The organism is Lysinibacillus sp. 54212, assembly GCF_036662795.1.
GTDB lineage: Bacteria > Bacillota > Bacilli > Bacillales_A > Planococcaceae > Lysinibacillus_B.
In genome coordinates this window covers 57,672-115,342 of sequence record NZ_JBAFWZ010000005.1, presented here as the reverse complement: position 1 = coordinate 115,342, position 57,671 = coordinate 57,672, and the positions used below count along the sequence as shown (strand labels likewise).

54 protein-coding genes, 1 other RNA gene, 1 pseudogene and 2 other annotated features (1 of these 58 only partly in view) are annotated in these 57,671 nt (G+C 39.0%); of the genes and pseudogenes, 6 read left to right on the top strand and 50 right to left on the bottom strand.

The features are described from left to right. Positions 1-106 precede the first annotated feature (106 nt). Positions 107-607, bottom strand: coding sequence for a hypothetical protein (locus V4T18_RS05195; protein WP_332647252.1), 501 nt, complete (start codon positions 605-607; stop codon positions 107-109). Positions 608-928: 321 nt separating this feature from the next. Further along, positions 929-1,342: an aminopeptidase gene (locus V4T18_RS05190; RefSeq protein ID WP_332647250.1), complete on the bottom strand. Its 414-nt coding sequence runs from the start codon at positions 1,340-1,342 to the stop codon at positions 929-931. Between the two features lie 177 nt (positions 1,343-1,519). Here V4T18_RS05190 and V4T18_RS05185 point away from each other — a divergent pair, with 177 nt between their 5' ends. After that, a complete protein-coding gene (locus V4T18_RS05185; protein ID WP_332647249.1) occupies positions 1,520-2,983 on the top strand; it encodes a methyl-accepting chemotaxis protein in 1,464 nt (487 codons plus the stop codon). 36 nt (positions 2,984-3,019) lie between these two features. Here V4T18_RS05185 and V4T18_RS05180 read toward each other — a convergent pair whose 3' ends face one another. The 3 genes from V4T18_RS05180 to V4T18_RS05170 form a co-directional block, all read right to left on the bottom strand. Continuing rightward, positions 3,020-3,781 carry a tRNA threonylcarbamoyladenosine dehydratase gene (locus tag V4T18_RS05180; protein WP_332647246.1) on the bottom strand — a complete coding sequence of 254 codons (762 nt, stop codon included), beginning with the start codon at positions 3,779-3,781 and terminating at the stop codon, positions 3,020-3,022. Positions 3,782-3,881: 100 nt separating this feature from the next. Beyond that, positions 3,882-4,074, bottom strand: a non-coding RNA gene (ssrS, locus tag V4T18_RS05175) — 6S RNA. 382 nt (positions 4,075-4,456) lie between these two features. Continuing rightward, positions 4,457-5,479, bottom strand: coding sequence for an AI-2E family transporter (locus V4T18_RS05170; protein ID WP_332647243.1), 1,023 nt, complete (start codon positions 5,477-5,479; stop codon positions 4,457-4,459). Positions 5,480-5,717: 238 nt separating this feature from the next. Here V4T18_RS05170 and aspA point away from each other — a divergent pair, with 238 nt between their 5' ends. Further along, positions 5,718-7,133 (top strand): aspartate ammonia-lyase, encoded by a 1,416-nt coding sequence (aspA, locus tag V4T18_RS05165; protein ID WP_332647241.1) that lies wholly within the window; start codon positions 5,718-5,720, stop codon positions 7,131-7,133. A 225-nt stretch (positions 7,134-7,358) separates the two neighbouring features. Here the strand turns inward: aspA and aspS are convergent, their stop codons facing one another. Further along, on the bottom strand, positions 7,359-9,128 hold the full coding sequence (aspS, locus tag V4T18_RS05160; protein ID WP_332647239.1) for an aspartate--tRNA ligase: 1,770 nt from the start codon (positions 9,126-9,128) through the stop codon (positions 7,359-7,361). A 23-nt stretch (positions 9,129-9,151) separates the two neighbouring features. Then, on the bottom strand, positions 9,152-10,414 hold the full coding sequence (hisS, locus tag V4T18_RS05155) for a histidine--tRNA ligase (RefSeq protein WP_332647237.1): 1,263 nt from the start codon (positions 10,412-10,414) through the stop codon (positions 9,152-9,154). Between the two features lie 130 nt (positions 10,415-10,544). Beyond that, positions 10,545-10,780, bottom strand: a binding site (T-box leader). Between the two features lie 245 nt (positions 10,781-11,025). Between hisS and V4T18_RS05150 the strand changes: the two genes are divergently transcribed. Beyond that, on the top strand, positions 11,026-12,576 hold the full coding sequence (locus V4T18_RS05150) for an N-acetylmuramoyl-L-alanine amidase (protein WP_332647234.1): 1,551 nt from the start codon (positions 11,026-11,028) through the stop codon (positions 12,574-12,576). 192 nt (positions 12,577-12,768) lie between these two features. Here V4T18_RS05150 and V4T18_RS05145 read toward each other — a convergent pair whose 3' ends face one another. The 8 genes from V4T18_RS05145 to V4T18_RS05110 form a co-directional block, all read right to left on the bottom strand. Continuing rightward, the gene (locus V4T18_RS05145; RefSeq protein ID WP_332647231.1) at positions 12,769-12,993 is read right to left on the bottom strand and encodes a DUF2642 domain-containing protein; all 225 of its coding nucleotides are present in this window, start codon (positions 12,991-12,993) and stop codon (positions 12,769-12,771) included. Between the two features lie 67 nt (positions 12,994-13,060). Next, positions 13,061-13,501 carry a D-aminoacyl-tRNA deacylase gene (gene dtd / locus V4T18_RS05140; protein WP_332647228.1) on the bottom strand — a complete coding sequence of 147 codons (441 nt, stop codon included), beginning with the start codon at positions 13,499-13,501 and terminating at the stop codon, positions 13,061-13,063. A gap of 18 nt (positions 13,502-13,519) precedes the next feature. Beyond that, positions 13,520-15,715 (bottom strand): RelA/SpoT family protein, encoded by a 2,196-nt coding sequence (locus V4T18_RS05135; protein WP_332647224.1) that lies wholly within the window; start codon positions 15,713-15,715, stop codon positions 13,520-13,522. A gap of 199 nt (positions 15,716-15,914) precedes the next feature. Continuing rightward, positions 15,915-16,427, bottom strand: coding sequence for an adenine phosphoribosyltransferase (locus tag V4T18_RS05130; protein ID WP_332647221.1), 513 nt, complete (start codon positions 16,425-16,427; stop codon positions 15,915-15,917). 25 nt (positions 16,428-16,452) lie between these two features. After that, complete coding sequence (gene recJ, locus V4T18_RS05125) at positions 16,453-18,777, bottom strand: single-stranded-DNA-specific exonuclease RecJ (protein ID WP_332647218.1); 2,325 nt, start codon at positions 18,775-18,777, stop codon at positions 16,453-16,455. 118 nt (positions 18,778-18,895) lie between these two features. After that, the gene (locus V4T18_RS05120; protein ID WP_332647215.1) at positions 18,896-20,269 is read right to left on the bottom strand and encodes a chorismate-binding protein; all 1,374 of its coding nucleotides are present in this window, start codon (positions 20,267-20,269) and stop codon (positions 18,896-18,898) included. 473 nt (positions 20,270-20,742) lie between these two features. After that, the gene (gene secDF, locus V4T18_RS05115) at positions 20,743-23,010 is read right to left on the bottom strand and encodes a protein translocase subunit SecDF (protein ID WP_332647212.1); all 2,268 of its coding nucleotides are present in this window, start codon (positions 23,008-23,010) and stop codon (positions 20,743-20,745) included. 279 nt (positions 23,011-23,289) lie between these two features. Next, on the bottom strand, positions 23,290-23,604 hold the full coding sequence (locus V4T18_RS05110) for a post-transcriptional regulator (protein WP_332647209.1): 315 nt from the start codon (positions 23,602-23,604) through the stop codon (positions 23,290-23,292). Positions 23,605-23,701: 97 nt separating this feature from the next. Between V4T18_RS05110 and V4T18_RS05105 the strand changes: the two genes are divergently transcribed. Next, a complete protein-coding gene (locus V4T18_RS05105) occupies positions 23,702-25,198 on the top strand; it encodes a putative polysaccharide biosynthesis protein (protein ID WP_332647207.1) in 1,497 nt (498 codons plus the stop codon). Here the strand turns inward: V4T18_RS05105 and V4T18_RS05100 are convergent. From V4T18_RS05100 to V4T18_RS05065, 8 genes are all read right to left on the bottom strand, one after another. After that, positions 25,178-25,819, bottom strand: a complete 642-nt coding sequence (locus tag V4T18_RS05100; RefSeq protein ID WP_332647205.1) for a DUF421 domain-containing protein — start codon at positions 25,817-25,819, stop codon at positions 25,178-25,180. The two genes, V4T18_RS05105 and V4T18_RS05100, sit on opposite strands and share 21 nt — an antisense overlap. 151 nt (positions 25,820-25,970) lie before the next feature. After that, positions 25,971-26,234, bottom strand: coding sequence for a preprotein translocase subunit YajC (gene yajC / locus V4T18_RS05095; protein ID WP_332647203.1), 264 nt, complete (start codon positions 26,232-26,234; stop codon positions 25,971-25,973). Positions 26,235-26,360: 126 nt separating this feature from the next. After that, the gene (gene tgt / locus V4T18_RS05090; protein WP_332647202.1) at positions 26,361-27,506 is read right to left on the bottom strand and encodes a tRNA guanosine(34) transglycosylase Tgt; all 1,146 of its coding nucleotides are present in this window, start codon (positions 27,504-27,506) and stop codon (positions 26,361-26,363) included. A 37-nt stretch (positions 27,507-27,543) separates the two neighbouring features. Further along, a complete protein-coding gene (gene queA / locus V4T18_RS05085) occupies positions 27,544-28,581 on the bottom strand; it encodes a tRNA preQ1(34) S-adenosylmethionine ribosyltransferase-isomerase QueA (protein WP_332647200.1) in 1,038 nt (345 codons plus the stop codon). Positions 28,582-28,598: 17 nt separating this feature from the next. After that, a complete protein-coding gene (gene ruvB, locus V4T18_RS05080; protein WP_332647198.1) occupies positions 28,599-29,603 on the bottom strand; it encodes a Holliday junction branch migration DNA helicase RuvB in 1,005 nt (334 codons plus the stop codon). A gap of 16 nt (positions 29,604-29,619) precedes the next feature. After that, positions 29,620-30,240 (bottom strand): Holliday junction branch migration protein RuvA, encoded by a 621-nt coding sequence (gene ruvA / locus V4T18_RS05075; RefSeq protein WP_332647197.1) that lies wholly within the window; start codon positions 30,238-30,240, stop codon positions 29,620-29,622. Positions 30,241-30,551: 311 nt separating this feature from the next. Then, the gene (locus tag V4T18_RS05070; RefSeq protein WP_332647195.1) at positions 30,552-31,385 is read right to left on the bottom strand and encodes a phosphotransferase; all 834 of its coding nucleotides are present in this window, start codon (positions 31,383-31,385) and stop codon (positions 30,552-30,554) included. A 6-nt stretch (positions 31,386-31,391) separates the two neighbouring features. Beyond that, complete coding sequence (locus tag V4T18_RS05065) at positions 31,392-32,495, bottom strand: LysM peptidoglycan-binding domain-containing protein (RefSeq protein ID WP_332647194.1); 1,104 nt, start codon at positions 32,493-32,495, stop codon at positions 31,392-31,394. Between the two features lie 130 nt (positions 32,496-32,625). Here V4T18_RS05065 and V4T18_RS05060 point away from each other — a divergent pair, with 130 nt between their 5' ends. Next, the gene (locus V4T18_RS05060) at positions 32,626-33,156 is read left to right on the top strand and encodes a transcription repressor NadR (RefSeq protein WP_332647192.1); all 531 of its coding nucleotides are present in this window, start codon (positions 32,626-32,628) and stop codon (positions 33,154-33,156) included. Between the two features lie 143 nt (positions 33,157-33,299). Here V4T18_RS05060 and V4T18_RS05055 read toward each other — a convergent pair whose 3' ends face one another. The 22 genes from V4T18_RS05055 to V4T18_RS04950 all read right to left on the bottom strand — a co-directional run bounded on the left by V4T18_RS05055 (position 33,300) and on the right by V4T18_RS04950 (position 52,750). After that, a complete protein-coding gene (locus V4T18_RS05055; protein ID WP_332647191.1) occupies positions 33,300-34,403 on the bottom strand; it encodes a helix-turn-helix domain-containing protein in 1,104 nt (367 codons plus the stop codon). A gap of 148 nt (positions 34,404-34,551) precedes the next feature. Next, positions 34,552-34,950: a thiol-disulfide oxidoreductase DCC family protein gene (locus tag V4T18_RS05050; RefSeq protein WP_332647189.1), complete on the bottom strand. Its 399-nt coding sequence runs from the start codon at positions 34,948-34,950 to the stop codon at positions 34,552-34,554. A 1-nt stretch (position 34,951) separates the two neighbouring features. Beyond that, positions 34,952-35,824 (bottom strand): prephenate dehydratase, encoded by an 873-nt coding sequence (gene pheA, locus V4T18_RS05045; RefSeq protein WP_332647187.1) that lies wholly within the window; start codon positions 35,822-35,824, stop codon positions 34,952-34,954. Between the two features lie 84 nt (positions 35,825-35,908). Beyond that, positions 35,909-36,364 (bottom strand): ACT domain-containing protein, encoded by a 456-nt coding sequence (locus V4T18_RS05040; protein WP_332647185.1) that lies wholly within the window; start codon positions 36,362-36,364, stop codon positions 35,909-35,911. Between the two features lie 18 nt (positions 36,365-36,382). Beyond that, complete coding sequence (gene obgE / locus V4T18_RS05035; RefSeq protein WP_332647183.1) at positions 36,383-37,672, bottom strand: GTPase ObgE; 1,290 nt, start codon at positions 37,670-37,672, stop codon at positions 36,383-36,385. Between the two features lie 5 nt (positions 37,673-37,677). Beyond that, positions 37,678-38,199: a Spo0B domain-containing protein gene (locus tag V4T18_RS05030; RefSeq protein ID WP_332647180.1), complete on the bottom strand. Its 522-nt coding sequence runs from the start codon at positions 38,197-38,199 to the stop codon at positions 37,678-37,680. A gap of 253 nt (positions 38,200-38,452) precedes the next feature. Beyond that, positions 38,453-38,752 (bottom strand): 50S ribosomal protein L27, encoded by a 300-nt coding sequence (rpmA, locus tag V4T18_RS05025; protein ID WP_332647179.1) that lies wholly within the window; start codon positions 38,750-38,752, stop codon positions 38,453-38,455. Between the two features lie 13 nt (positions 38,753-38,765). Beyond that, positions 38,766-39,104, bottom strand: coding sequence for a ribosomal-processing cysteine protease Prp (locus V4T18_RS05020; protein WP_332647177.1), 339 nt, complete (start codon positions 39,102-39,104; stop codon positions 38,766-38,768). 17 nt (positions 39,105-39,121) lie between these two features. Beyond that, complete coding sequence (gene rplU, locus V4T18_RS05015; RefSeq protein WP_332647175.1) at positions 39,122-39,430, bottom strand: 50S ribosomal protein L21; 309 nt, start codon at positions 39,428-39,430, stop codon at positions 39,122-39,124. Positions 39,431-39,571: 141 nt separating this feature from the next. After that, the gene (locus V4T18_RS05010; RefSeq protein WP_332647173.1) at positions 39,572-40,186 is read right to left on the bottom strand and encodes a site-2 protease family protein; all 615 of its coding nucleotides are present in this window, start codon (positions 40,184-40,186) and stop codon (positions 39,572-39,574) included. Continuing rightward, a complete protein-coding gene (locus V4T18_RS05005) occupies positions 40,179-40,712 on the bottom strand; it encodes a hypothetical protein (RefSeq protein WP_332647171.1) in 534 nt (177 codons plus the stop codon). The genes V4T18_RS05010 and V4T18_RS05005 overlap by 8 nt, the downstream gene beginning before the upstream one ends. Before the next feature lie 173 nt (positions 40,713-40,885). After that, positions 40,886-41,683 (bottom strand): septum site-determining protein MinD, encoded by a 798-nt coding sequence (gene minD / locus V4T18_RS05000; RefSeq protein ID WP_332647169.1) that lies wholly within the window; start codon positions 41,681-41,683, stop codon positions 40,886-40,888. Position 41,684: 1 nt separating this feature from the next. Further along, positions 41,685-42,353 carry a septum site-determining protein MinC gene (locus V4T18_RS04995; protein WP_332647168.1) on the bottom strand — a complete coding sequence of 223 codons (669 nt, stop codon included), beginning with the start codon at positions 42,351-42,353 and terminating at the stop codon, positions 41,685-41,687. Positions 42,354-42,383: 30 nt separating this feature from the next. Then, complete coding sequence (gene mreD, locus V4T18_RS04990; RefSeq protein WP_332647166.1) at positions 42,384-42,908, bottom strand: rod shape-determining protein MreD; 525 nt, start codon at positions 42,906-42,908, stop codon at positions 42,384-42,386. A gap of 2 nt (positions 42,909-42,910) precedes the next feature. Further along, positions 42,911-43,822, bottom strand: a complete 912-nt coding sequence (gene mreC, locus V4T18_RS04985; RefSeq protein WP_332647164.1) for a rod shape-determining protein MreC — start codon at positions 43,820-43,822, stop codon at positions 42,911-42,913. Positions 43,823-43,837: 15 nt separating this feature from the next. Continuing rightward, positions 43,838-44,854 (bottom strand): rod shape-determining protein, encoded by a 1,017-nt coding sequence (locus V4T18_RS04980; RefSeq protein WP_332647162.1) that lies wholly within the window; start codon positions 44,852-44,854, stop codon positions 43,838-43,840. A 539-nt stretch (positions 44,855-45,393) separates the two neighbouring features. Next, positions 45,394-46,092: a RadC family protein gene (gene radC, locus V4T18_RS04975; protein WP_332647160.1), complete on the bottom strand. Its 699-nt coding sequence runs from the start codon at positions 46,090-46,092 to the stop codon at positions 45,394-45,396. Positions 46,093-46,105: 13 nt separating this feature from the next. After that, positions 46,106-46,693, bottom strand: a complete 588-nt coding sequence (locus V4T18_RS04970; RefSeq protein ID WP_332647158.1) for a Maf family protein — start codon at positions 46,691-46,693, stop codon at positions 46,106-46,108. 89 nt (positions 46,694-46,782) lie between these two features. Next, positions 46,783-47,394 carry a hypothetical protein gene (locus V4T18_RS04965; protein WP_332647156.1) on the bottom strand — a complete coding sequence of 204 codons (612 nt, stop codon included), beginning with the start codon at positions 47,392-47,394 and terminating at the stop codon, positions 46,783-46,785. 91 nt (positions 47,395-47,485) lie between these two features. Continuing rightward, positions 47,486-48,739, bottom strand: coding sequence for a bifunctional folylpolyglutamate synthase/dihydrofolate synthase (locus V4T18_RS04960; protein ID WP_332647152.1), 1,254 nt, complete (start codon positions 48,737-48,739; stop codon positions 47,486-47,488). Next, complete coding sequence (locus V4T18_RS04955) at positions 48,736-50,007, bottom strand: bifunctional folylpolyglutamate synthase/dihydrofolate synthase (protein WP_332647150.1); 1,272 nt, start codon at positions 50,005-50,007, stop codon at positions 48,736-48,738. The genes V4T18_RS04960 and V4T18_RS04955 overlap by 4 nt, the downstream gene beginning before the upstream one ends. A 91-nt stretch (positions 50,008-50,098) precedes the next feature. Next, the gene (locus V4T18_RS04950; protein ID WP_332647148.1) at positions 50,099-52,750 is read right to left on the bottom strand and encodes a valine--tRNA ligase; all 2,652 of its coding nucleotides are present in this window, start codon (positions 52,748-52,750) and stop codon (positions 50,099-50,101) included. Positions 52,751-52,797: 47 nt separating this feature from the next. Continuing rightward, positions 52,798-53,024 (bottom strand) — a binding site (T-box leader). A gap of 185 nt (positions 53,025-53,209) precedes the next feature. Between V4T18_RS04950 and V4T18_RS04945 the strand changes: the two genes are divergently transcribed. Beyond that, positions 53,210-53,401, top strand: coding sequence for a hypothetical protein (locus V4T18_RS04945; RefSeq protein ID WP_332647146.1), 192 nt, complete (start codon positions 53,210-53,212; stop codon positions 53,399-53,401). Here V4T18_RS04945 and V4T18_RS04940 read toward each other — a convergent pair. The 5 genes and pseudogenes from V4T18_RS04940 to V4T18_RS04920 form a co-directional block, all read right to left on the bottom strand. Then, positions 53,381-54,019, bottom strand: a complete 639-nt coding sequence (locus tag V4T18_RS04940) for a hypothetical protein (protein WP_332647144.1) — start codon at positions 54,017-54,019, stop codon at positions 53,381-53,383. The two genes, V4T18_RS04945 and V4T18_RS04940, sit on opposite strands and share 21 nt — an antisense overlap. A 125-nt stretch (positions 54,020-54,144) precedes the next feature. After that, positions 54,145-54,357 (bottom strand): annotated as a pseudogene (locus tag V4T18_RS04935) (aspartate aminotransferase family protein); the annotation flags it as partial. A gap of 789 nt (positions 54,358-55,146) precedes the next feature. Further along, on the bottom strand, positions 55,147-56,010 hold the full coding sequence (locus V4T18_RS04930; protein WP_332647141.1) for a DUF5677 domain-containing protein: 864 nt from the start codon (positions 56,008-56,010) through the stop codon (positions 55,147-55,149). A 182-nt stretch (positions 56,011-56,192) separates the two neighbouring features. Further along, positions 56,193-57,074 carry an AbiTii domain-containing protein gene (locus V4T18_RS04925; protein WP_332647140.1) on the bottom strand — a complete coding sequence of 294 codons (882 nt, stop codon included), beginning with the start codon at positions 57,072-57,074 and terminating at the stop codon, positions 56,193-56,195. Further along, on the bottom strand, positions 57,062-57,671 hold the 3' portion of the coding sequence (locus V4T18_RS04920; RefSeq protein ID WP_332647137.1) for a BRCT domain-containing protein. Its footprint extends 536 nt past the window's final position; 610 of the gene's 1,146 nt are visible here — the last part of the coding sequence; the start codon falls outside the window, past its right edge; its stop codon occupies positions 57,062-57,064. The genes V4T18_RS04925 and V4T18_RS04920 overlap by 13 nt, the downstream gene beginning before the upstream one ends.

The window sequence follows — 57,671 nt, the reverse complement described above, 5'->3', positions numbered from 1 at the left end:
CGTCTATTCTAGCACAGATCCTCGGTTTTCATCATTGAACATACTTACTTTAATTTTTAATATAGAGAGAATAAAAAAACTGCCCAAAATCGGACAGTTAGAATCGTTATTTTTTGTACGTTAATGTAAATTGATAAAATGCATTGAGACAATCATTAAGTGAGTGGATACCTTTCTCAATCTGTTGCCCTGTTCCCGCTTCGTTTAAAGAATTATAGCTTTTTTGAATTTCATTAAAAAACTCAGCGTTTTCATCAAAATGATTGTTTGGTAAGCAATTAGCAGCCGTCAAATATGCCTGCCTGATGTTCACTTTTGCCACATCGTTTTGTGGATCAACTAGGTTTTCATCAACAAGTGCATTAAAATAGACTAAACGAGAGGCGAAATCCATAAATAGAACCCAATAAGGACTACTTTTTGGTAGGCCTCCATTGTCCTTCGTATACATTGTAAGATAATCAACCGCTTGCCCTAAAAGTTCTTGAAGACTTTCTTTTGCTTTTCCCCAATTCTGAGTTGTGTCAACATAATCGAAAACCGTTGAATCCAGCCTTTCTTGTAGGCTCGCCAGGTTTAAAATGTTGTTTGTTTTTTGAATGCTCATTGGAAAATCCATCCTCCTCTAAATCCCCTGTGTACTTTTAACTATAGCAAAAAAAAAATCCCATATATTTGATTGTTAAAAATTACTGAAAATTTGTGTTATTCGTGATAATCTATTACATTTTTAACGGATTCAAATACTTCTTTATTCTGAATATTCTCCTTAAGTTTATTGATTAATCATCATCATATATTTATAAAAAACAACGAGAATTTCATCACGCTCGTTGTTTTTTCTTATCAACCTTATTTATCTTCAATACTATGTTTTAAAAAACTCGAACGGGGGTAAATTGAACGAGCATTCATTTTCTATAAAGAATCAAACGTCCTGCTCTAGCCTTTTTACATATTTAGGATACAGCTTATTCTCAATCAGCTCATCCTCCTTACAATGCACATATTTCGTTACATTTTGATTGGAGAGCGTTTTCTTAGCATACGTTTTGATCTTCTCCTTGGAGCTATAAAATTGAAATGTGAGCGACTCTATCCAATCCGTGAGAGGCAGATCTCTTTTATGAACAAAAAAACACTTGGTTTTCAATACTTCTACAAAAGTATAAAATCCATCACTTAACTCAAAAGCTTTGATTCTGAAATTATACGCTGGTTCAACAACCTGATTTTTATCAAAAATATGAATGACGTTTCGCTGCTCATCAATTGCTATTTCGACAGTTGAAACTTCATCAAATAAATTTAAGCCTTTATACTCTAGTTCACTTAGCTGCATTTTAGTACCCTCTATATTTCAATATTTTTATTTTAGTATTATAACATTTCGACAAAGTTATCGAAATTTGACGAAGCAATTTTAGTGACAAAAGCAGAAAAAAGATGTATATATTAGAAAATATAGTAAAATTGTTCCCCTATCAAATTATAACAAAGTAGTATTGGAGGTACTTTTATGCAGATTGAAATATTACAAAAGAAGGATTTATACGAAAAGAATACAATTCTAATGGTAGTATACGGGATTGCAGCAGGTTTAGGTGGGATGGCTCAATTTTTCATTGGTCGCCCTATCGGTTTGCCACTTTCATTGATGGTTCCTGCGTTCATTGCCCTGCTTTTTTTCCTAGTACAGCGAAAAGTAGAGAAACTGAGGCTCTACTTCCCTTACGTTGTTATTGTTGGCGCGACAGCTTGTATTTACGGTGCTATCGTATCCTACCAAACAACATTGGCGACTATTATTCTCAGTATTTTTGTTCTTATATTAAGTAGTATTCATAATAAATATTCAGTGGTAATTGCCGGTTATATCGGCTCCACACTTGGTTTAACATTCAACTTCCTATTAGATACTGAAGGTTTTGCAGTAGGCGGAGCAAATGTTTTTGTTACACAAGGATTAATGGCTGTTGCAATTGCCCTACAAGTACGCCAAAACAAAAAAATGCTATCCAATGTCGGCAACCTAATGCTCGATGCAAATGATAAGGTTGTTCGCGAAGAAGAACTCCACCGCCATCTTGAAGAAGCCGTAGAAAATATTACGGCAAAGCTTGAAATTATTACAGAAAGTACAAACTCAGCTGGGGTTGCACAGCAAAATATGATGTCATCTATTCAAGAGGTAATGGTTGGCGCTCATCGTCAGACTGATCATGTGCAAGAAATTGTGATGAACACGGAGTCTACGACAAACGAAATTGCCAATATCGTAAATCAACTCGGTACCATTCTAAATGAATCAGAACGAGCTGGCTCCACTGCTGCTGATGGTGCCGAAGCAATGAGTGCCATGAAATCTGAAATTGATATATTTACACAATTTTTCAACGAGCTGCATTCCACGTTTATGGGGCTATCTGGCAAGATTGATGAGACAAACAACTTTGCAACCGATATTAAACGGATTACGGAGCAAACGAACTTACTCGCATTAAATGCTTCAATTGAGGCTGCACGTGCTGGCGATCACGGGAAAGGCTTTGCTGTTGTAGCCGATGAAATTCGTAAACTTGCTAGCCATACTGATACTACACTTGTCAAAATTGATAGTAATCTCTCTGAAGTGAATCACTATAATAAAGATGCACTTCAAAAGCTGCAGGATGGCCTACAGCATATTACAACCCAAGTAGCCGCTACGGAACGTTCTACTTCTACATTTAACGAGCTGTTTTCATCGATGAAACAGTTACAGCAGGAGCTCGATGTATTTTCGAAGGCAACAAATTCAATTGAAAACAACAGTAAATCGATATTATTGAGTACTAATGAATTTGCTACAATCATTGAAGAAAGCTATCAGGCAATTGATCAATTAAGTAGCATTCTAGAAAAAGTAAACGGCGAACAGCAAATTATTACTAAAAACATTGAAGAAACCTATCAACGTGCATTAAGTATTAAATCAAGCTAAAAAAGCATGGGTCCCTCTCCTGGGACCCCATGCCTTTTATCCTTGTACACGTGTAATTTTTATATCTTTTACGATTTGGTTGATGACCCAGCTTGCTGCAATTAGTCCAGCAACGGACGGGACGAATGCGTTTGAGGATGGTGGCATTTTCGCCTTGCGAATCTCTGCGTTTGGGTTCCCAACTGTTTCGACTATATCAGGTCGGACTACGATTGGCGATTCATCCGAAAAGACAACTGTAATCCCCTTTTTGATGCCCTCTTTTTTCAGCTTTGTACGAATGACCTTTGCAAGTGGATCTGTATGTGTTTTGGAAATATCCACGATTTTAAAGCGTGTTGGATCCATTTTATTTGCAGCACCCATACTTGAAATAATCGGGATATTACGCTTTAAACATTCCTTCATAATATGGATTTTATACATGACCGTATCGCTTGCATCAATTACATAATCAATTCCTTGTGCAAAAAATTGCTCATAGGTTTCCTCTGTATAGAACATATGCATATCAATTACTTCACAATCTGGGTTAATATCAGCAATACGCTCCTTCATGACACCCGATTTTGACTTTCCAACAGTCGATAGGTACGCCACAAGCTGACGATTCACATTTGTAATATCAACATTATCCTTGTCCACTAAAATAATGCGGCCTACCCCACTACGAGCACAGGCTTCTGCTGCAAAGGAACCTACACCGCCCACACCTAAAATAGCAACAGTTGTATTTCTTAGCTTATCTAGCCCCTCACGTCCAACGGCTAGCTCGTTTCTTGAAAATTGATGTAACATGTTGAAACCTCTCAATCTATATTGTTCTACTCGGAATTATACACATGAAAAAACTCTCCTGCAAGTATAGAACAGAAGAGCAATGAAATAATCAAAATAGACGAACCCCGAATGCGCCGTCACTCAAAGCGATCGTTTTGAACCCGTACTCCGGCACGGGGGTGTCCTCACCATTGCATTAAACGTCCCGCTCCTTTGGGGCATGTTTGCTGCCTGTGGTATATGAACTCCCAACGATATAATGTTCGGTCAAAACTGTGTGGCAAGAAATAGTACGAACACTTCAGGATTCGTGTTAACTTTATAGTATCACCATTAGTCAGAATATTCAAACGTTAAATCCGAAAAAATCAATAAAAATTACTCAAGATGAAGGAATATTACAAGTCCCCAGACTGTACAAACTCAAAAAAATAGGTTTGTCTACGATCTTTCTACTTTTTAAAATAATCATTATGAAACCGTTGATTTCCGTTCCAGGCGCTCCCTTAGACGAAAGCGAAGCGGCAGTCACAACGCCTTCGTGACCAACATCGTGTTGTCCCGAGACCCCGCAGAATTTGCACTCCTGCAAATTTGAGGAGGCTCGGCGCTCGCCCACGAAAAGCGGAGTGGCGGGGCTTGCCGAATTACAAGGGAATACTTTTTCTACAGTCTGAAGTCCCAATAGCTTCATTATTTTATCTGATTCGGCGGAGAGTTGGACTCCGAGCCCTTAATCATTTCAACAATGAACACAAACATTGGAATACCAATCACAAGTCCCCAAGCACCAAATAGGATTTCACTCACCATAAGTACAATAAACGTATAGAATATCGGTAGCTTCATCGTAATCGAATAAAGCTTCGGATTTAAGAAGTATGATTCCAATGCATGAATCACCATTATCATAACAAACATATAAATTAAATATTTTGTACCCCCGACTTGAAACGCGATGATCGATAAGGGTACTAGGGAAATCACTACACCGATTACAGGCATTAATCCTAAAAAGAACACCATTAGAGCAAGCCCAATAATATTAGGAAAGCCTAAAATAACAAAGCCGGCCGTTGATAGGACTGTATTAACGATTGAAATCATGATTTGAACCTTAATCGCAATACCAAACGTATTTAAGAAGCTTTGACCAAATTGCACAAGCTGATCATAATATATCGCTGTTGATGGCGTACGAAATGATCGTGTAAAGACTTTAATTTTATCAATCTCTAAAATAAAAAAGAAGCTAAGTAAAATGGCAACAAAGGCTTGCAGCAAAAAGGCGCTAACACCTGCTGTTGCACCTAAAACCTTGGCACCAAAATTTTTCAAAATCCCTTGTAAATCTAGATTTTGAATAAAGCTATAAATCCTTGGAGGGATCAACTCCTCATACAGCTCAATATTAAAGGACGAGCCTTGAACAATGATGGCCGAAAATTGCTGTATGGCAACTGGTAAATATCGATAACCTGTAACTCCAATTATTAATAGCACAATGGAATACATCACAAATAATAGCAATTTTGGTTTTTTTAATTTTTTGGGTAGAAGATTTAATAATTTTAAGTAAAGTGTGTATCCTAAGTATGTAAAAATAAAAGTTAGTAATAAGAAATTTAAAGCATTCTTTAGAAAAAACAAAATAATTATGATGGCAAATATAGTGAGCCACTTCAAACTAACATTTTTTTTAATCAAATCCTTCACTAGCGCTGCGCCCCTTTAATAAATTCATGCTCTCTTCATTAAAGCATACTTACTATATAATCGCTTTATAAAATCACTTTTTGCCTCAATTTTTTATTTTGACGATTTCCCTTACCTATTATTCCTTTTTTTGTTAGTTATTATACAGTTTTTATTTTTCCATTTTTCAAGTAATTTCATATTCCATTTATTTAGATTATAATAGGCGTGAATTACAGTATTTTAGGAGGTCATTTTAATGACAACTCGTATAGAAAAAGATTTTTTAGGTACTTTAGAAATTCCAAAAGATGTGTATTATGGTGTCCAAACTGCTCGTGCACTTGAAAACTTCCCTATTACGAACATGACGATGCATAAGGAAATGGTTCATGCACTAGCAGTTGTGAAAAAAAGTGCAGCACTTGCAAATCTTGCTGTTGGAAAATTAGATGAAAAAATTGCAATGGCTATTGCCAAGGCTGCTGACGATATATTGGAAGGCCAATTACTAGATCAATTTGTAGTGGATCCAATACAAGGTGGCGCTGGTACCTCTATGAATATGAATGCTAACGAAGTTATCGCAAACCGTGCCCTTGAAATTATCGGTGAGGAAAAGGGTAATTATGCTATGATTAGTCCTAACTCTCATGTAAATATGGCACAATCGACAAACGACGCATTCCCAACTGCTATTCATATTGCAACAGTAGTAACACTAGGTAAATTAATCCTTGCAATGGAAAATATGAAAGAAAGCTTTGAAAAAAAATCGAAGGAGTTCGACCATATCGTAAAAATGGGACGTACTCACCTGCAGGATGCTATTCCAGTTCGTCTTGGACAAGAATTCGGCTCGTATGCAACGGTAATTGGTCGCGACATCGAGCGCATTAAGCGTGTTAAACAAGATCTATTCGAAGTAAACATCGGAGCGACAGCCATTGGGACAGGTTTAAATGCAGATAAGCGTTATATGGCGCATGCTGTAAAGTATATTGCTGAATTTACAGGCTATCCATTTGTTAATACGAAAAACTTAATCGATGGTACGCAAAATACAGATGTATATTTGCATACATCTTCTGTATTAAAAATAGCAATGGCAAACATTTCAAAAATCGCAAACGACTTACGCTTAATGGCTTCTGGTCCGAAAGCTGGCTTCTCTGAAATTCGTCTACCAGAACGTCAGCCAGGCTCTTCGATTATGCCAGGGAAAGTGAATCCAGTTATGCCTGAGGTAATTAACCAAATCGCTTTCCAAGTTATTGGTAATGATACAACGATTACAATGGCTTCAGAAGCTGGTCAATTTGAGCTCAATGTAATGGAGCCTGTTCTTGTACACAATTTATTACAATCTATCGAAATCATGACAAATGGCTTTACTGTCTTCACTAAATACTGTATCGATGGCATTGAAGCGAATGAAACTAAAATGATTCACTATGTAGAATCAAGCATCGGTGTTGTGACAGCACTTGCTCCTCACCTTGGCTATGAGCGTTCTTCACAAATTGCTCGTGAAGCGTTACAAACAAGTAAATCCGTACGTGAACTATGTATCGAGCACGGCTACTTCACAGCGGCTCAGCTAGATAAAATACTGGATCCGTTCGAAATGACTGAACCAGGTATTGCCGGTGAAAAGGAAATGCTGAAATTCTAAAAAGTGACCTATAAATATAACTGCTAAAATCTCCAGGTGAAATCAGGTGCCTGGAGTTTTTTAATTCGGGTATACTTTCTATTAATTCAGGCCAACCTTCTATTAATTTAGTAATACCTTCTATTAATTCACCCAAACTTTCTATTATCGACAGAGATTTGTCTATTAACATGCTCCCCCATTGAAAAATGCCATCCGACTCGAGGTCGAATGGCATTCTTATTTTTATGATTTAGCTACTTTCACCGCTAGACTTAGCTCTTCTAATTGTGCAGCTGAAACTGAAGATGGAGCAGACGTTAATAAGCAGCTTGCTGTTGCTGTTTTTGGGAAGGCAATTGTATCACGTAAGTTTGTACGTCCCGCAAGTAGCATAACAAAACGGTCAAGACCGAATGCTAAACCACCATGTGGAGGTACGCCGTATTCGAATGCTTCTAATAAGAAACCGAATTGCTCACGTGCTTCTTCCTCTGAGAAGCCTAGAAGCTTAAACATTTTATTTTGTAGCTCTGGCTCGAAAATACGTAGTGAACCACCACCAAGCTCGTAGCCGTTTAGAACGATATCATAAGCTTGTGCACGAACTTCTGCTGGGTTTGTATCCATTAACTCAAGGTCCTCATCGAACGGACGAGTGAATGGATGATGAGCTGCATAGTAGCGCCCTTCTTCCGCATCATATTCAAATAATGGCCAATCAACAACCCATAGGAATGCAAATTGTGACTCATCAATAAGCTCTAGCTCTTTACCAAGTTTTAAACGTAAGGCACCTAAAGCATCCGCTACGACATTTGATTTGTCAGCCCCGAATAATAATAAGTCGCCTGGCTCTGCCTTCATGCGCTCGATTAGCCCTTCAGCCATTTCGCCTTCAAAGAATTTTGCGATTGGTCCATTTAAGCCTTCTTCAGTAACCTTTAACCAAGCAAGACCTTTTGCTTTGTAAATCGATACGAATTCGCCAAGAGCATCGATATCTTTACGAGAGAATTTTTCTGCAGCGCCCTTTACATTGATGGCTTTTACTTCGCCACCTGCTTCAATTGCACCTGTAAATACTTTAAAGCTTGAATCCTTTACAATATCAGAAAGCTGTACGAGCTCTAAGCCGAAGCGTACATCTGGCTTATCTGAACCGAAACGATCCATTGCCTCTTTATAGCTCATACGTGGGAATGGTGCTGAGACCTCTACACCCTTTACATTTTTCATAACCTCTTGGATTAAGCGCTCGTTCATTTCGATAATTTCATCCATTGTCATAAACGATGTTTCAATATCGACTTGTGTAAATTCTGGCTGACGGTCAGCACGTAAATCTTCATCACGGAAGCAGCGTGCGATTTGGAAATATTTCTCGAAGCCAGATACCATTAAAAGCTGTTTAAATAACTGAGGTGATTGCGGTAATGCATAAAACTCACCTTCATGTACACGAGAAGGCACTAAATAGTCACGTGCACCCTCTGGCGTTGATTTTGTTAGGATTGGTGTTTCTACTTCTAGGAAGCCTTCTCTTTGTAAGAAGTTACGAATTGTTACCGTAACGTCAGAACGCATTTTAAATGTATCAAACATTACTGGACGACGTAGATCCAAGTAACGATATTTTAAACGTAAATCCTCTGCAACCTCTACTTTGTCTTCAATTGCAAATGGTGGATTTTTCGCTTCGTTGATGATTGTTAGAGTACCTGCAACGATTTCGATTTCACCTGTTTGAATGTTAGTGTTTACTTGTGACGCATCACGAAGTACTACTTTCCCTGTTACTTCGATTACGTATTCGTTACGTACTTTATCAGCGACTTCTAACGCCTCTTTTGCATGATCGCCAAATACAACTTGGACAATACCCGTACGGTCGCGCATATCAACAAAGATTAGTCCACCTAAGTCACGGCGTTTTTGTACCCAGCCTTTTAATACTACTTCTTGGCCTTGGTGAGCAGCTGTTACTTCACCACAGGCATGTGTTCTTTGTGCCATTACGTTTTCCTCCAATAGTGCCTTTATTTTTGTAAGTACGAGACTAAGTCTGTAAACGCTACTTTTTGCTGATCGCCTGTTGCCATTTCTTTTACGTTAACTGCCTGCTCCTCAAGCTCTGTTTCACCTAAAACGATGACATATTTTGCGCCTTGTCGATCGGCTGTTTTCATTTGTGCTTTCATTTTACGGTCCGCATAATCCATATCTGCCGAAATACCATTTGCACGGAACGTACTCACTAGGTCTATCGCTTTCGCTTTAGCCGCCTCACCCATAACGACAACATACATTTCAAGCTCGTCGTTTGTTTCAAGAGATACGCCTTCTGCTTCTAACGCTAATAATAAACGCTCAATTGATAGGGCAAAGCCAATGCCAGGTGCATCTGGTCCACCGATGTCTTCAACTAAACCGTTATAGCGACCACCACCACAAAGTGTTGTAATGGCACCAAAGCCTGAAGCTGTCGACATAATTTCAAATGCCGTGTGGTTGTAGTAATCTAAGCCACGAACGAGATTTGGATCGACTTCATAAGGAATGCCTAATACATCTAAATAATTAGTTACTTTTGCAAAATAGTCTGCAGAGTAGTCTGTTAAGTAATCCGTTAGGGCTGGGGCTGTAGCCATTAATGGATGCTCACGGTCTACTTTACAATCTAAAATACGTAAAGGATTTTTCTCTAAACGCTTTTGACAGTCCGAGCAAAACGCACCGATTTCTGGCTCAAAGTGACCAATAAGCGCTGTACGATGTGCTTCACGTGTCTCTTTATCGCCCAGTGAATTGATCACTAGCTTTAAATCCTTTAAGCCCACTTTTTTATATACATCCATTGCTAGTGCGATGACTTCTGCATCGATTGCAGGGTCCGCTGAGCCAATTGCTTCAACGCCAAATTGCACAAATTGACGGTAACGACCTGCTTGCTGACGCTCATAACGGAACATTGGCCCCATGTAAGATAGCTTTACAGGCTGATCCGGCTGACCGAACATTTTATGCTCTACGTATGAACGTACTGCAGCCGCTGTTCCTTCTGGGCGTAGCGTTAATGAACGCCCACCACGATCCTCAAATGTATACATTTCCTTTTGCACAATATCCGTTGTATCGCCCACACCACGCTGGAATAATTCTGTTGATTCGAACATCGGTGTACGAATCTCCTGATAACGGTATACATGACAAAGCTCACGTAAAACCGATTCTACTTTTTGCCACTTTTCCGATTGTCCCGGTAAAATATCTTGTGTTCCACGAGGTACTTTAAAGCTCATGTATCACACTTCCTTTCCTTTGTTTGCCACGCTTTATTATTCTGTTTTTATTCTCAGTTGACGCTGTGCAAGCACGGTCACAACTGGGCCACGACAAAAAATAAAAAGCTCCCGCCCCTCTGCCTTATAGCAAAGGGACGAAAGCTTATACTTCCGCGGTTCCACCCTAGTTGATGTATAACAATATACATCCTCTCGTATTCGGATAACGGCCGATTCCGTTTCTCCCTACTAAACATGTGTATTTCAGGAAAAAGCCTCTCAAGTGTTATTCGCATCATACTTACTGTAGGAAAGATTGCAGCCTTTGTCTTTCCCTCTCTTGTCAGCAGTGGTACTTACTACTTGCTTGGTCATTGGCATGTTATTTTAAGATTATACCTAATCATAATGATGTGGCATAAAGTTGTCAACTACTTTTTAGAAAAACACATTCCACCTGTAAAATACAGAGAAATGAGCGCTAATCTATTAGGGTTATTCATTTTATTATTAAATTTCCTATTTCCCTAAAAAAACACTAGATTTTGGTATATAATTGATTTTACAATAGAACTAGTATGATCGTTCGACAAGTTCCGATAACAATAGATTGAAAGGAGGCGTACTTTATGAAGAAGACGCTTCAGCTTTTTATAATTGGTATACTACTCGTTTCCTTAATTTTACCAAGTGCCCATACAATACATGTTGCACACGCAGAAACAAATGATTTAATCGTTTCTGGAGAAATCTTAAATTTACGAGAGGGACCAGGCCTATCCTACCCTATCATTGTAACATTAAAAGAGGGAGATAGCCTTTCATCCATTGAAAAATCAGGTGACTGGATTCATGTAAAGGCTGACAACCATGAAGGATGGGTTGCCAGCTGGTTAACTAAATCTAGTAGCGGAGAGGATAACAATAAGGAGCAAAAAATTATTATCTCACAAGTCGATCGGTTAAATGTTCGCTCCGAGCCCTCCTTATCCTCAACAGTGCTAACTCAGCTTTCCTCTGGACAAGAGGCAGCTTACATAAAGCAGCAAAAGGATTGGATTCAAATTCAATCTGGTAATATTACAGGGTGGGTTTCAGAAGCGTATGTGACAGTCAATGCCATATCGACGAGTGTCCCAAAAAAGGAGCAAGAAACGAAAGTAACAGATTCGAACACTTTTACAATTACAGTTGATGCTGTAAACATTCGATCAAAGCCTGACTTAACCTCAAAGCAACTTAAAGTAGCCAAACGTGGTGAACAGTATACAGTTCTAGCTCGTGAGAACAACTGGGTGCAAATTAAAATGAAGGATGGAAAGAAAGGCTGGATATACAGTTTTTATGGTACTTTTACGGGAAATAAAACAGTCCCTGCTACAAAAAAAGAAGCTCAAGATGAAAGTGTAACGATCATTTATAACGGAACAAACCTACGTGAGGAAGCTTCAACCGCTTCAGCTGTTGTTCTACGAGCCGATGCAGGGGAGACATTCCCAATTATCGCGAAGGAGGATGATTGGTTTAAAATCTCCTTAGGAAAAAACAAGTTCGCCTATGTAGCAAATTGGGTAGTCTCAACAACTGGACAACCCGTAGCAACCGAGCAAAAGAAGTCTGAGCCTCGAAAAAAAGGGACACTGAGAGGAACGACCATTGTCATCGATCCCGGACACGGTGGCAATGACCATGGGACTACTGGTGTACGTGGAACAGAAGAAAAGGATATTACATTATTAACTGCAGAACTATTAAAGTCAAAGCTTCGTGCTGCAGGTGCAAACGTCATACTAACACGTGAATCTGATACTTACGTCGATTTGAGAAAGCGTGTAGGTGTTGGCCATCAAAATGAAGCGGATGCCTTTATTAGTATTCATTATGATGCGACAGAGGATAGCTCCGTATCTGGAATAACAACCTACTACACAAATAGCTATCAAAAGAATTTGGCAGATTATGTGCATGCTGGATTATCGAAAAAAGTGAAGGTTCGTGATCGTGGTGTACAGCCTGGCAATTACTTAGTTTTACGAGAAAATCGACAAAATGCTATTTTAATTGAGCTTGGCTTTTTAAGTAATCCTAATGAGGAACGTACGATTGTGACAGACTACTATCGTGAACAGGCCACACTCGGTATTTATGAAGGACTATTAAAATATTTTGATGCACACTAATAAGAAAAGCGCAAGCGACCCGTTTAGCCCCGACAAGCGCTGGAGAAAGGCTCCTAGCGTGCTTGTCACGCGTAGAGACTTTCGAAGCGACCTCGAGGGGCTGGGCGCTAAAGCTAGACAATGCTCGAACTCCAAAAATTAATCTTTTCAAAATAAAAGGAGCAACTCATGAATCGAGCTGCTCCTTTTTCTTTACGCTGAAAAGAAATGATTGCTAGGCTTCAATGTAATCCACACAATTTCTTCCATACGAATAAAATTTGGTGACTGAATACTTTCCACTACAATATGATCTGGTAATACGGCAGTGAGTAAGCCTTGATGTTTATTATTTGCCGTAATTACGATGATTTGCTGCCCAATTAAGCTTGTAGCTGTTTCAAACAAATAAGGATTCGATACATGATTTCTAAGCACACTTACCGCCCCTTCACCATATGACGTTTCGCCGTATTGTATGAAGGGAGAGGTGAAAAGGTGCTATTTACCGAGAATCTACAAGTATCGTTACAGGGCCATCATTGATTAACGCTACATCCATCATTGCGCCAAATATGCCTGTTTCCACATGTAAGCCTTGCTCACGAAGTGCCTCATTAAATTTTTCCCATAGAGGCTTCGCATGTTCAGGTCTAGCAGCACCTGTAAAGCTTGGTCTTCTACCTTTTTTTGTTTCACCGTACAGGGTAAATTGTGAAACAGATAAGATCGCCCCGCCATGCTCCACAATAGAATGGTTCATCTTGCCATCCTCGTCTTCCCATAAACGAAGCTCTGCTACCTTTTTAGCAACGTATGCAACGTCTTCCTCTGTATCGTCATGCGTAATACCAACTAATAAGACATAGCCCTTATCAATAGCACCTGTTACGCTTCCATCGACTGTAACGGATGCTTGCTTTGACCGTTGAATTACAACTTTCATGAGTATAACCTTCTATCTTTAATTAATTACGCGCTGAACAGAATAAATATCTGGCAGCTGCTTTATTTTCTCCACTACTTTATGCAGCGCTGAAATATTCGAAATGGCAATCGTTAAATGAATTGTTGCGATTTTATCACGATCTGCACGCCCAGATACGGCCATAATATTTGTTTTTGCTTCACTTACAGCCTGCATAACATCATTTAATACGCCTGGACGGTCAAATGCAGATATTTCAATATCTACTGGATATTCCTTTCGTACAGGTGTTAGGCCACCTTCCCACTCAACCTCTATTAATCGTTCAGCATTATTATCCTCTTGAATATTAGGACAATCTGCACGGTGTACGGATACACCACGCCCTTTCGTAATAAAGCCGACGATTTCATCTCCTGGAACAGGGGTACAGCAGCGAGAAAGACGGATTAATAAATTATCGATACCCTTTACAACGACACCCGAATCCGTTCGCTTACGATTCGTTGGGTTGGCCATTTCCTTCGCGATTTTTTCTAGCGCTTCTTCATGCTCGCGCTCTCTACGCATTTTTTCTGCAAGTCGATTGACAATTTGCTGGGCAGTAATACCGCCTACAGCTACTGCTGCGTATAGATCCTCTTCATGTGCATAATTTAATTTATCTATTACACGTTTAATGTTTTCTGCTGAAAGAACCTCTTTAAGGTCGAATTCTTGAGATTTAATCTCCTTTTCAACCATTTCCTTTCCTTTTACAACATTATCCTCGCGTAAATTTTTCTTAAAGAACTGTTTAATTTTATGTTTTGCCTGTGACGACTGAGCGATTTTGATCCAGTCACGACTTGGACCAAAAGATTGCTTTGATGTTAGTACCTCGACAATATCGCCTGTTTTTAATGGCGTGTCGAGTGGCACCATTTTGCCGTTAACTTTAGCACCAATTGTTTTATTGCCTACCTCTGAGTGTACTCGATATGCAAAGTCAATTGGCACAGAACCAGCCGGGAGCTCTACTACGTCGCCCTTTGGTGTAAAAACATAGACCATGTCAGAGAATAAATCAAATTTTAAGGATTCCATAAATTCTTCCGCATTGGACGATTCATTCTGGAATTCTAATATTTCACGGAACCATGAAAGTTTATCATCAATACTTTCTCGTTTATTCTCAACCGCTTTACCTTCCTTATATGCCCAATGAGCCGCAATACCAAACTCTGCAATTTTATGCATTTCCTTCGTACGAATTTGGACCTCTAACGGATCACCATAAGGACCAATAACTGTCGTATGCAAGGATTGATATAAGTTTTGCTTTGGCATCGCAATATAATCTTTAAATCTGCCAGGCATCGGCTTCCATAGAGTATGGACAATACCAATTACCGCATAGCAGTCTTTAATGCTATCTACTAAAATACGAACAGCTAATAAGTCGTATATTTCATTAAACTGCTTTTTTTGTAACGCCATTTTACGATAAATACTATATAGATGCTTAGGACGACCGTAAATATCTGCATCTATTTCGACATCCTTAAGCTGCGATTTTATTTCATCAATTACGTTTTCTAAATAGGCTTCTCGCTCATCACGCTTTTTCTTCATTAAGCTAACAATCCGATAATATTGCTGTGGATTTAAATAGCGAAGGGACGTATCCTCTAGCTCCCACTTCACGGTCGAAATCCCTAATCGGTGTGCAAGTGGGGCAAAAATTTCCAGCGTTTCCTTTGATATACGACGCTGTTTTTCTGCGGGTAAGTGCTTTAATGTACGCATATTATGAAGTCGGTCCGCAAGCTTTATTAAGATCACTCGAATATCCTGTGCCATCGCAACGACCATTTTACGGTGGTTTTCAGCCTGTTGCTCCTCTTTTGACAGATATTTAATTTTTTCAAGCTTTGTCACGCCATCCACTAGCATCGCAACTTCTTCATTAAACTCTCGTACTAAATCTTCTCGTGTCACTACAGTGTCTTCGACGACATCATGCAAAAAGCCAGCCGCAACCGTTTCCGGATCCATTTGTAATTCAGCTAGGATGCCAGCAACTTGCACGGGGTGAATAATATACGGCTCACCCGAACTTCGAAACTGCTCTTTATGTGCCTCTTTCGCCACTTCATAGGCTTTTACTACAAAAGCGACATGCTCTTCATTCATATAGGATTTTACTAGCTCAAATACATCTTCGGGCGCTAAAATTTGTTCTTTCGCCATTGTATATCCACCTTGTTCAGTATATTTTCTCATCGTTATATAATAAGTTCAATTGTATAAAATAGTTGTATACATTGTAAAGACACTTTCAATCACAAGCTCATGTAATCTATAATTGTGACACTTTTTTGAAGAGTTTTCAACTTAAGAGCTAAATAAATAAAAATGACTACCCCGAAAGAAAGGTAGTCACAGTAAATTAGTATTGAATTAATGTTTTGATTTTGTGGTTGCCAATTTTTTCGCGACCATTTAATTCTTGTAGCTCGATTAAAAATGCACAGCCCACTACTTCGCCACCTAATTGCTCAATTAAACGAATTGTTGCCTCAACAGTTCCTCCTGTTGCTAATAGGTCATCACAAATTAATACCTTTTGTCCCGGCTTAACAGCGTCCTTATGCATCGTTAATGTATCTTGACCATACTCTAGACCATAATTTGCACTAATTACTTCTCGTGGTAATTTACCAGGCTTTCTTACAGGTGCAAAGCCAATTTCAAGTGAGTAGGCAACCGGACAGCCGATGATAAAGCCGCGCGCCTCAGGACCTACAATAATTTCAGCTCCTACCTCTTTAGCAAACTTTACGATTTCGTCCGTTGCATATTTATAGGCAGGTCCGTTATCCATTATTGTTGTAATATCCTTGAAGCTAATCCCCTCTTTTGGCCAGTTTTCCACTGTTGTAACGTATTGCTTTAAATCCATTATATATTTTCCTCCTTGAGAAGCGTTAGCAACTCTTCAGTCGTTCATTAAACCATTGCTTTAATTCTATATAAGTTGCATAGAGTAACTTCTGCTCTAATTCAATTTGTTCTGAACGCATTTTGTACGATGGTGCCTCTGATAATTCACGTTTTGGCGCATTATCAAGCACGGTCGTCAAGCCATCCTCTATTTTAACAAATCCGAGCTCAAAAAACACCTTTGTCATAAAATTAATTACGTCTGTATTTAGTCCGATATGCTGTGATAATTCATCCCTATGCGCATTTAAGTTAAATGTCGGACGTTTCTTTAAAAATCCATAATACCAGCTAAAGTGCTGTCTCGTAGGCATGCCATTAAAATATTGCGAATCTGGCGTGTAAAAATGGACGTACACTCGCTTTATGTCAATTCCTGTAAGCATATTTTCAAGTAATTCCACATTAGTTGGTAAATCTAGGAGTACGATGTAAGAGCCAATCGTTTCGAATGCTGACTCGTCCTGCACAAAATGAATACGCCTACCAATTATGCTCTCATACTTTTGGACAGTCTTTTCTTGAAACGCAATAAAATCTGTTCTCTCAATAGGAATTTTTGCGAGCCAATTAGCAGCCTGGCTTTTACCACGAAAATCAAAGAGCTGCCATTCATCCGTGCGAACATCTTGAATCATCAACTGCGTCTTTTTTTTGCCCTGCCATTCATTGATTTGTAGGTCGCCAACAAAAGAAACATTCACACCATATGAAATTTCATTGGAAAGATAACCTTTATGAAAGCCAATCGCGTCAATACTTCCATGTGCATCCTCTAGCTCCATTTTCACATGCGTTTCTCCAGCACCAATTCGACGCATCGAAGTAACCTTTACATTTTCCAAGGCAAAAACGGGTTTCGCAAACTCGGTTCCAAACGGACTTAAACGACGAATTTCCTCAATCGCCTCTACTGTAACCTCGCTTAGCTCTACAGGCACATCAATAGCTAGCTTCGGCATCAGCATCTCATCTGTCAGACAGGCCTGTGCCTGATTATGTAATCGCTCTCGAAGCTCATCCACATGCTCTATACGCAAGGTCATACCCGCTGCCATTGGATGCCCACCGAAATGTGGTAGTATATCACGATTTTTTGCTAGCTCATCATATAAATGAAAGCCCTCAATACTGCGAGCAGACCCTTTTGCTGTCCCCTTCTCCTCGTCTAGCGATAAAATAATCGTTGGCTTATAATACTTTTCAACTAAACGGGATGCAACAATGCCCACAACCCCCGCATTCCATCCTTCCTTAGCTACAACGAGAACAACACTATTTTTTATGTTAGTATTCTCCTCAATGATCGCTATCGCTTCATCCGTAATCGTATTGACGATATCCTTACGCTCTACATTTTTTGCTTGAAGTAATTTGGCAAGCTCAAGAGTCTCTCCTCTATCTTCACTCATTAAAAATTGCACGCCTGGCGTAGCATCGCCAAGACGACCGATTGCATTTAAGCGAGGTCCAAAGTAAAAGCCGATTGTCTCTTCATCAATTTCGGCTTGCTTTGCACCTGCAACTTCACATAGAGCTTTAACCCACTGATTTTGAGAGGACTGTAAATACTTAATCCCTTGTTGGACTAGGTAACGGTTTTCCCCCTTTAATGGAACTAAATCAGCTATCGTCCCAATCGCTACGTATTGGAATAAATGCTGGGGTATTTCCCCGTAAAGAGCATGTGCCAATTTAAATGCTACCCCTACACCAGCCAGTTCACCGAATGGATAATGTCCCTCTGGAACGCGAGGATGCAAAATAACGTTTGCATCTGGTAATATTTCACCAGCTTCATGATGATCGGTAATAATTACGTCCATTCCAAGCTCTTTTGCAACTCGTATGGGCTCTATTCCGCTAATTCCATTATCGACAGTTAGTATTAATTGCACTCCCTGTTTATGAGCCTTTCTAAATAGCTCTTCATTTGGTCCATAGCCGTGTGTAAAGCGGTTAGGTATCATGTAATCGACATCTGCTCCTAAATCAAGCAGCACGTTTAGCATAACTGTCGTGCTTGTGATTCCGTCGGCGTCATAATCTCCGTACACTAATATTTTTTCACCATTATTTATAGCCTGCTCAATACGTGAGACAGCTTCTTTCATCCCGTGCATAAGATATGGATTGTGCAATTGTTGGTCGTCCATTTTTAAGAGAGTAGCTGCTTCATTGCTATCCGTATAACCTCTAGCTACTAGAATTTTTGCAGCAATTGATGAAATTCCTAGCCCCTGCTGTAACTCTTTTACGGTTTCCGGATCAGGATGCTGTACAATCCATTTCTTAGATGAATCTATCATTACTATCACTTCCTTATGTTGTTCATTATACCGAGTTTTTTATTGAAAGGTAAAAATCAAATCCAAGAAGTAAAAAAAAAAACGGCAAATCAGCATTAACACTGATTTACCGAATAGATTATTCATTCGTGTTGTCTATTGATAAGAATGCCTTAATTTTTTTTCGTGTTTCAACAATAGCCTCTTCTTCTATCGTATCGGTTAAAACATTAGCACCAGCCTGAATATAGGCACGTTGATCCTTTATAAGCATCGATTGCTGCAGTAAGGTAAAATTCACATTGCCGTTCAAGCTAAAATACCCGATTGCCCCACCATAAAATGAACGCGCTACAGGCTCAATCTCATTAACAATTTGAGCTGCGGTTATTTTCGGTACACCACTAGAAGATGCAGGTGGTAATAAAGCCCGCAGTGCATCAATAGGATGCGACATCGGAAGTAAGGTTCCTTCAATATCCGTAGTTAATCGAATGGTATGTTTAAACTGAACTGGCTTCATATAATCGATTAATCGAATCGAATTTGGCAAACAGATCTTTTCTAAATCTTGTGTACACGTATCAACCATTATATTATGAGCACTTACTTCATTTCCGCTTTGCAGTAAATTTAATTCAACCTTCATATCTTCACGAGGTGTTGCACCACGTGGCTTTGCACCGGTGACAGGAGATATAACGACGCGACTGCCATCAATTTTGACAATACTTTCAGGCGATACCCCTACGATGACATAATCTGAGTATTGAAAGTAATACATAGAAGGTGCAGGTGTTTCCTTCCTTAACTTTCGATACAATGCGAAGGAATCTCCACTAAAATTCGCTATTAAACGTTTTGATAAGACGAGCTGAATCACTTGACCGCTTTTAATATATTGCTGCGCCGCCTTTATTAGCTTTGAATACTCCGCCTCTGTCATCCTGCTTTCAAACGGAGACAACTCAAATCTACCGCTCTCTTCTTCTTTTGACAGAAACACTTGATGTATTAGCGAATCGATATTCGCTTCTTCAAAGGTACGCTGGATTTCGTGATGTATAAAAATTACTTCTTCCGTTTTATGGTCAAAAATGATAATAGAATCGTAAAAATCAAATACAATATCCGGAATGTTAATTTCACATTCCTTACTAGAACCACCACTCATCCCATCATAGCTTACATACCCGATAGCCCCACCTATAAAAGGATATTCAAGATCATTACTAAACTCAGGCATAATTTCCTTTAATTTTCCAAGTGGGTCTCCATTATGTATTGTTGTTTTTCCTGTATAATGATTTGTCTCAACTAATTGATCACCCGAACCGACTACCGATACTAGCGGGTTTACCCCAATATATGTATAATCACCACTACCTTGAAATTGTCTTGAACCTTCTAATAAAAACTTACGTTGCCCTTGCAAACGACGAATAATTAAAATAGGTGTTATCGAATCACCATTCATTTTCTTAACTACCGTTCGAAATCCAACACGATACATACCATCAGCTCCTTAGGGACAATTTAGAAAAGTCATGTAGCATGTAAAATTGAAACACACTTAGAAGTATTTATTTGGCTCTTCACCATAACTTGAGATTGATTTCCGTTGCGCCAGAGAACAACAGATGTTTTGTGTAGCGAAAGCGAAGTGTCAGCTACACGACGTTGGTCACGAAGGCGTAGTCACAGGATGTGACGGTTTTGCCTTCGTTCCTAAATTCCTGGGGGCGTTCGCTCGAAGTTTAGTGTGCGATGCTTATATAGCAACCCCGCCTTACGATGATGAACTATTTAGTTTTTTGATTTTAAAATATTTTACATTAATATACAATAATTGTATTTTAGTGAACCTATTCTGTCAATGCCTCGTGACAACTGTAGACTAGAAAAGCGGGAGCGCCCTATTGAACCACTACTCAAAATCCAAACTCACAAAAAAAGGAGCGCCGAATATCGACACTCCTTTTCCTCTTATACAACTGGCTCGTCTGAACCCCATTGTTTTTTCTCTTTTTTCACTACTGTGCCATCATTTTTCTTCATTTCACGTACTTTTAATGAGTACCAAATTTGGGCTGCGATACAAATAGAAGAATACATCCCTGTTACTAAACCGATTAGTAACGCAATCGAGAAGTTTTGAATCGACGGTGCACCAAGCGCAATAAGTGCAATAACGACGATAATTACAGTTAATACCGTATTCACAGAACGTCCCATCGTTTGACGAAGTGATTTATTCACAATAGATGCAAGCTCTTCCTTCGTCGTAATTTTCTCATGGCGATTAATATTTTCACGTATACGGTCAAACGTAACAATCGTATCGTTAATAGAGTAACCAACAATTGTTAGCACTGCTGCGACAAATGTAATGTCTACCTCTAAACGTAAGAAGCTAAATATCGCAACTATAAAGAATATATCATGTAGTAGCGAAGCAATAGCACCTACGCCCATACGCCACTCAAAACGGAAAGCTACATAAATAACAATGCCAATAGCGGCAATGCTTAATGCATAAATCGCATTTTTAACAAGTTCCTTACCAACTACCGGAGACACCGTACTTACGTTAGGTTCCTCTCCAAAATCTTTCTTAATTTGCGCTTTAATATTTAATGTTTCTTGTTGAGTGAAATCCTCAGCATATCGAACCATTGCTATATTTTGCTTCTCACCAGAAATAATAACATCTTCATTTGGATGACCGATTTCATCTAAATATTGAATCATTTCTTCCTGTGTAATCGCTTTGTCTGCCGTAATATCAACTCGTGTTCCACTTACAAAGTCGATACCTAAATTTAGGCGGAATATACCTAAAATAACAGAACCAAGGAGCAAAATAATGAATGAGAATGTGTAGAATTTTTTACGATTTTCAACAAAATTAAAACGATCGAATTTTGTTGTTAAATCTAAAGTTGATACTTCCTCTTCAGGCTTATGCTGCTTAGAACGAGCCACTCCAAACCAAGCCGGGTTATTAAAGTAGCCACTGTTTACAAGTAAACCAAGTAGCATACGTGAACCCCAAACGGCTGTTACAAAGCTTAGCACCACCGAAATACTTAGTGTCGTTGCAAATCCTTTTACAGAGCTTGTACCAAAATAGAATAACACGATTGCAGCAAGTAAGGTTGTCAACTGTGCATCGATAATTGCAGACAATGATTGCTTAGAGCCTAGCTTATACGCCTCTTTAACGGTATGTCCAATGCGAAGCTCCTCGCGAATACGCTCTGCTGTTAGGATATTCGCATCTACTGCCATCCCAATACCGAGAACAATAGCCGCGATACCTGGTAAGGTTAATACGGCATTTATGCCATTAAACACGACTAGCACTAAATACGCAAACACACTTAGTGTAATAACCGAAATAAAACCAGGTAAACGGTAATACAATAGCATAAATACAAAAATAGCTAATACGCCTACAACACCAGCGAGAACGGTGCTATTTAAAGCATCTTCCCCAAACTGTGCACCTACAGAAGTCGAAAAGATTTCAGTTAATTTAACAGGTAGCGCACCTGCATTTAGCACACTAGCTAAGCTTTTCGTTTCTTCTACTGTAAAACTACCTGAAATTTCTACATCAGTAGAATTAATTACTTCCCCTACAGATGCAGCTGAAGCAAATTTAGGATTCGGCTTTAACGCCTCTGCCGCATAAGAATCGACGCCTTCTTCAAAATCAAGCCATACGACTAAAAGATTTTCACCATCGGGACGAGCAGAAATTTCTCCCGTTACCTCTGCAAATTTATTAGCATCCTTTAACGTTAATGTGACGATTGGCTGATTGTTCTTCGCATGAAATGTGGCATTTGCGCCACCCTCTTTTAAATCATTTCCATCTAAAAGCACTTTATCGTTTACATCACGGAATGTTAGTTCAGCTGTACTCGATAGGAGCTCTCGTGCTGAGGATTGATCGTCCAAACCAGCAAGCTGTACGCGGATGCGATTTTCCCCTTCTACTTCAATGCTTGGCTCACTTACACCAAACTGATTAACACGATTGTTTAACGCATTTGTTGTATCCGTTAATATTTGCTGCGTAACTTCCGAATCATCTAACGTCTCTACCTCATAAAGTACTTCAAATCCACCTTGTAAATCCAAGCCGAGTTTTACCTTATCTAAAACTCCTTGAACCGTTGTACCCATACCCGTGAACAGTAAAGCGACTACAAGTATGAAAGTAATTATACGGTTTACTAATTTCATCTATAAATCCTCCTCGAATTGTGTGCAATACGCACACTAGAAAGAGCGCAACCCACTGCGCTCTCCCCCTTACTTATGTAGCACAAGAAAAATCCACTACGATACTGCATTTTTTCATTTTCATAGGGACAAACGGCTTTCTGCACATCTACTAGATAGCTATAGTCGATGATGAATACTGAAAAAATTTGTCTAAAACACATGAGATAAGCTTATTATGAAACACGATACGCCTACTGTCAAATGAAGACAAACGGTACATATCTTTTCTTGGTCCATTTATTCATCCTTCTTTTTAGGTCCTAATAACTCCCGGAATTCTTCCATATTAATTTCTACTAATGTTTGGTTCACTTTAAATTCTTTTATTTGTGAGTGCCCCAAAACTTCAGAAGGCGTAATAGAAAAAATGGTCGATACAATATCGTGCAACGGTATTTCTTCAATTTTCATTTTTCGCCACTTTTTCTCTACACAGTAATCCCATAGCTCCATGATCGTAATGACGTCATATTTAAAGTACTTAAATTCATCGATCTTACTTTGTAATACAAGCTGTACTTTGTTAAAAAGCTGTTCATGCGGAATTGTCATAACAATCCACCCTTACGTTTAGTTTTAATGGTTGCTGTCCTTGCATACAAATATTGTATATGAATTTGTCAAAAAAGAGAAGGGATTGTACTAACCCATGGCCTCATTTATAAAAGGTACATTTTTTTTAATGATTGTCATTTTTTTATCAAAGCTACTCGGTTTTGTGTACCGCATGCAATTTATGCGCATTGCAGGTGAGGAAGTAGTCGGTATTTATATGACCGCTTTCCCTGCATACATTTTTTTCATTTCTGTCGTACAGCTCGGCTTACCAATCGCTGTCACAAAAGTAATAGCAGAGTTACATGCGAAAGGAAAAATTGCGGATACCGAGGCCGTTATGAAAACATCGATACGGCTTTCAACCATAGCTATACTTGTGATTCTGCCGTTATTAACGTTATTAACGCCCATCATCTCAGATCAATTATTACAAAATCCGGAGGCTCGCTATCCATTAATCGTTGCCATTTGTACAGTTCCAATCGTTGTGTACTCTAGCTTAGTAAGGGCCTATCTGCAAGGCTTAACAAAAATTACACCTACTGCCTGGGCAACACTTCTTGAGCAAGTGATTAGGATAAGCCTTATTACAGTACTGCTACCATATGTAGTAACTGATTCAAGTTCAAAGACTGCTGCTTATGCAATGGGTATTACAGCTATCGGTGAATTAAGCTCGTTCATCTTCTTATACCTGCACTATATCTTCCGTAAAAAGGTAGCAAAAAATCCGAATAAAGGCTATCCAACTGCACCACTATTCCGAATTGCATTACCATCTGCAGGCAGTAAATTATTCGGTACATTTACATGGTTTTTAGAGCCAATCATTTTTTTAAAGGCTTTAACGATTTCCGGTATATCAGCATCTGCTGCAACGACCCTATATGGAATTATATCCGGTGTCCATATTCCACTACTGTTATTCCCATCCTTCATTCCAGCTGCTCTTGCAATAGTGTTAATTCCCGCAGTAAGTAATGCTGTTGCGATGAATAATTCACGATTATTAAACGAACGAATTACGATTTCATTGAGGCTATCTTCACTAATTGGCTGTTATGCCGCAACCTTTTTCTTCTTATACGGTGACGAGCTCGCACAGCAACTGTTTCATTTAAAGGATTCTCACAGCTATATGAAGGTTTTAGCGCCGATTTTTTATTTTTATTATATACAAAGTCCATTACAAGCCATTCTTCAAGCAGCAGATGGTGCGAAGGTGGCAATGATGAATTCTGTCTATGGAGGTGTTGGCAAGCTCGTATTTATGCTCATTCTAGCAGCTCAGCCGTTCCTACAACAATTTGGTGCGATCATGGCGATTGGTTTAGGTGTATTATTAACCTCTTTTCTACATATCGCAGCCGTTCGTAGTCATCCGAAAATTTCAATAGGCTTCCGTATTTTTGTTGTACCATATATGAGCTTTATCGTTGTTTGTACCGCGGTATCTTTCATGCCAAAAACGACGATGCTAATAGGTACTTGCATCATGTTTGTCCTATTAACAATTGCTTTAGTACTAACAAAGCAAATTCGTCTCACGGATTTCCGATATGTTCGTTCAATTTTTGCGCGCCTTTAATTGTACATGTACCTTTCCGCCTTCATAGCAGCAATAAAATACTTGCTTTACAGATAGCACCCCTTGTTCACGGAGCTCATCTTCTAGCCAGGTTAGGTCTTTACCAATAAATTTTAAATGCTTCTTATCAACATAGCCGTCGACGATAAGAGGCATAATAAACGGTTCACCGTCCTTTTGAAACACAGATAGTTTACCGGATTGCTCTAAAAATGCGTACGAAATGCTTTGAATAGAAGTAATCCCCTGCTCACGAAGTTGCTGAAAGAGGTCATCCAAATTGTAGCGCTGCTTTCGCATTTCTGTTTCAATGATAACCCCATTTTTTATCACAACGGACGGATCACCATCGATAACATCACGAATTTTTTTATTTTTTAAAATAAAAAGGGCATTTAAATATTGGATTATAAATAATAGGATGATAGGAAAGACAGCAAGCATAAATGGCTGTTTTACGTCATCTAACGCAAGCGCTGCAACTTCAGCAATTAATATATACACAGCAACATCTAATATACTTAGCTCCCCTACCTCCCGTTTGCCCATCAGTCGGAATACAAGCAATACGAGCACATATAAAAAAATCGTACGCGCACTAATTAATAGATATTCGATCATGCATGCCACCTCTTTTAACAGATTTAAAAAATGTTCATACACATTCAAATACAAGTTTGCACAACGACCTTACTATCTATTCAAAAATAAAAAAGCCTACCATAAAGGTAGGCTTTTTTGATATCTAACGATAGACATCGGAACTATTCTCTTATTCGTTATCTAAAACGCGACCGATTGCTTGACGCTCAAATTTTAAACGCGTGTTACCATCAACTTTGATAAACACAGCACTGTCCTCAATCGCATCGATTTCTCCATGAAGACCACCAATCGTTACAACACGATCCCCACGTTTTAAATTACTTTGCATTGCCATCGTCGCTTTTTGTCTTTTTTGTGCAGGGCGGATTAAAATGAACCACATCGCAACAAACAATATAACTAGCGGAATAAATTGATATAAACCTTGCATTTGCTTATGTCCCCCCTTTCTTAAGTATCACTTCACTAGTATAGTATAAATTTAAGGAAAATAGGGAAATGAAATACCATTTTCTAAAATTTTTCTATGAAATGAATAATATTTCTGCAATTCCTACTAGAAATTCTTAGCATTTGGTAAATTAAACCCATATTTTTCAAAGAATTCTTCTTTAAAATCACCTAAACGATCTTCACGAATCGCTTCTCGTACTTGCTCCATTAATTTAATAAGAAAATGCAGATTATGATATGACGTTAAACGTATACCAAAAGTTTCTTCAGTACGAATTAAATGACGAATATATGCGCGTGTATAATTTTTACATGTATAGCAATCACAGTTTGGATCGATTGGCGAGAAGTCTCGAGCATACTTTGCATTTTTCACCACTAAGCGACCTTCAGAAGTCATAAGTGTACCGTTACGTGCAATACGTGTTGGTAGAACACAGTCAAACATATCAATTCCTCGAATAGCACCATCGATCAGTGAGTCCGGGGAACCAACGCCCATTAAATAGCGAGGCTTGTCCGCAGGCATTAATGGTGCTGTAAACTCTAATACACGATTCATTACATCTTTTGGCTCACCTACTGATAAACCACCGATTGCATAGCCTGGAAAGTCTAGCTCAACTAAAGCCTCTGCAGAACGACGACGTAAATCTTCATACTCGCCACCTTGAATAATACCGAATAATCCTTGCTCGTGCGGACGCTTATGTGCATCCTTACAACGCTTTGCCCAACGAGTTGTACGATCGACAGAGGCTAACATATACTCGTGGGTTGCTGGATATGGCGGACATTCATCAAATGCCATCATAATATCTGAGCCTAGGTCATTTTGAATTTCCATTGCTTTTTCTGGACTAAGGAATAGCTTGTCTCCATTTAAATGGTTACGGAAGTGAACGCCCTCCTCCTCAATTTTACGAAACTGACTTAGAGAGAATACTTGGAAGCCACCAGAATCAGTTAAAATCGGACGATCCCAGTTCATAAATTTATGCAGCCCGCCTGCTTCCTTGACAATATCATTCCCTGGTCGAAGCCATAGATGATACGTATTTGAAAGGATGATGCCCGCATTCATTTCCTTTAATTCCTCAGGTGACATCGTTTTTACGGTCGCCTGTGTCCCTACTGGCATAAATGTAGGCGTTTCAAATGAGCCGTGTGGCGTATGCACAATCCCTAGGCGCGCTCCCGTTTGCTTACAAGTTTTAATTAATTCATAGCGAATTGCTGGTTGTGTCATTCTATTATTCCTCTCATTGTTATTATTACTTAGTAAATTATTTTTTCGGGCGAATAAACATTGCATCACCAAAGCTAAAGAATCGATATTTGTCCTTCACAGCCTCCTCATAAGCATGAAGAATCGTTTCCTTCCCCGCCAATGCACTTACTAGCATCACGAGCGTTGATTTTGGTAAATGGAAATTCGTTATTAACCCATCAATCGCTTTATATTCATAGCCTGGATAAATAAATATATTTGTCCAGCCCTGCTCTGCGCGAATTTCCCCGTTATATTTGGATGCTATCGTTTCCAACGTACGTGTCGATGTTGTCCCAACTGAAATGACTCGTCCGCCATTTTTCTTTGTACGATTAATCGTCTCTGCTGCCTCAGCTGTTACACTGTAAAACTCAGAATGCATATCATGGTCCTCGATTGAATTTACACTAACGGGGCGGAAAGTTCCAAGACCTACATGCAATGTGACAAAGACAATCTCTACACCTTTTTCTTTAATCTCTTGTAATAACTGCTCTGTAAAATGCAAGCCAGCAGTTGGAGCAGCAGCTGATCCGCGCTCCTTCGCAAAAACCGTTTGATAACGATCCTGATCATCTAGCTTTTCACGAATATACGGTGGTAATGGCATTTCTCCTAGTTTATCTAGAATTTCATAAAAAATACCATCATAGCTAAACGTAAATGTTCGTCCGCCATGTTCAAGTTCACCTGTACATGTAGCCTTTAGTAAACCCTCACCAAAGGTTACAACTGTCCCAACCTTTACTCGTTTAGCAGGCTTAACAAGTGTTTCCCACTCATCATCCCCTATTTGCTTTAATAATAATAGCTCGATATTTGCACCTGTATCTTCTTTCTGACCCATTAGACGAGCTGGGAGTACGCGTGTATCATTTAAAACAAGACAGTCACCTGCCTTCAGCTCATCTAAAATATGCGAGAATCCATGGTGCTCTACCTCTTGCTTATATGGATTTACGACCATTAAGCGACTCGCTGTACGGTCAAGTAAAGGCGTCTGTGCAATTAATTCTTCTGGTAAATGAAAATCAAAATCTTCTACTTTCACAATGGTTTCTTCCTTTTTTAATTTTGTGCTGGATGTTCGTATCCGAAATGAGTAAAAGCTATATCCGTTGCCACTCGACCTCTTGGTGTCCGTTGAATAAAACCAATTTGCAATAGATACGGCTCATACACATCCTCAATCGTTACTCTTTCTTCACCGATGGATGCTGCGATCGTATCTAACCCAACAGGACCGCCACCGAATCGTTCTATCAGAGCTCTAACTAATTTATGGTCAATATGATCAAGTCCTCGTGGATCAACCTGTAGCAGCTCTAATGCCTGCTTCACTAAGCTCATCGTAATTCGGCCGTCTCCTATTACTTGCGCATAATCACGCACTCGTTTTAATAGCCGATTAGCAATACGCGGTGTGCCACGCGAACGACGTGCCATCTCAAACGCTGCTTGGTCGTCAATATTCACATCAAACAACTTTCCACTTCGAATAACGATATCTGCTAATGACTGCTCGTCGTAGTACTCTAGTCGAGAATGCACACCAAAACGATCTCGCAAAGGCGCAGAGAGTGCACCGACACGAGTTGTAGCGCCTACTAGTGTAAATGGAGGCAAATCAAGACGAACAGAGCGCGCCTCAGGACCTTTACCGATAACAATATCTAAGCAAAAGTCCTCCATCGCTGGATACAGTACTTCTTCTATAGCTCGTGGTAACCTGTGAATCTCGTCTATGAATAACACATCCCCTGGTTCGAGGGAGCTTAATATAGCGGCTAAATCACCTGGTCGCTCAATCGCTGGACCACTCGTCATTTTTACATGCACGCCCATTTCATTTGCAATAACTGCGGCAAGCGTCGTTTTCCCTAACCCGGGAGGACCGTATAACAATACATGATCTAGACTTTCTTCGCGAAGCTTAGCCGCCTCAATAAAAATCTTTAAATTCTCTTTAACTCTAGGCTGTCCAATATATTGTGCTAATTTTTGCGGTCGTAGGGAAAGCTCCAGTTGCTCCTCATAGTCGTGTGATTCGCTAGATAGAATACGGTCTGTCATGCTCGTTCCTCCTTTCTTATTTTAGCTTTAATAACAGTTTTAATGCTTGTTTAATATAAGCGTCTGTTGTCGTTAATGCTCCATCATCTTCTAGGGTTTGCTTTATCTTTGCTAATTCCCTCTCTGAATAGCCAAGCGCTACTAGAGCAAGCATCGCCTCTTCTAGCTCATGCTTATGAGGATTAACGCCAAATAGCGGAAGCTCATTTTCTGCACTCGGTAATTGTACTACATCCATTAACGAGCCTAGTTTCCCCTTTAAGTCTAGAATCATTTGACGAGCCGTTTTCTTTCCTACACCAGGAAACTTCACTAGGAACGCCTCATCCTCTAGTTCAATTGCTCCAATAACTTGTCCTGGATTACCACTTGCTAAGATCGCAAGGGCACCTTTTGGACCGATGCCAGATACTCCAATTAGCTTTCGGAAAAGCTCGCGCTGATCTAAGCTTGTAAAGCCGAATAGCATTTGCGCATCCTCTCGAACGTGCATATGTACATAAATTTGCTGTAAATCTGTACCGATTCGAAACGCATATGGATTCGGTGTATAAAGTTGCCAGCCAATACCTTGCCCTTCTAAAACAATATATTCCGGCATAACCCGAGCAACTTGTCCTTTTAAATAGTCATACATTGTTTTCCCCTCACAATCAACCTTTATAGTATATCATATTGTTCGCATTTTCCCCGAACAACTGTATAGTAGAAAATCTATTCGCGCTAAAGAGAACCAAAATCTTTCACTATATATTGCTAAGTGAGTATATTCCATCTATAGTTTTTCCAAGAAGACTCACGAACATTTGAGTGAAGCGGAACGATGCATATGTTGATAAAAATCTAAATGATGAAATTGATTGTAGTGACAAAAGAAAGACCGCCAAATGTTTGACGGTCATGATTATATTTATCATTAATCGAATGTATTTTACCATAAATCTTATGTTATTTCTGTTTATTCGCTTCAATTTGCTTTATAAGCTGTGGATATTTCGATAGAGTTTGATCTGTTAATGGATATAAATATTCTAAAAGAACACTTCTCTGTTTATCATCTACCTGCAATACGTACAGCCATTCTCTTAGTAGCTCATTAGGGTATAACAAATAATCCAACTTATGCTTTGCTTTACTCGTATAAGAATGCTGCTGTAAGAGTAACGTTAAATCATAATCAACATTTGGCAGTACACGATGTAACCATAATATTATTTCATCTGATGGTTCTCCAAGAGTCGCTAAATCAAAATCGATCATTTTCGGTGTATCACTTAGTAAAAAATTATGGTGAACAACATCCCCATGCAGTAATGTTTTCTTTTCATTCTTCCCTTTCACTTTGCGCATCTTTTTCATAGCAAGCTCTGTTAAATTAATTATTGAATAATATTTATCATTTAATAAGGGAAGAAGCTTTTCCTCATTCGCTAAAAAACGGTCAAACCGCACCGACCATTTATACGACAAATTATGAACTGGAATCATTTCCTCGCCCCAGTTTACTTCGTTATTCGTTTCGTGCAAACATTGTAGCATATCGAGTACCTGCTGACGGTCATTCTTACGCTCATACTGTGCCTGTCTGCCGTCAATCCAACGTTGTACAATATAGTGAGGTGCACTATTTGATCGTATTGGGGCGAAATATGGGAACTCTATTTTCTTTAATTTTTCATAAATCATTTTCACTCGCTGAGCGTTATATAATTCATCATAAAATTTAACAAAATATGTTCCACTCTTTGTTTCCCATTTCCAGCAATTACGCTTTAGCTGCATTAGCCATCACCATTGTGGTGGTGGGCATGGTGCATAATACGGGAACTGGTGGAGTTGGGAACATGTTGGGCAAGGCTGATACGGTTGGAATGGCTGCATTGGCATGAATGGCATTGAGCCCATTGGCATTTCCATCGGCATACCCATCGGCATCTGTTGTGTCGCATATTCAACAGAGTCGGCATCCTCATTAAATTCTTGTACGCTTTCATTATTATCACTAATATCCTCAGTCATAGACTCCTCATTAAACTGCTGCATGCCCATTTCTTCTGTAGGGATAAATGGCTGCGCAAAATTACCATACGGCATTGGCTGTGGCATCCATTCCGGTTGCATCGGCATCCATTGAGCGCAACCGTGGTGCATATCTGACATTGGGTGACATGGCATCGGCATATGATGTCCATGCATTGGTGGACACGGCATCGGCATATGGTGACCATGCATTGGTGGGCATGGCATTGGCATACATGGCATTTGTTGTGGCATCATCATTGGCATTTCCTGTACTTCCTGACTCTCCATTTCTGGCATATGCTGAGGAGGAACCATTGGCATGCCTGGCATTTGTTGTGGCGGAATCATTTGCATACCAGGCATCCCCACCGGTGGTACCATTTGCATACCTGGCATTTGCATAGGTGGTGTCATTTGCATACCTGGAAATTGTGGTGGTGCGATTAATTGTATTGGTGGGAATTGTGGTGGTGCGACTAGTTGAATTTGCGGCATTTGTTGTGGTGCTTTCATAGGCATTTCTGGCATATGCTGAGGTACCTTTAAAGGCATCTCTGGCATTTTTTTCGGTGGTGTTACAGGCACTTCCGGTACCGGCTGCCATTTCTCCACTGCCTTTGGTGGAGTAGTCTCTGTTTTACTCGGTGGTGTTACATGTTGCTTGCTCGGTAGCGTTCCAGCCTTATTTGAACTTTCCATCGGCGTAGCAGGTGTTTCCATTTGGTTTGGCAAAAATATTTCCATCCCCGGAACAATATAGTCCGGATTTGCTAAATGTGCATTTAATCGTTTTAAATCGTCAAAGCTCACTTTATATTCTTTGGCGATTTTCCATAACGTATCTCCTCGTTGCACGATATGAACTCGCATTAATAGCCCCCTTTTCTCGCTATAGCATATGCCCTAATACAAAAAAGGTCACAAAAATTTTCACGCATAAGTGCTGTCGTGATACACTATGCTTACACTAGTATCCTTATACAAATTTAGAGGTGATCTCATGAAAAAAATGTTAGGTGAGGAGCGCCGGCTCGAATTACTTACCTTATTACAAAATCATAAAGGCCCTATAACGGGGACAGATATGGCAAAGCACGCGAATGTTTCACGACAGGTTATCGTAAATGATATGAATTTATTAAAGGCAAGAAATGAACCTATTGTTGCGACGAGTCAAGGGTATATCTATTACATGGCCGAACAAGCCGTCCGTACATACGAACGAAAAATTGTTTGCATGCATTCATCACAAGAAACAAAGGATGAAATGTATACGTTAGTTGATTGTGGTGTTACGATAAATAACGTTATCGTCGAGCATCCGATTTACGGTGAAATTACGGCGTCCATTATGGTCTCTAACCGTTTTGAGGTGGACTCATTTTTAAATCGTCTGCAGGAATCAAACGCTAGCCTGCTTTCTGCTTTAACAGACGGAACACATCTTCATGTCATTTCAGCTCCTAGCACCGAGATGCTTGATCAAGCCGAAGCGAGGCTACGTGAAAAAGGCTATTTAATTGAAGGATAATTTCCTGAGGAAGCGACCCCGAACGTGCGGCGCGAACGCCTAGATACTGTTTAAACTTGAAAAACGTTTACTTATATTTAAAAAGGGAGTACGTGAACGAAATTTGATCACGTACTCACTTATCCATTTTACTTCGAGTGCCCTTATCGTAAATGATGCTCTAAATTCATAACAATTGCTTTAAATTCTTTCCTATCATGTAGGGATTGAAATAACGGCTGCTCGACAATCGTTGCGATTAAATCCCGCTTAATAGAAGCGTCATCTCTCGGCGCCATATTGCCCAAATCCAAAGTAGCCGTTATCCATCTTTCGATTCTATAAAAATAATCATCTCCATGAAGGGCAATTGGAAACTCTATTTCTGCACAAGCCCGTCCATAATAATGCAGCATCTCTAACGCCTTTTCTTCGTTTTGCAGAAGCATATAGCCGCTTGCCGCCTTAAAATAAAACACAAGAGCGCAATTCACATTTAGCTTTGATAGGTTAAATAACTCGATCATCGTATGCAATCGCCTTACTGTTTCTTCAAAAAGGGCTGGTTTATCTAGATGAAGATGGAGCGTTTCTGTTGCACTTGAGAATAACCCGATGACATGCTGATATTGACTAATTTGTAATGTTTCCATTGCTTCATCAGGCTTCGATAATAATGTATAGGCAGAGGCCATGAGCATTTCAGAACCGTAGTATATTTCCACTTTCTCTCCAACAATGCGAAGCACTTCCTCTGGCTGCTGTAGCATTAAGTAAATTTGAGCCCCCAACATATTCGCCTTATAGACATATTGATAATCCTCACTACTATTCTTAATCCGATCACAAATCTTTAATACTCTATGCATTGTTTCGGTCGGATTAGCAGATATATTACTATAATTTCCAAGTAATACAGCCATTTGGAAAATAAAAGGATTACAAGAATAATATTCTTCAATTAGTCTGTTAATCTCTTCCTCTACTTCCTGGTAAGGCTTCGTATTAAAATCATTGGCTAGCCTAGCATAAGTTTTTCGTATTTGATCTAAGGTCATTTGTGGCTCATAGCCTAGCAAATCATCAATCGTTGTACTAAAAAAAGTAGCAAGCTTTGGTAATAGAGCAATATCAGGATAGCTTAGTCCCTTTTCCCATTTTGATACCGCCGCCTTCGATACGCCGACAAATTGTGCTACTTGATCTTGTGTGTACTGTAATCCCTTCCGTAGGTTAGCCATTTTAGTAGAGAATTGGAGATTCATCATTACCCAGCTCCTTTCAAAATAATGACTAGTAGCGCTTGATCATGTACGACAAGTTAATGCAAAGTCCACTTAGCCTAATGTTGATTTCTACTACGGACTGCGCGTTTCCCACTGGCACGACGGAAGCTTACAGATCTTCTCTTGAGCCTTAATCGATAAAACGATTCCTTTGCTCTTTTGTTGGTAGCATGCAGCTTTGACGCTGACCAAACCATTTGTAACGATTTTTTGCAACGATATCATAGAAGTAATCGCGTATCGGACGAGGAATTAGTACAGCAAGGTAAGCTAGCTTCCATAAACCATTCAGCTTTTTAGCAATTTTTAATGCTGCATCAGATTTTACATATGCCCTCTCCTCATCAATGAACACTAAACTATCAATAGACTCCTCTATTCGATACTGCTCTTTTAATTGTGCCCCCTTATTACTTTGCAGGGCTGCAAAATTAATCCTAGCTTGCTTATCTCGTTTTAGGATAAATTGCACGCTCGCATCACAAAAATGACAAAGACCATCAAATAGAACGATGCCCAAGATAATCACCTCATTCTGGTGTGTTATATGTATAGTACGTGCCGAGTGACTTTACTGTACACCCAAGAGCCTCTAATTCTTCTACAGCGCCCTTCATCATTGGAATATTTTCATCTGCTTGCACATCAACAATAAAGAAATAATCACCAAGGCCTGTTTTTAACGGGCGTGATTCTATTTTACTTAAGTTTAGCTTACGCCATGCAAATACAGATAGGACTTGATGTAGTGCTCCTGATATATCGGTTGGTAACGTTACCATCAATGTCGTTTTTGGCCCACCATTCCAATGCTCATGTGGAAGTCGAATATTTTGTTTTGATAACACAAAGAAGCGCGTATGATTAAAATGGAAATCATGTATATTTTTTTCTACAATTTCTAAATCATATTTTTCGGCAGCTGATGCATTTCCGATTGCTGCAATACATCGTTCTGGTGATTCTGATACGAGCTTTGCCGCTGCCGCTGTGGATGAATATTGATTCAATGGGACACCGCTAAAACGATAAAATAAAAATTTATGACATTGTGCTAAAGCATGCGGATGTGAGTAAATACCCTCAAGATTTTGCCAGTTTGCGACGTGCCTTTTATGTACTAATAAATGCTGCTGTATTTTCGATAGGACTTCACCTGTTACATATAAATCTGCTTCATGAAATAAATAATCCACTGTCAACGGGACCGAGCCTTCTAAAGCATTTTCTAATGGAACAACTGCAAAATCTACCTTCCCTTCAGCCACAGCCTCAATACATTCTGGAATTGTCGTATAGGGAACGAGCCATTCGTTTGGAAATATACCCTTTGTTGCTAAATAAGTAAAAGACGCTTCCGGTCCTAAGTATGCGATTCGTTTTTCCCACTGTTCATTTGACATAGTATAGCCTCCAAACACACTTTCATTTCTAAATTTTCAGTTAATAATAAGTAAAAAGAAGAGCGCTTTTACACGCTCTAGCTTCTATAATGCACCTGAACTAATAACCTCTGCTGATTCTACAAAATCTAGCTTTTTTAATAGCCCTATCAATTCATCTAATTCACCTGTCATTCCTGTTACATCTAAGGATAGCGTAACATTCGCACGCCCTTGAATCGGAATTGTTTGATGAATTGTTAGCACATTGCAATGTGCATCGGATACCATTTCAAGTAGCCTCGCAAGCGCTCCCTTGCGATCTTGTAGCTGAATAAATACTGTTAAAATACGTTCTTTGACAATTGAGTGAAAGGGAAAAACGGCATCTCGATATTTATAAAAGGCGCTTCGCGATAACTCTACTTCCTTTACAGCATCCCATATGGAAGCAACCCTACCACTTTGCAGAAGCTGTTTTGCTTCTAGCGTTTTTTGCATAGCGTCTGTTAATACGTCTTCACGTACTAAATAATATCGTTGATTGGCAACGTTTTTCATAGTCTTTCCCCCTGAACCTTAGTCTACAAATTCAAATTCAAATTCTAATAGGCGAACAGTGTCACCATTTTCTGCACCACGTTCACGGAGTGCCTCATCAACACCTAATGCACGAAGCTGACGTGCAAATCGACGAATACCATCTTCACGACTAAAGTCAGTCATTTTGAATAGACGTTCAATCGACCCACCTGACAGTATAAACGCACCGTCATCATCACGTGTAATTTCAAAGTTATCCTTCTTCGACTCATGCTTGTAAAGAACAGTTGCATCCGTTTCTTCTTCTTCGACTTCATGCAGCTGGAATTCTGGTGTAACCTCTAATAGGTCTGCGATTTCAAACAATAACGGTTTAAGGCCTTGACGTGAAACAGCTGAAACAGAGAATACTTTAATATCTTCTCCAACTTTTTGCTTAAAGATTTCTAAGTTTTCTTCTGCTCCTGGCATGTCCATTTTATTCGCAACAACAAGCTGCGGACGCTCTGTTAAACGTAAATTATATTGCTCAAGCTCATTATTAATTGTTACATAATCATCATATGGTTCGCGCCCTTCCATACCGCTCATATCAATAACATGCACGATAACTCGTGTACGCTCAATATGACGAAGGAACTGCATCCCTAAGCCAACTCCCTGATGTGCGCCTTCAATAAGCCCCGGTAAGTCCGCCATTGCAAAGCTACGACCATCATCTGTTTCTACCATACCTAAATTCGGAACAATCGTTGTAAAATGATAGGCACCGATTTTTGGTTTCGCCGCTGAAACAACTGATAATAAAGTAGATTTACCTACTGATGGGAAGCCTACTAAACCAACATCTGCTAATACTTTTAACTCTAATATAACATCTAATTCTTGACCTGGCTCCCCTTTTTCTGCAAGCTCTGGAGCAGGATTAGCTGGTGTGGCAAAGCGCGAGTTCCCGCGTCCTCCACGACCAGCCTTCGCAATAACTGCTCGCTGCCCATGCTCGACTAAATCGGCGATAACTGCCTTTGTTTCTGCATTGATTACAACAGTTCCAGGTGGTACTTTAACAACTAAATCTTCCGCCTTACGACCGTGCATCCCTTTACTCATTCCGTGCTCACCACGATCTGCCTTAAAGTGACGTTTATAACGGAAGTCCATTAACGTACGTAAGCCTTCTTCTACTTCGAATACAACGTTCCCACCATGGCCACCATCGCCACCAGCTGGCCCACCATTTGGGACATATTTTTCACGACGAAAGGCAACCATTCCATCGCCACCGTCTCCACCTTTAACGTAAATCTTTACGTGATCGACAAACATTCCATTCACTCCTTATTGCGAATTACATATTTCCACGAGACATTAGTATTTTCAATTGTTTCAATATGTAATCCTTCAATTTCCTTATCAAAATGCGGTGCATCCCATTTTCCTTGTAGATGAAACATGATGTTGAATGCATTCGCAGCACCTTCAATTTCGATTTGTAGCCTTTGTTCCGTAAAGGCATCTAATCGATCATACACATGAATAATTGTATTTTCCAAGTATTGCACAATTGCTAAATCGAATTGTTCGTTTAAAGCCTCCATTACATTGCATGTTACTGTAACTTGTAATGCAGAATAGCGCCATTTTAGCGTCTGAAGCCATTCAATTGTTTGCTGTATGCCGATCTTATTTAAATGAGAAAGCAATTGACATTGTTCTGATACTTGTTCAATTATAGCTTTTGCATCGTCGACTCGTCCTAAATCTAAATTCATTCCTATTAAATGAAGTTGATTTAAAAAGTCGTGATTTGAAAAACGTATTACTTCATTTATCGTTAGCTTTTGCTTTGTCATTTTGATCACTCCAATCATATCCGTCCTACAATTTTTCACGTAGGTCGCTTTGCCTCATGATGATAAAGTTATCGTACATAAGTATAACAATTTTCTTTGCATATTTCCTTTAAAACGTAATACTTAGAACACTTCAATAATCCATTGAAAAAGGACTGCATCGAATGCAGTCCTTTAAATTAGCAGGTATATACCTGCATAAGAAAAGACATCATCTCGCCCTATTTCTGGACGAGATGTGTTTTTCTAAAAATTATGCTTCTTGAGCTGTTGGGTATACAGATACTTTTTTCTTGTCGCGACCCATACGTTCGAATTTAACAACGCCGTCAACTTTAGCGAATAGAGTATCGTCACCACCACGACCTACGTTTGTACCTGGGTAAATTTTTGTACCGCGTTGACGGTAAAGAATTGAACCACCAGTAACGAATTGACCGTCTGCACGTTTAGCGCCAAGGCGTTTAGACTCAGAGTCACGTCCGTTCTTTGTAGAACCTACACCTTTTTTAGATGCGAAGAACTGAAGATCTAATGATAATAATAACTTCATACTGTTCCACCTCCTAGACCATTTTATATTTCAATTCGATATAATCTGAATAGCTAGCAGTCATTGTATAGAACTGAGTTACCATTGTATTCAGAATTACTTGAAGTTTGTCGTCTGTTTTAGCATCCAGGTCAGTTGGAAGGTTAACGGATAAATATCCACCTTCTGCACCTTGCTCAATTTGTGGTTGAATGCCTGTAATATGGTGAATTGCGTTCACTGTACCAAAGGCAATAGCTGACGCACCTGCACATACTAAGTCACGACCATAAACATCTGAAAGGGCATGTCCTGAAATTTCAAATCCATACGATTTACGATTTTCATCGCTATAAATAGTTACCGTAATCATCCGGTTCACCTCACAAATTAAGCGTTGATAGCTTCAACAACTAATTTAGTGTATGGTTGACGATGACCTTGCTTACGACGGTAGTTTTTCTTCGCTTTCAGTTTGAAAACAGTGATTTTTTTAGCGCGACCTTCTTTAACAACTTTAGCTGTTACAGTTGCACCAGCAACAGTTGGAGCACCAACTTTAACTGTTTCTCCACCTACGAATAAAACTTTGTCGAAAGTTACGATTTCATCAGCAGCTACACCTAGTTTTTCAACGTAGATTTCTTGACCTGCTTCAACTTTGATTTGTTTTCCACCAGTTTCGATAATTGCGTACATTCAAATGCACCTCCTCAATTAGACTAAGACTCGCCTGTTATTACATTCAAGGTGATCATAGAGATGCTTAAGGGACCTTGTCAGCGCGGTTGTAGCGGGTGCTACAAACAATAACATTAAAATACTACCACACCGTCAAACTCACGTCAACCGCTTCATTACAATTTTCAAAAATGCTGAACGGTATTTACGGTATCTCCATTCTCCTATTACTTCGCTCCAAAGAAGAAGACTTAAAACAGCTAGAAAAATAGATTGTGGTAGCATTACTAATGTTATTATAGCGGTTATAGTAAGAAAAGCAAAAGAAATTGATACATAAGCTTCGTAAATTTTAGTTTTCGGGAAAAGTATTAGCAAACTATTACAAATTATTTTTCCACCATCCAGTGGTAAGAGTGGGATACAATTAATAACTAGTAATACAAATTGAACTTCGGAAAAGGGTTTATCGAATGGCTCTGGTAGTAGCCCACTATAGATAAAACAAATTGCCGTCACGAGCGGTCCACCACAAGCGATAAGAAGCTGTTTGCTATATGGCACGGTATGAGCATCCTTTAACAGGATTTGTCCACCGTACGGCATTAACGTGCAGCGTTCTATCCTTACCTTTAGTAACATAGCAACCATTATGTGACCTAGCTCATGTAATAAAAGGGAAACAAATATGATACTATACATCGCAATATTCCCTGTTAAAACTAATAGAATAATAATTCCTAAAAATAATGGATGAAGCCTAAATTTAACCATGCTGCTTTAACCACTCAATTGTTTGCTCTAAGTTTAAAATTTCGCCTTCACATTCAATTTGAATATACAGTGAGCCAGCCTCTTTCGTAGCAATAATATCACCCTTTGCAACTGTACTGTAGGGGAGATTCGTAAAATGATCCAAATAGCCATATGTCACTGTACAGCTATTATCATATAAAACAGAAAGTAATTTTCCAGTTGTAGGTGTATGTCCTGTATAAACAACAATCCCATTATTTAACGCCTTTAATGTTAAGTCTTCCTCAAAATCTAATAAATATCCATCATCATACCGCGATATCGTCACAAATTTAAGCATTTCAGTACCATAAACAGGTGCAGCCACTTCAATCGTACTGTCCTCTAAAAATAACTCCTTTATCGTACTACGCATGAAGGCAATATCCTCTGAGCTATAGACAACACGTGAAACTGTCCTCTGAACTGTTTCATTTGAGCTATTTTGCGCTATATAAACGATTGCACATAAGATTAACGCTACAAACCACTGCCATTTTTTCACGCCACCATCCATTCTCTTTTTGCTATCATATGAAAAAATAAAAAGTACGATTCTACAAAAATTGGGATAATATCAAAGGTACCTCGTTAAAACGTGATATTGACGGAATGTAGCGCAAAATAAAAAGCCCCGAAAAAGTTTAAAATAAACCTTTCGGGACAATTTGTATTGTGTTATTTAGCAAAAATCGATTTGAGCTTAGCGAATACACCTTTTGATTCTTCCTCTAAGGACATTAACGGAACCGACTCACCTAAAATACGGCGAGCAATATTCCGATAGCCAAGCGATGCTTTATTGCTCGGGTCCATAACGACCGGCTCACCTTTATTTGAAGAACTAATGACATCCTCGCTATCAATGACAATACCTAATAAATCAATTGATAAATGAGCTGTAACCTCTGTAATATCCATCGAATCGCCACTTGCCATTAAATGTTTTCGAATTCGATTAATAATTAACTTTGGCGGCTCAATTTCTTCCTGCTCGAGTAGACCAATAATGCGGTCAGCATCCCGGACAGCTGAAATTTCAGGTGTCGTCACAACAATCGCACGGTCCGCACCGGCTACCGCATTTCGATACCCTTGTTCAATCCCAGCAGGACAATCAATTAACACATAATCAAATTCACGTTTTAATTCATCAATTAAACTCTTCATCTGCTCTGGATTGACCGCATTTTTATCTGTTGTTTGAGCAGCTGGTAATAAAAATAGTTTGTCATCGACACGCTTATCCTTTACAAGCGCTTGGTGCGGCTTGCATCGACCTTCAATAACATCGACTAAGTCATAAATAATACGATTTTCTAGCCCTAGTACAACGTCTAAATTACGAAGACCAATATCAGTATCTACTAAACATACTTTTTTCCCTTGAAGAGCCAATGCAGTTCCAAGATTAGCGGTTGTCGTTGTTTTACCTACACCGCCTTTACCTGAAGTTATTACGATTGCTTCACCCACATTAGCTTCCTCCTTTAAACGTAGTGAAAAACGGACGTAGCTTTCTTATATTTTGAATTTTACTATAAGAAATAACCCCATCCCCATCGAGAAACGCACATAATTGATCATTATGTTTCGCTACAAACTGCTGTTCATTGCTCATTACTTCTACATAGTCAGCAATTAGCACATGTGTCGGCGCAAAATAGGATGCAGTAATTACTGCGTCCTTATTGCCGTTCACACCTGCATGAACAATCCCCTTTAACTTTCCTAGCACATAAATATTGCCGCCTGCTTCTACTCGACCATTTGGATTAATATCACCAAGGATAATAATATCTCCTGTTGACCGAATAACTTGCCCAGAGCGAACAATTCCTACGTATGTATCACATTTATGCTGTAATATTTTTTGATTGCTTTCTTCAATCGATAATACATCACTCTGCACCTTTGATACGAGCATTTTGTCTGTCTTTTGGACAACTTGTATTAGCTCATCCTTTTGTTCTTGCGTACAATATCGATTTCCTAAATGTAGCTGCACCTCTACCTTGCCATCAATGCCACCCTCTGAAACTTTAAGTCCTAGTTCCTCAACTAAATCAGCGAATGCACACTGATCATCTAGCCGAAGCACTAGCCCTTCTTTTGTCCCTTTCATATGGACATATGAACTTATCATAGATAAAGTGACACCTCACGCTTCGTTTAATTATGTCATGTCCCGCGCACGCTGCAATACTCGTGCGTTTATCAAATACTTAAAAGCCCAACCAAGCATAAGTAAAAATAATAGGTTCGCAACTATTGTTGGTAATAAGCGACTGTTGAAAAATGTACTGAATGGCATTGATGTAAAATCAATAAAGAAGAAAAATTGATATAAAGCGACTTCCATAAACGCAACAAGCAAGACAGCTAAAATTGTTGTAATCACTAGATGTTGATGGATAAATTTAACACTCCACCCTGCTAAAAAGCACACTAATGGATATAAAACGGAATATAATCCAATAATATCAATGTAAAATACATCATACAAGACTCCAAATAATAATCCATATAAAACAGCACGATTACGATTATAATAAATGGAAATAAAAATTAAATATAGAATTAAAAAGCGTGGAACTAAGAAAACCGTATTGTCTCCAATATTGAGTGGTGAGAATTTTGCAAACTCAGGTTCAAGTAAAAACAATATAATCGCCGTAAACGGTATTAAAAATCTTACCATCCTTACTCACCTTCAGTTTTTTCTGTATTTGGATTCGACAAATCTTTATTCGTTCCATCACCATCTAAGCCGTCAATGGCTGTTACTTCACGCAGAGCGATGACAACATTTTCAAGTAAAGAAAAATCAGCTGCTGGTTTCACATATGCTAATTTTGTTAGGCCAAAATCATCCGTAGTTACTTCTGTCACTTCCCCAATCGGAATTCCACTTGGGAAAATCCCTCCTAATCCAGAAGTGACAACGAGCTCGCCTTTTTCTATTTTCAAGCTAGAATCAATTCGTTTTAGGATTAACTCATCTCGCTCTTCATCATAACCCTCGATTAAACCATACACATTATTCTTTTCTCCTTGCACTAAAGCAGAGACCCGGTAGTTAGAATTATTTGTATAAAGTAATTCCACCTCAGAAGTAAATGGCGTTACTAGCGTAATTTTACCAATTAACCCTGTAGCAGTCATAACAGCCATATTTTTTTCTACTCCGTGAGAAGAGCCTTTATTAATAATTATTTTTTCTTCCCATTGATCAGGGTTTCTCGCAATGACCGTCGCATGAAGTGGATTAAAATCTCGTAAACTGTCTTCTTTATCTGTTAACTCACGTAATGATTTATTTTCAGATTCTAATTGGTTTACTTCGGCTTGTAACACAGCAAAATCCTCTAGACGCATTTTTAAACGCTTATTTTCTTCATACGTATTAAGCAGCGATTCGATATTGCTAAAAATACCTGTTATGTAGTTTGTTGGCTTTGCAACTAAACCTTGTGCAAAGCCAACTGTATCTTTAATAATTTGTTCGGGTAACGTTGCGTTATGACGATCACGTAATGAGAAACTAATCAATGCCACAAGCATAATGACACTCACTAAGAGCAGTATTAATTTTTTATTTGAAAAATGTGGCATTGTCTGTCCTCCTTACTATTTTACTTGTTGAGAGCGAATTAAATCGATGTGATCTAACGCTTTCCCCGTCCCAATTGCTACACAATCAAGTGGATCCTCTGCAATAAATACTGGCATATGCGTTTCATCACTAATCACTTTATCTAAATTGCGAAGCATTGCGCCACCACCAGTTAAGACGATACCACGCTCCATTACGTCAGCTGATAACTCAGGTGGTGTTTGCTCAAGAGTCTTTTTCACACCATCAATAATAGCTGTAATTGCTTCACGTAATGAATCTGAAATTTCTTGAGCAGTAATCTCAATTGTTTTCGGTAATCCCGTTAAAAGATCACGGCCACGGATTTCCATGCTTTCATTTGCACCATCAACTCGAGCAGTACCGATTTCCATTTTAATGGACTCTGCAGTACGCTCTCCAATTGTTAAGTTATACGCTTTACGAATATACGAAATAATCGCATGATCCATTGCATCGCCACCAACGCGAACCGATTCACTTGTTACGATACCACCTAAAGAAATAACGGCAACCTCTGTTGTACCGCCACCAATATCGACAACCATTGAACCTGTTGGATCCCATACAGGTAGATTTGCACCAATTGCAGCAGCAAACGGCTCCTCAATTGTAAATGCTTCTTTAGCTCCAGCCTGACGAGATGCATCGATTACCGCACGTTGTTCAACCGATGTAATGCCAAATGGAACACAAATCATCACATTCGGTTTCTTCCAGTTTGATCCCGAATTTTTTAATGCTTGATGTAAATAATATTTAATCATTTCTGTTGTAATATCAAAATCCGCTATTACACCGTCTTTCATCGGACGGATTGCTGCGATGGAACCAGGAGTACGACCAATCATATTTTTCGCATTGTTACCTACTGCTACAATGTCCCCTGTTTTCGTATTTTTTGCTACAACTGAAGGCTCGCGTAAAACGATCCCTTTTCCTTTAATAAACACTAATGTATTCGCTGTGCCAAGATCGATCCCGACATCCTTATTTCCTAATCCAAACAAATTAAGTACTCCCTTTCTATTTAAGCCTTACTAAGTTAGCTATTTAAAATCATACGCTTTATTATAGCGGATACGCAAAAAAATTTATAGTGTCACTTGACTCCTTCATTTGCATATATCAACCAATCTAGTGAATGATTTAGCCTATCTTCCTTATTCTATTGCTATTTTTGATTCAAAACAATTAAAAATGCTATATTAGTTTTTACAATATCATTGCAGTTTAATGACGAAACGTAACGAAAAAGGTTCACCGAGAAGAATATGTAATATAAACATGTATACTTTTTACCATATTTTACAATAGTTATTTAACATATCGTGGGTTCCTACTAACGAATATTTGTCTAATCAATACAACTGGTAGCGTGAGAAAACTATTAGACTAGAATCAATCTTAACCATACAGCCTGTGATGTGAAAATCACAACTGTTTGATTTCTCTAAACTTTCTTTATAGAGAGGTCATATTCCCCCTCTCCAAATATTGTCTTATTAAAAACAAAAAGCTGCACCGAATTGGTACAGCTTACATCAGATTAAAAATAACCTTTTTCCTTTAGGCTAATAAATTGATGATCCCCAATAATAATATGGTCAATTAAGTCGATGCCAATAATGACGCCAGCCTCGTGTAATCTTGTAGTTACCTCAATATCTTCCGGACTAGGTGTTGGTACGCCTGACGGATGATTATGTGCACAAATGATCGAGGCAGCTGAACGCTTTACTGCCTCACGAAAAATTTCCCTAGGATGTACAATCGAGGCGTTTAAGCTGCCAATAAAAATCGTCTGCTTATGTAGCACTTGATTTTTGACATTTAGGAATAACACCACAAAATGCTCCTGTTGCAATGGAGACATTTCAGGCATTAAAAAATGGGCGGCATCTTCTGGAGAACGAATTGTAAAGCGTGAGTCCATTTCCTTTTGAGCTAGCCGTTTGCCAAGCTCAATTGCTGCGAGCAGCTGGACCGCCTTCGCTTCACCTATTCCTTTAATCTCCATAATTTCTTCAATTGTGGCATGCTTTAATGCATGTAGCTTTTCAAAATTCATAAGGATTCGATTTGCTAATGATAGAACCGATTCCTCTTTCGTTCCCGTTCTCAATAAAATCGCTAATAACTCTTGGTTCGACAAACTATGCGAGCCTTGTCGAATAAGCCTTTCCCGCGGTCGATCCGCTTCATGGACATCTCTTATTTTCAGCTCTGGAAACGGTGTTACAGTCAAATGCGTCACTCCTTTAAATTGAGATAATTTTTAAAGTAAGCAATGATTCAACTAAAGATGCTAAAGGTAAGCCAACAACATTGTTATAATCGCCTTCAATTCGGTCTACAAATAGCGCTCCGTCCGTTTGAATTCCATAACCGCCCGCCTTATCAAATGGATCACCTGTATCGACATAGGCGTGAATTAAAGAGAGTGGAAGCTCCTTAAATACAACCTTCGTCTTCTCAACAAACGTGATTTCCTGTCCATCAGGCGTTAGAATGGCAACAGCTGTCATTACATGATGGGCATTGTTTGATAATGTTTGCAAATGCTTTACCGCTTCATCAGTAGACGTCGGCTTATGCAACAGCCTATTCTCATACACAACAATGGTATCTGCACCAAGAATAGTTTTTCCGGGACATTTTTCCGCTATGTCTCTCGTTTTTAATAAAGCAACTTCTGTCACATATTGTTCCACATTGTCGGCTTTCACACTCGTTTCCTCTACATCACTCGTCTGAATTTCAAACGGAATATTTAATAGGCTAAACAATTCCCTTCTTCTTGGTGATGCTGACGCTAATACGAACGAGTGTGTTGTACTAAATTTCATGCTGTATTCCCCCTCAGCTCTATCATAGCCGAAGATTCCGTTTTTGAACATTTCTATAGGTAAGCTAAAAAGTATATTTCCCCTCTTTATTAGCTATTAAAATCTATTTTTAGACATTCATTTTCTGTCAAATAATAACTTAACGTATGCAGTCGGATAACGTTGACGTCCTCTGAGAGCGTTGCAATGCTTTGCATAAATGACTCCCAATCCTTCGGTAAATCCTTTATTCCATCATTCTTTTCAAAATAAATTTTTAAGGCATGCTCATCCTTTAAATGGACCGGTACTTTTGCGATTGCCTTTGAGGGGCATGCATTACTTGAAATGGTGAAAGCTTTACTAAATGATGACGGAATCGTCTCTTCAGTTAGCTTTGCTGTTGAAATTTTTGACCAAACATAGAATTGCCCGTCCACTTCGACGATAGCACTTTTATTTAACGTAGGATGGGCGGCAACGAGCTGGGATGCCCCTTCTAATGTTGAAAAGGCTCCATGCTGACTTGCATAAAATAAAGTTGATTCATTCTTTGTCGCATTCACAACCGTTTGTTTTTCAGTATCTGCTACCTCTTCTTTTTCATCATTCGCAGATAATAACAGGACTGCAAATAACCCTACGCCACATAAACCGAATAAAGTACCAAATATACAAGCTCGAATAATAGATTTTGATGTAATCCTTTGATTTATGAACAACTTCATCACCTCTAGCACTCACATTAGCAAAAATAGAGTAAAAAAGGACAAGACCTTTGTCGCCTCATCCTCTTTTTTTATCCCTATAATTTTACATATTTCTCTTGTTATCGAGAAGCCTTGTTCGTAATTCAGTTAACAAATAGAGTGAGCCGGTCACAACGACCAGTTCATTCTCCTCTCTCGGCTGAAGTAAATACGGTAAACAATCGTTAGTCACTCGGCTATTCCCACTTCGACTTAATTCCAGCATAGTTTTTGCTGGCATTGCTCGCTCATTTGAGAAATCAACAAATGTATAGGATGTGCCCACCTGCTCTAGGTGCTTTAATACCGCCCCTACATCCTTATCTCGGAGCATACCGATCACAAAATGAATATCCTTTTGCGGAAAACTTTCTCGTAGTGTGTCTACTAGCTTTGCTGCACTTGCCGGGTTATGTGCACCATCAAAAAATGTTTGTGGGAGTACCTCCTCAAAGCGACCCGGGACAGTTGCACAGGAAACCGCCGATCGTATAGCATCGATGCTTACTCTTTTTTGAAGTGCCTCCCCTATAGCTAAAAATGCCGTAATAGCTATTGCCATATTATGCCCTTGATGCTTGCCCAGCATACGACGTTTTAAATGCGAAATTTTCAATCCCGTTTTATTATTTGAGTAGGTTTCATCCTCTATACAAAAATGCTTGTGGATTGCAAAGAGCTCCGCATTTTGAAACGCTGCCTCCTGTTCTATGATGAGCTTCGCCTCTTCAGGAAGTTCGCCAATAACAACTGGGGTACCGCTCTTTATAATTCCCGCCTTATGCATGGCGATACTTTGTAGTGTATCACCTAAAAAGTTTGTATGCTCAAGCGCTATACTCGGAATAACAGAAACGATTGGTAGAATTACATTCGTGCTATCCTCACGACCGCCCATACCTGCCTCAATAAGCGCTAAATCAACACCTTCATGGAGAAAATGTAAAAAAGCAGTGCAAGTTAACAGTTCAAAATCCGTTAGTTTTCCACTTAATCCAGCAGATGCCATCCGTTTGAAAAGCGCATCCATTTGAGCGGGGTGAATTGGCTCACCATTAATTTGAATTTGATCATGCACATCTACAATACAGGGCGACATAAATTTCCCAACCTTTAATCCATGAGAGCGTGCAATTCGCTCTATAAAGGTTAACGTCGAGCCTTTTCCGTTGGTACCTGCTAAATGAACAAACGGCATATTGTGGTGAGGCTGCCCAAGTAATAATAGCGCCTCTCTCATTGCATGAAGACCCGGCTTAATCTCACGGTCACTTTCGACCTGCCATGCTTCCTTATATCGATCTAATCCAGGAATCATCTCTTCACCTCTTGTAAAAACTGCCGCGCCTCAGCGATAAAATACAGCGAGCCAGTAATGATTAAAAGCTCGTTCTGCTGTAAATTCGCAAGTTGCTCGGAAATCAACTCCTGCCAGTTAGGATTTGCCCTCTTATTGGTATGGTTACTATGCTCCGCTAGACTTTCAGCACTAGCAGCACGTGGCAGCGAAATGCTTGTAAAATTCATTGCTTCTGCTACATCATCCATCAGACGAATGCTCGTCCCATGGTCCTTATCCTGAAGCGCTGCATAAATAAATTTATATTTTTTTGCTGGCTCTGTTTGCTGTAAGGTGTTTAGAAGTGCCCCTGTACCTTCTGGGTTATGAGCGCCATCCAATATAACTTGATCTCCTAAGCGCTCAAAACGGCCCTCCCAACTTGCTTGTGAAAGAGCTCTACGAATTGTCTCCTCCTGGATAGTCGGCAGGAACAATTTAGCCGCTGTAATGGCCAGTGCTGCATTCATCATTTGATGTACGCCAGCCATTTTTAAGCAAAGCGATTCAATCCTCCCAATCCCGTTATAATTAAAGCTTTGCGACTTTGCATCGATATTTTGGATATGAATTTGCTCCCCGTAGGCATAAAAAGGCGCATTCATTTTTTCTGCTGTTTCCCTCATGACTTTACGAGCCTCTACATTTTCTACACCGATAACAACAGGCTTCCTGTTTTTAATAATCCCAGCTTTTTCACTTGCAACTTTTGCATATGTATCACCAAGCATCTCGGTATGTTCCAGGGAGATAGTTGTAATGACACTTACTTCTGGGGTTAAAACATTCGTAGAATCGAGACGACCCCCAATGCCCGTTTCCATTAACGCAACATCTATATCATTTTCAGCAAAATATTGAAACGCAATACACGTTACAAATTCAAAAAAGCTTGGAAATTTTCCGTCCAGCCTTTCTTGAACTACAGTCGCGATGCTATTCGAAATTCGAACAAAATCCTCATCACTTATTTGGTTTTTATTAATTGTAATGCGCTCATTTGCTCGCTCCAAATGGGGTGATATAAATGCCCCAACCGTTAATCCATGTGACATTAATATTTCTCTTGTTGCATTTAGCGTTGAGCCCTTACCATTTGACCCAGCAAAATGAATAAATTTCGTCCCCTTTTCAGGGTTGCCAAGTGAGGCTAAAATTTTCCGTGCTGATTCGAGTGGCTCTCCCTTATATTGACTTGCCTTTAAGGTAAATATAAAATCGGTGCAATCCTTCATTGATTGGAACAAGTTACTTCCCCCGTTCATACATGCTCATTCTTTTTAATTGAATCCATTTCATCAAAAAGGCTGCCTCATAACGAGACAGCCTATTTCACTCTTACATATTTTGCAGCTCTGCTAAGCGTTTTTCAACGGTTGCATGCTTTTCTTCGTAGTCTGCAAGTTTTTCGCGTTCAGCTGCTACTAATGCTTCTGGTGCTTTTGAAACGAACTTTTCATTTGAAAGCTTACCAGTTACTAATTTTACTTCCTTCGCCCACTTCTCAAGCTCTTTTTCAAGACGAGCAATTTCTTCTTCCACATTAATTAACCCTGCAAGTGGAAGGAATAGCTCTGCACCTGAAACGACAGCTGACATCGTTTGACCAGGTGCAGTAATTCCTACACCAATTTCAAGCTCTTCTGGGTTACAGAATTTTTCGATATATGCTTTATTCGTTTCAAGCACCGCAGCAGTTTCCGCATCCTTCGCTGAGATGTATAAAGGAACCTTTTTACTCATCGGCGTATTTACTTCTGCACGAATATTACGTACTGAACGAATAATGTCTACTAGAAGCTTCATTTGACCTGCTTCCGCCTCAAAGTTAAATTCTGGACGAACCTGTGGCCAAGGAGCTACTGTAATAGACTCGCCTTCGTGTGGAAGGTGCTGCCAAATTTCTTCCGTAACGAATGGCATGAATGGGTGTAATAGACGCATTGTGTTATCAAGTACGTAAGCAAGTACTGAGCGCGTTGTTTTCTTCGCAGTCTCATCCTCGCCGTATAGCGGTAATTTCGCCATTTCGATATACCAAGAACAGAAATCATCCCAAATGAAGTTATATAGCTCACGACCAACTTCACCGAACTCATATTTATCTGAAAGAGCTGTTACACGTTCAATCGTGTTATTTAAACGAGATAGGATCCATTTATCTGCTACAGATAACTCACCTGTTAAATCGATTTCCTGAAACTTTAAGCCTTCCATATTCATTAAAGCAAAGCGAGAAGCATTCCAAATTTTATTTATAAAGTTCCAAGTAGATTCTACTTTTTCCGTTGTATAACGTAAATCTTGACCTGGTGATGAACCTGTTGCTAGGAAGTAACGTAGCGAGTCAGCACCGTATTGCTCGATCACTTCCATCGGATCTACACCGTTACCTAGTGATTTTGACATTTTACGACCTTCAGCATCACGTACTAAGCCGTGAATTAATACGTCTTTGAATGGACGTTCACCTGTGAACTCTTTTCCTTGGAAAATCATACGACTTACCCAGAAGAAGATAATATCATAGCCCGTTACTAATGTATTTGTTGGGTAGTAGCGTTTAAATTCCTCGTTCGCCTCATCTGGCCAGCCCATTGTCGAAAACGGCCATAGCGCAGATGAGAACCAAGTATCTAGTACGTCTTCATCCTGTGTCCAGTTTTCAGCGTCAGCTGGAGCGTCCTTACCTACGTAAATTTCTCCAGTTTCGTTATGGTACCAGGCTGGGATTTGGTGACCCCACCATAATTGACGAGAAATACACCAGTCATGAATATTTTCCATCCAGCGGTTATAAGTGTTTTCAAAGCGAGCTGGTACAAAGTTTACCTTTTCCTCTTCGTTTTCTTGCATTGCAAGCGCCTGCTGAGCTAGAGGTCCCATTTTTACGAACCATTGCGCTGAAAGGTAAGGCTCTACTACTGCACCAGAGCGCTCAGAGTGACCTACTTGATGTGTATGTGGCTCAATCTCAACTAACACACCTGCTTCCTGTAAGTCCTTTACGATTTGCTTACGGCACTCGAAGCGGTCCATACCGTTATACTTACCAGCTAGCTCGTTCATTGTTCCGTCTTCATTCATTACAAGAATACGCTCTAAATTATGGCGGTTACCAACTTCAAAGTCGTTCGGGTCATGTGCTGGCGTCATTTTTACAACACCTGTACCGAATTCCTTATCAACATAATCATCTGCTACGATCGGAATTTCACGACCTACGATTGGTAGGATTACTGTTTTACCGATTAAATGCTTGTAGCGCTCATCCTCTGGGTGAACAGCTACTCCAGAGTCGCCTAGCATTGTTTCTGGACGTGTTGTTGCGACACGTAATTTTCCTGATCCATCCTTAAGCGGATATTCCATATGGTAGAATGCGCCTTCTACTTCTTTATGGATTACTTCGATATCTGAAAGGGCTGTTTTTGCCGCTGGGTCCCAGTTAATAATACGTTCTCCGCGATAAATTAAGCCTTTTTCATATAGCTTTACGAAAACTTCCTTAACCGCATGGGATAAGCCTTCATCTAATGTGAAGCGTTCACGAGAATAGTCTAGAGCTAAGCCAAGCTTTGACCATTGTTGACGAATATGAGAAGCATATTCATCTTTCCATTCCCATGTTTTTTCTAAAAATTTCTCACGGCCAAGGTCATAGCGTGTCATGCCTTCCCCGCGCAATTTTTCTTCTACTTTTGCTTGAGTTGCGATCCCTGCATGGTCCATACCAGGTAACCACAGCGCATCATAGCCTTGCATACGTTTCATACGAATGATGATGTCTTGTAGCGTCGTATCCCACGCATGCCCAAGGTGAAGCTTTCCTGTTACGTTCGGTGGTGGAATAACGATTGAGTATGGCTCCTTCCCACTATCAGGCTGTGCTTCGAAAAATTTTCCTTCCAGCCACCATTCATAGCGACCAGCTTCAGTGCCTTGAGGATCATACTTTGTTGGCATTGTTAAATCTTGTTGTTCTGTCATATTGAATTCCTCCTTTTAAAAATTAAAAAAACACTCCTATCGCCTATAAAAAGGACGAAGGAGTGTATAGAGTTTTCGCGGTACCACCTTTATTCTGGGCAAAACCTCACCCAGCTCTCGATTCGTTAACGGTGTTTAACCGGCACTTTACTACTCTTAGTTCATAAAGGCTGCTCCTAGGCTACGTTCAAATGTGTTAATGCAGAAACTTTTCAGCTACCGTTTCCTCTCTTTGCATCACTTACATTTTACTCTTCCTAATCTACGCATAAAATATTTAGATGTACTTTATTGTAATCAATTTTTCAATAAGTTTCAAGCAGGCAATAGCCCATTTTATCATTTTGTGTCGTAATTACACATTGTCGAATATACTATCTTAAGGCATCTACTCTTTTTCACGAAAAAATGACTATCCTCTAGAAAGGATAGTCAAAATAAACAGAAAGGATGTTCCTAATGAGAAGAAAATACAACCCTTACTTATTGCCGCCCTGGCTGCGTAAAATAAGGTTTTATTGTAAAAAAATCATCATCCCAATTACTGTTTTTCAAGCGATTCGTACAATCTTCGTACCGACTACAGGTGATATATTTTTATTGTTATTTTTAGCTGTAATCACTTATTTATTAACGACGGACTATATTTAATAGATTATAATTCTCTTTTAAGTCCTCAAAAAAGAATTCATTATAGTTAGACGAGCTTTTTTCGTCGAACACTTCCTGCACTGGTTCAGTTTCTGGCGCAGCATCGGCGAGGGCGGTTACTTGTGCTACTTCGATCTCATCTGCTACTTCTTTAACATCCTGAACAGTATGGGCATTTTGTACTTCAGCTACACTTCCTGGCGCCTCTACTATAGGCTGCTCATCCCCTGGAGGCGTTACATCGAGCATTGCCTGCCATTTCATCGATACGCTGCTACCTTGGTTTACAGCGATTTCGAGATGATCTACTGCAATATTAACCTCATCAGGTACATGAGCTATATTAAATTCTAACGGTAAAGCATATTCAAAATAACCTATATCCTCTTGAATATCAACATGCTCAATAGCTACCACAGAATCCGAAGTATGGTGCACCCCTTTTGGTCCCTCATTAAATTGTACAAGCGCTGCAATATGATATACCCCAATGACTTTATTGAACCCCTCGACATATTCCCATTGTGGCGTAATTTTAACATCCGTAATTCCATGAATCTCCTGTTCCACAAACGGAAATAGAAAATCAAACTTAACTTCTGAAGAATCTCTTGTCATGTTATCCCTCCTGCCTATACTTTATGCAGAGAAGGCGATGATATGACTGAAAAGAGTCTCGACATCTATCCTATTGTCCTTTCCGAAAAAAAGGCTAACCCATTTTTGGGATTAGCCTTTTTATGTTATCGTGCTAACTTTTCAAATACATTGTGGAACGCTTGAACTGTTTTTGCGATATGGTCTACTGTATGCGCTGTCGAAATAAACAACCCTTCAAATTGTGAAGGAGGAAGGAAAATTCCCTCTTCAGCCATTAATTTAAAGTACTCTGCAAATAACTCTAGGTCTGATGATTTTGCTGTTTCAAAATCAATAACATCTTCATTCGTGAAGAAACTAAAGAAGATGTGTTTACCTTGTTCTCTCTAAATGGGCATTATTCTTCGCTATAATAGTGTTTATGTATTCAATTAACTTATAATTACTACTTCTTATCCAATTCTATTAATTTCAAGTATACATTAATGGTTACTTCTTGAGAAGTAGTTTTAAAATTGCATATAAAAAAAGAGAACCATTTAGCTCTCTTTACATGTAACATTATTCGATGATATTAAATGATTCTCTCCACTAGGGAGTACTACATATTTACGAACTTGGTTCAAAGACCTTACTAATTCCATTGTATATCAATTGGTTATCAAATGGAATCGTTTCGTTAACAACCTCAATTCGTGTGGCTGTTAGAGGTCACCTTTATATAGTAAGACACCCCACCTCAATATCGGAAACCATGCCCCTACCATCTGTTCAGAACAAGCACCACAAGCGTTCACAGTACCAATACAGAATGAATCAACCTCACTCACAGGAAGGCTCACAGACGTTCCTACAGCTCCACTGATAGCCTATGCGACTTACTTGACCTACAACTCAAATCAGTTATTAAATCTTATACCAAAGCTAATCTCAAAATAAAATCGAGATAAACACCTAATTTATCCCGCTTCTTTGCTACCCATATCCAACTGTTCCCCTAACGTCTGAGCTTGCACTGTAAGCTCATTGGAACTCACTTCACCCATTTGCTCAGTTGGCTTTACAGGAACGCTCACAAGCCATTCTCTAACCTTACATTAACCTTATGGCATCCTTGCATATGTTCGCTTAAAATAATGAATTTATTAGTCTTTAATTAAAGCCCACTTACTATTCTCAACTACCTTTATATACTCATTTATTGATTTAAGCTCTACTAAACTAGCTTCATCAATTAGATTTCTAACTCTTTGTTCTTCAATTTCAAACCATTCTTGCAACATTAGCTTATCATTCATTAAAATTGAACAAAGAATGTCTTCTATTTCTTCAAAATCTTCTCCTAATAAATCACTATCTAGACAAGCATTATATAGTTTTAAGCACAAACCAACATTAAACAATATAACATTTAATTTAGCCCCTTCAGTACCATTATCAACACTATAATAAACTCCTTCTCGATAATACCCTGAGGTAAGAAGGTTACAATGAGTTTGTTCACACAAAAATCTATAGATATGCCTATACGAAGACTTCTCTCCTGCTTTAATAGCTATTTCTTTTATGCTACTAATATATCGAATTGTCCTATCAGGAAACCTTTTGTCTATAATTTTATTTGACAATATCCTTCCATTTTTATCTTTTGCAAATCTATAATTCCTTTCTTTCTCTAAGCCTAATTTATATTCAATAAAGTGTTTAATCATCTCTCTATCATTTACTAAAGCTTTAGCATGAATTACCACTTCATAGTTACTTCGTGTCAGTATTAAAGCATCTTCATTCAAATTCTTTTCAAGTAGGACTAAAATAGAATTTAAGGTTTTAGTGAATTTGGTTAAACAAAACATTAAGTAATCTTTTCTGTAATCATCATCATGAGTTTGTTGCCCATTTAAGTTTGCTGCAATTACTTCTGCTACACCTTCAAGAAAAATTATTTGTTCATTAAGCTTTGCATACTCCCTAAGTTTTTGCTGAAAATCCTCTAAATGTATCTCCAATTTCTCTTACCCTCCAGAATTTTATCTTTTGACTCTCTTAATGGCTCTGTGTAAAGCATTGTCACATAAATGAGTTATAAAATTCTTCATCAATCTCATTCCGCTTGCTTATAGGGCTTGTTATGGCTCGTGAGATACTCTTGTGACCTGTTGGTTGGGTACAGTTTTAAAATTGATTTTATTTACAACGTCGCTAAGACTTCTACTAGTTTAGGTACAAGATTTACTAATACACTTCCTGTAGCACCTTCTGCAATATTTCTAATTGAAGCTAGACTTTCTTTTATAATAGTTTTCTTTGGATTTGGCGAAATCATTTGTGCTTCTAAAACTGTTAACTCTGATTTCAGCTCTGCCTTGGTGTTATCATCTGCTAATCCTTCTATTAAAGCTTTCCCTTGGTCAATTATTTCTTTCAAACTCTCAACTTTAAATTCACCGACAGATATAGTTTGCGGTGAGTTATTACTACTTTGTTGTAACTGAGAGTTAACCATTACACCAATATTATTTGTTATTGAAAGCGATTCAACAGCTCTTTCTTTTTCCATCTCATTAAAAGTCATATTCTTACCAACCACCCCTTTTTCTTCTAAGGTTAGCGTCCAATCTAAAATATTATTCCTAATATAGTCAATGATTTTACCAAACTCGCTTTTGGGCACATGTATCGAAATTTCACAGGATTTTCCACTTAGCTTCATTAATTCCAACTGATATTCAGGTATTAAAGTATAGATTATATCTTTGCTGTTACTATTGAATAACTCTTCTATTTCGGCAATAGGTATGGGCATAATCCTATTTTCTATTCCCTCTAATTCAGGTGCTAAGACAGGTATATATCCTCTATAAGGATTAAAAGCTCTTAAGTGACCATAGACCCTTCTATATTCAGGAGTTGACTCTTCATCTATGTAACCATTTAGTTCATTCTTTGCCCATTCTGCTAAATCATGAAGTTGTAATTTTCTAGCCAATGCATAAGTTTTTCGTACCAACTCTGCAATTGTTCCTTTTCCTTTTAATGCGTCTCTTTGCAACTCTAATACTAATGATTCCATACAGGTTCACCTTCCAAGACCATTCGATTAAACTTTGAAGCAGGAATAGCAATAATCCCTAACTCCTCAGACTGCTCTAATAACTTGTACTCACCATTGTCTGTATAAATCATGTAATCTACTTTTTTTGCACTTGGGCTTGCGACAACTATTGCTCCCATTTTTTCAAGTAACTCACTGACAATGCTTTGTACACGTAACTTCAGGCGAGATATATTCACTCTCTTACCTTCAAATTCACTAAGCATCTTGTATGGATATTGCTTCGGTGAATACTGCGCTATCTCAGAAGTGCTAGGAAGCTCCATAGGCTTATGCTCAGATTCCTCAATTGCTAAATCCTGAAAAACAATATCAATAAACCAACTATCATCATACATTGGCACATCTAGCTCTATTGCTTTGTTAATTTTACTACCCCCTACTTTTTCTCCACAAATTAGATAGTCTGTTTTCTTGTTTACGCTATTACCAACTGTTGCTCCACAGGCAACTGCTATTTCTTGCATTAATACTCTTGGGAACTGTGAAGCTCCTGTGAATACAAGGTGCTTTCCTTTAAACGCTTCTGATTCACCTTTTAGCTCTAATCCTCTT

Coding starts and splice junctions, on each gene's coding strand:
- V4T18_RS05130 (WP_332647221.1), bottom strand. CDS start 16,427: ATGGATTTAAAGCAATACGTTACAACAGTGGAAAACTGGCCAAAAGAG.
- V4T18_RS05105 (WP_332647207.1), top strand. CDS start 23,702: ATGGCCTCATTTATAAAAGGTACATTTTTTTTAATGATTGTCATTTTT.
- mreC (WP_332647164.1), bottom strand. CDS start 43,822: ATGCCACATTTTTCAAATAAAAAATTAATACTGCTCTTAGTGAGTGTC.
- ruvB (WP_332647198.1), bottom strand. CDS start 29,603: ATGACAGACCGTATTCTATCTAGCGAATCACACGACTATGAGGAGCAA.
- V4T18_RS04945 (WP_332647146.1), top strand. CDS start 53,210: ATGAGAAGAAAATACAACCCTTACTTATTGCCGCCCTGGCTGCGTAAA.
- ruvA (WP_332647197.1), bottom strand. CDS start 30,240: ATGTATGACTATTTAAAAGGACAAGTTGCTCGGGTTATGCCGGAATAT.
- rpmA (WP_332647179.1), bottom strand. CDS start 38,752: ATGAAGTTATTATTATCATTAGATCTTCAGTTCTTCGCATCTAAAAAA.
- dtd (WP_332647228.1), bottom strand. CDS start 13,501: ATGAAAGTTGTAATTCAACGGTCAAAGCAAGCATCCGTTACAGTCGAT.
- obgE (WP_332647183.1), bottom strand. CDS start 37,672: ATGTTTGTCGATCACGTAAAGATTTACGTTAAAGGTGGAGACGGTGGC.
- V4T18_RS05060 (WP_332647192.1), top strand. CDS start 32,626: ATGAAAAAAATGTTAGGTGAGGAGCGCCGGCTCGAATTACTTACCTTA.
- V4T18_RS04970 (WP_332647158.1), bottom strand. CDS start 46,693: ATGAAATTTAGTACAACACACTCGTTCGTATTAGCGTCAGCATCACCA.
- V4T18_RS05185 (WP_332647249.1), top strand. CDS start 1,520: ATGCAGATTGAAATATTACAAAAGAAGGATTTATACGAAAAGAATACA.
- V4T18_RS05030 (WP_332647180.1), bottom strand. CDS start 38,199: ATGACAAAGCAAAAGCTAACGATAAATGAAGTAATACGTTTTTCAAAT.
- pheA (WP_332647187.1), bottom strand. CDS start 35,824: ATGTCAAATGAACAGTGGGAAAAACGAATCGCATACTTAGGACCGGAA.
- tgt (WP_332647202.1), bottom strand. CDS start 27,506: ATGACACAACCAGCAATTCGCTATGAATTAATTAAAACTTGTAAGCAA.
- V4T18_RS04950 (WP_332647148.1), bottom strand. CDS start 52,750: ATGACAGAACAACAAGATTTAACAATGCCAACAAAGTATGATCCTCAA.
- V4T18_RS05065 (WP_332647194.1), bottom strand. CDS start 32,495: ATGCGAGTTCATATCGTGCAACGAGGAGATACGTTATGGAAAATCGCC.
- V4T18_RS05150 (WP_332647234.1), top strand. CDS start 11,026: ATGAAGAAGACGCTTCAGCTTTTTATAATTGGTATACTACTCGTTTCC.
- V4T18_RS05020 (WP_332647177.1), bottom strand. CDS start 39,104: ATGATTACGGTAACTATTTATAGCGATGAAAATCGTAAATCGTATGGA.
- yajC (WP_332647203.1), bottom strand. CDS start 26,234: ATGCAAGGTTTATATCAATTTATTCCGCTAGTTATATTGTTTGTTGCG.
- V4T18_RS05070 (WP_332647195.1), bottom strand. CDS start 31,385: ATGCAGCTAAAGCGTAATTGCTGGAAATGGGAAACAAAGAGTGGAACA.
- hisS (WP_332647237.1), bottom strand. CDS start 10,414: ATGAGCTTTAAAGTACCTCGTGGAACACAAGATATTTTACCGGGACAA.
- V4T18_RS04925 (WP_332647140.1), bottom strand. CDS start 57,074: ATGGAATCATTAGTATTAGAGTTGCAAAGAGACGCATTAAAAGGAAAA.
- mreD (WP_332647166.1), bottom strand. CDS start 42,908: ATGGTAAGATTTTTAATACCGTTTACGGCGATTATATTGTTTTTACTT.
- V4T18_RS05100 (WP_332647205.1), bottom strand. CDS start 25,819: ATGATCGAATATCTATTAATTAGTGCGCGTACGATTTTTTTATATGTG.
- V4T18_RS05110 (WP_332647209.1), bottom strand. CDS start 23,604: ATGACAATTCCGCATGAACAGCTTTTTAACAAAGTACAGCTTGTATTA.
- V4T18_RS05040 (WP_332647185.1), bottom strand. CDS start 36,364: ATGAAAAACGTTGCCAATCAACGATATTATTTAGTACGTGAAGACGTA.
- V4T18_RS04940 (WP_332647144.1), bottom strand. CDS start 54,019: ATGACAAGAGATTCTTCAGAAGTTAAGTTTGATTTTCTATTTCCGTTT.
- V4T18_RS05055 (WP_332647191.1), bottom strand. CDS start 34,403: ATGATGAATCTCCAATTCTCTACTAAAATGGCTAACCTACGGAAGGGA.
- recJ (WP_332647218.1), bottom strand. CDS start 18,777: ATGATAGATTCATCTAAGAAATGGATTGTACAGCATCCTGATCCGGAA.
- V4T18_RS05135 (WP_332647224.1), bottom strand. CDS start 15,715: ATGGCGAAAGAACAAATTTTAGCGCCCGAAGATGTATTTGAGCTAGTA.
- V4T18_RS05180 (WP_332647246.1), bottom strand. CDS start 3,781: ATGTTACATCAATTTTCAAGAAACGAGCTAGCCGTTGGACGTGAGGGG.
- V4T18_RS05010 (WP_332647173.1), bottom strand. CDS start 40,186: ATGGTTAAATTTAGGCTTCATCCATTATTTTTAGGAATTATTATTCTA.
- aspS (WP_332647239.1), bottom strand. CDS start 9,128: ATGGCACAAAGAACACATGCCTGTGGTGAAGTAACAGCTGCTCACCAA.
- V4T18_RS05120 (WP_332647215.1), bottom strand. CDS start 20,269: ATGTATCGTGTTGGATTTCGAACGGTAGTTAAGAAAATGAATGGTGAT.
- V4T18_RS04995 (WP_332647168.1), bottom strand. CDS start 42,353: ATGATAAGTTCATATGTCCATATGAAAGGGACAAAAGAAGGGCTAGTG.
- rplU (WP_332647175.1), bottom strand. CDS start 39,430: ATGTACGCAATTATCGAAACTGGTGGAAAACAAATCAAAGTTGAAGCA.
- aspA (WP_332647241.1), top strand. CDS start 5,718: ATGACAACTCGTATAGAAAAAGATTTTTTAGGTACTTTAGAAATTCCA.
- V4T18_RS05190 (WP_332647250.1), bottom strand. CDS start 1,342: ATGCAGCTAAGTGAACTAGAGTATAAAGGCTTAAATTTATTTGATGAA.
- secDF (WP_332647212.1), bottom strand. CDS start 23,010: ATGAAATTAGTAAACCGTATAATTACTTTCATACTTGTAGTCGCTTTA.
- V4T18_RS05195 (WP_332647252.1), bottom strand. CDS start 607: ATGAGCATTCAAAAAACAAACAACATTTTAAACCTGGCGAGCCTACAA.
- V4T18_RS04960 (WP_332647152.1), bottom strand. CDS start 48,739: ATGATTCCTGGATTAGATCGATATAAGGAAGCATGGCAGGTCGAAAGT.